42 protein-coding genes and 7 pseudogenes (1 of these 49 running past the window's edge) are annotated in these 57,671 nt (G+C 40.3%); 29 read left to right on the top strand and 20 right to left on the bottom strand.

Annotation, left to right across the window (positions count from 1 at the left end; translation table 11 throughout):
• Positions 1–277 precede the first annotated feature (277 nt).
• Positions 278–767: pseudogene (locus tag LEP1GSC190_RS19840) on the bottom strand (metal-dependent hydrolase).
• A 281-nt stretch (positions 768–1,048) separates the two neighbouring features.
• On the opposite strand from LEP1GSC190_RS19840, the gene ilvD reads away from it, so the two are divergent.
• Positions 1,049–2,731 (top strand): dihydroxy-acid dehydratase, encoded by a 1,683-nt coding sequence (gene ilvD / locus LEP1GSC190_RS11955; RefSeq protein WP_004280520.1) that lies wholly within the window; start codon positions 1,049–1,051, stop codon positions 2,729–2,731.
• 489 nt (positions 2,732–3,220) lie between these two features.
• Here the strand turns inward: ilvD and LEP1GSC190_RS11945 are convergent, their stop codons facing one another.
• Both LEP1GSC190_RS11945 and LEP1GSC190_RS11940 read right to left on the bottom strand, forming a co-directional pair.
• Positions 3,221–6,598: a methylmalonyl-CoA mutase family protein gene (locus tag LEP1GSC190_RS11945; RefSeq protein ID WP_004280682.1), complete on the bottom strand. Its 3,378-nt coding sequence runs from the start codon at positions 6,596–6,598 to the stop codon at positions 3,221–3,223.
• A gap of 36 nt (positions 6,599–6,634) precedes the next feature.
• Entirely contained in the window at positions 6,635–7,438 is an 804-nt protein-coding gene (locus tag LEP1GSC190_RS11940) for a lysophospholipid acyltransferase family protein (protein WP_004280413.1), read from the bottom strand.
• A gap of 196 nt (positions 7,439–7,634) precedes the next feature.
• On the opposite strand from LEP1GSC190_RS11940, the gene LEP1GSC190_RS11935 reads away from it, so the two are divergent.
• The 3 genes from LEP1GSC190_RS11935 to LEP1GSC190_RS11925 are packed head-to-tail and all read left to right on the top strand — an operon-like array spanning position 7,635 to position 11,582.
• Positions 7,635–8,594 (top strand): phosphatase PAP2 family protein, encoded by a 960-nt coding sequence (locus tag LEP1GSC190_RS11935; RefSeq protein ID WP_004280829.1) that lies wholly within the window; start codon positions 7,635–7,637, stop codon positions 8,592–8,594.
• A 13-nt stretch (positions 8,595–8,607) separates the two neighbouring features.
• Positions 8,608–9,894, top strand: a complete 1,287-nt coding sequence (locus LEP1GSC190_RS11930; RefSeq protein WP_002764198.1) for an oligosaccharide flippase family protein — start codon at positions 8,608–8,610, stop codon at positions 9,892–9,894.
• Positions 9,891–11,582: a hypothetical protein gene (locus LEP1GSC190_RS11925; protein ID WP_051066320.1), complete on the top strand. Its 1,692-nt coding sequence runs from the start codon at positions 9,891–9,893 to the stop codon at positions 11,580–11,582. Before LEP1GSC190_RS11930 ends, LEP1GSC190_RS11925 begins: the two co-directional genes overlap by 4 nt.
• On the opposite strand, the gene LEP1GSC190_RS11920 is transcribed toward LEP1GSC190_RS11925, so the two are convergent.
• The 4 genes from LEP1GSC190_RS11920 to LEP1GSC190_RS11905 are packed head-to-tail and all read right to left on the bottom strand — an operon-like array spanning position 11,562 to position 16,229.
• Entirely contained in the window at positions 11,562–12,476 is a 915-nt protein-coding gene (locus tag LEP1GSC190_RS11920; RefSeq protein ID WP_002764196.1) for an ATP-binding response regulator, read from the bottom strand. The two genes, LEP1GSC190_RS11925 and LEP1GSC190_RS11920, sit on opposite strands and share 21 nt — an antisense overlap.
• A gap of 54 nt (positions 12,477–12,530) precedes the next feature.
• Positions 12,531–13,889, bottom strand: a complete 1,359-nt coding sequence (locus LEP1GSC190_RS11915) for a PDZ domain-containing protein (protein WP_004280111.1) — start codon at positions 13,887–13,889, stop codon at positions 12,531–12,533.
• Positions 13,886–15,343: a S1C family serine protease gene (locus LEP1GSC190_RS11910; RefSeq protein WP_002764228.1), complete on the bottom strand. Its 1,458-nt coding sequence runs from the start codon at positions 15,341–15,343 to the stop codon at positions 13,886–13,888. The genes LEP1GSC190_RS11915 and LEP1GSC190_RS11910 overlap by 4 nt, the downstream gene beginning before the upstream one ends.
• The gene (locus LEP1GSC190_RS11905; protein WP_004280063.1) at positions 15,336–16,229 is read right to left on the bottom strand and encodes an LIC11113 family protein; all 894 of its coding nucleotides are present in this window, start codon (positions 16,227–16,229) and stop codon (positions 15,336–15,338) included. The genes LEP1GSC190_RS11910 and LEP1GSC190_RS11905 overlap by 8 nt, the downstream gene beginning before the upstream one ends.
• Between LEP1GSC190_RS11905 and LEP1GSC190_RS19835 the strand changes: the two are divergent.
• The 6 genes and pseudogenes from LEP1GSC190_RS19835 (at position 16,203) to rsmI (ending at position 21,317) form a co-directional block, all read left to right on the top strand.
• A pseudogene (locus LEP1GSC190_RS19835) lies at positions 16,203–16,412 on the top strand (hypothetical protein). The gene LEP1GSC190_RS11905 and the pseudogene LEP1GSC190_RS19835 overlap by 27 nt on opposite strands.
• Positions 16,413–16,460: 48 nt before the next feature.
• Complete coding sequence (locus LEP1GSC190_RS11895) at positions 16,461–17,306, top strand: sulfurtransferase (protein ID WP_002764205.1); 846 nt, start codon at positions 16,461–16,463, stop codon at positions 17,304–17,306.
• Between the two features lie 401 nt (positions 17,307–17,707).
• On the top strand, positions 17,708–18,136 hold the full coding sequence (locus LEP1GSC190_RS11885) for a thiol-disulfide oxidoreductase DCC family protein (protein WP_002764212.1): 429 nt from the start codon (positions 17,708–17,710) through the stop codon (positions 18,134–18,136).
• A 715-nt stretch (positions 18,137–18,851) separates the two neighbouring features.
• Complete coding sequence (locus LEP1GSC190_RS11880) at positions 18,852–19,640, top strand: M23 family metallopeptidase (RefSeq protein ID WP_002764209.1); 789 nt, start codon at positions 18,852–18,854, stop codon at positions 19,638–19,640.
• Entirely contained in the window at positions 19,641–20,453 is an 813-nt protein-coding gene (locus LEP1GSC190_RS11875) for an HAD family hydrolase (RefSeq protein WP_004279910.1), read from the top strand.
• 114 nt (positions 20,454–20,567) lie between these two features.
• Complete coding sequence (gene rsmI / locus LEP1GSC190_RS11870) at positions 20,568–21,317, top strand: 16S rRNA (cytidine(1402)-2'-O)-methyltransferase (protein ID WP_004280483.1); 750 nt, start codon at positions 20,568–20,570, stop codon at positions 21,315–21,317.
• Positions 21,318–23,162: 1,845 nt separating this feature from the next.
• Here the strand turns inward: rsmI and LEP1GSC190_RS11860 are convergent.
• Entirely contained in the window at positions 23,163–23,987 is an 825-nt protein-coding gene (locus tag LEP1GSC190_RS11860; protein ID WP_002764199.1) for a pseudouridine synthase family protein, read from the bottom strand.
• A pseudogene (locus tag LEP1GSC190_RS21130) lies at positions 23,962–24,389 on the bottom strand (MarR family winged helix-turn-helix transcriptional regulator). The gene LEP1GSC190_RS11860 and the pseudogene LEP1GSC190_RS21130 overlap by 26 nt, the downstream one beginning before the upstream one ends.
• Before the next feature lie 533 nt (positions 24,390–24,922).
• On the opposite strand from LEP1GSC190_RS21130, the gene LEP1GSC190_RS11840 reads away from it, so the two are divergent.
• Positions 24,923–25,537, top strand: a complete 615-nt coding sequence (locus LEP1GSC190_RS11840) for a helix-turn-helix domain-containing protein (protein WP_086004818.1) — start codon at positions 24,923–24,925, stop codon at positions 25,535–25,537.
• Between the two features lie 65 nt (positions 25,538–25,602).
• Positions 25,603–26,595, top strand: coding sequence for a hypothetical protein (locus tag LEP1GSC190_RS11835; protein ID WP_002764227.1), 993 nt, complete (start codon positions 25,603–25,605; stop codon positions 26,593–26,595).
• Positions 26,596–26,768: 173 nt separating this feature from the next.
• Here the strand turns inward: LEP1GSC190_RS11835 and LEP1GSC190_RS11830 are convergent, their stop codons facing one another.
• Both LEP1GSC190_RS11830 and LEP1GSC190_RS11820 read right to left on the bottom strand, forming a co-directional pair.
• Positions 26,769–28,229, bottom strand: a complete 1,461-nt coding sequence (locus tag LEP1GSC190_RS11830) for a sodium:proton antiporter (RefSeq protein ID WP_002764193.1) — start codon at positions 28,227–28,229, stop codon at positions 26,769–26,771.
• Between the two features lie 293 nt (positions 28,230–28,522).
• Entirely contained in the window at positions 28,523–29,410 is an 888-nt protein-coding gene (locus LEP1GSC190_RS11820) for an LIC13305 family lipoprotein (protein ID WP_004280756.1), read from the bottom strand.
• A 542-nt stretch (positions 29,411–29,952) separates the two neighbouring features.
• Here LEP1GSC190_RS11820 and perRB point away from each other — a divergent pair.
• Positions 29,953–30,432: a peroxide-responsive transcriptional repressor PerRB gene (gene perRB, locus LEP1GSC190_RS11810; RefSeq protein ID WP_002764238.1), complete on the top strand. Its 480-nt coding sequence runs from the start codon at positions 29,953–29,955 to the stop codon at positions 30,430–30,432.
• Here perRB and lpdA read toward each other — a convergent pair.
• Positions 30,429–31,847: a dihydrolipoyl dehydrogenase gene (gene lpdA, locus LEP1GSC190_RS11805; RefSeq protein WP_002764206.1), complete on the bottom strand. Its 1,419-nt coding sequence runs from the start codon at positions 31,845–31,847 to the stop codon at positions 30,429–30,431. The two genes, perRB and lpdA, sit on opposite strands and share 4 nt — an antisense overlap.
• A gap of 438 nt (positions 31,848–32,285) precedes the next feature.
• Entirely contained in the window at positions 32,286–32,531 is a 246-nt protein-coding gene (locus LEP1GSC190_RS11800) for a DUF7660 family protein (protein ID WP_002764248.1), read from the bottom strand.
• Positions 32,532–32,771: 240 nt separating this feature from the next.
• Between LEP1GSC190_RS11800 and LEP1GSC190_RS11795 the strand changes: the two genes are divergently transcribed.
• The 5 genes and pseudogenes from LEP1GSC190_RS11795 to LEP1GSC190_RS11770 all read left to right on the top strand — a co-directional run bounded on the left by LEP1GSC190_RS11795 (position 32,772) and on the right by LEP1GSC190_RS11770 (position 38,931).
• A complete protein-coding gene (locus tag LEP1GSC190_RS11795; RefSeq protein ID WP_004280797.1) occupies positions 32,772–33,278 on the top strand; it encodes a hypothetical protein in 507 nt (168 codons plus the stop codon).
• Positions 33,279–33,302: 24 nt separating this feature from the next.
• Positions 33,303–33,884 carry a DUF1963 domain-containing protein gene (locus LEP1GSC190_RS11790; protein ID WP_002764197.1) on the top strand — a complete coding sequence of 194 codons (582 nt, stop codon included), beginning with the start codon at positions 33,303–33,305 and terminating at the stop codon, positions 33,882–33,884.
• 898 nt (positions 33,885–34,782) lie between these two features.
• A complete protein-coding gene (locus LEP1GSC190_RS11785) occupies positions 34,783–35,355 on the top strand; it encodes a hypothetical protein (RefSeq protein ID WP_002764246.1) in 573 nt (190 codons plus the stop codon).
• Positions 35,356–35,592: 237 nt separating this feature from the next.
• Positions 35,593–35,794 (top strand): annotated as a pseudogene (locus LEP1GSC190_RS21125) (WGR domain-containing protein); the annotation flags it as partial.
• A gap of 1,112 nt (positions 35,795–36,906) precedes the next feature.
• Complete coding sequence (locus LEP1GSC190_RS11770) at positions 36,907–38,931, top strand: LIC_11051 family fibronectin-binding protein (RefSeq protein WP_004280508.1); 2,025 nt, start codon at positions 36,907–36,909, stop codon at positions 38,929–38,931.
• Between the two features lie 454 nt (positions 38,932–39,385).
• On the opposite strand, the gene LEP1GSC190_RS11760 is transcribed toward LEP1GSC190_RS11770, so the two are convergent.
• A complete protein-coding gene (locus tag LEP1GSC190_RS11760; protein ID WP_004280794.1) occupies positions 39,386–40,129 on the bottom strand; it encodes a class I SAM-dependent DNA methyltransferase in 744 nt (247 codons plus the stop codon).
• A gap of 59 nt (positions 40,130–40,188) precedes the next feature.
• On the opposite strand from LEP1GSC190_RS11760, the gene LEP1GSC190_RS11755 reads away from it, so the two are divergent.
• The 7 genes and pseudogenes from LEP1GSC190_RS11755 (at position 40,189) to LEP1GSC190_RS11720 (ending at position 47,990) form a co-directional block, all read left to right on the top strand.
• Positions 40,189–41,376, top strand: a complete 1,188-nt coding sequence (locus tag LEP1GSC190_RS11755; protein ID WP_004280915.1) for a hypothetical protein — start codon at positions 40,189–40,191, stop codon at positions 41,374–41,376.
• Positions 41,367–41,879: a chemotaxis protein CheX gene (locus LEP1GSC190_RS11750; protein ID WP_004279999.1), complete on the top strand. Its 513-nt coding sequence runs from the start codon at positions 41,367–41,369 to the stop codon at positions 41,877–41,879. The genes LEP1GSC190_RS11755 and LEP1GSC190_RS11750 overlap by 10 nt, the downstream gene beginning before the upstream one ends.
• 303 nt (positions 41,880–42,182) lie before the next feature.
• Positions 42,183–43,237: pseudogene (locus tag LEP1GSC190_RS20320) on the top strand (tetratricopeptide repeat protein).
• A 139-nt stretch (positions 43,238–43,376) separates the two neighbouring features.
• Positions 43,377–44,423 (top strand): alpha/beta hydrolase, encoded by a 1,047-nt coding sequence (locus LEP1GSC190_RS11735; RefSeq protein ID WP_002762760.1) that lies wholly within the window; start codon positions 43,377–43,379, stop codon positions 44,421–44,423.
• A gap of 260 nt (positions 44,424–44,683) precedes the next feature.
• Positions 44,684–45,778 carry an IS110 family RNA-guided transposase gene (locus tag LEP1GSC190_RS11730; RefSeq protein ID WP_002744987.1) on the top strand — a complete coding sequence of 365 codons (1,095 nt, stop codon included), beginning with the start codon at positions 44,684–44,686 and terminating at the stop codon, positions 45,776–45,778.
• 197 nt (positions 45,779–45,975) lie between these two features.
• Positions 45,976–46,072: pseudogene (locus tag LEP1GSC190_RS20805) on the top strand (histidine kinase); the annotation flags it as partial.
• A 418-nt stretch (positions 46,073–46,490) separates the two neighbouring features.
• On the top strand, positions 46,491–47,990 hold the full coding sequence (locus tag LEP1GSC190_RS11720) for a DUF342 domain-containing protein (RefSeq protein WP_004280182.1): 1,500 nt from the start codon (positions 46,491–46,493) through the stop codon (positions 47,988–47,990).
• 508 nt (positions 47,991–48,498) lie between these two features.
• Here LEP1GSC190_RS11720 and mtnA read toward each other — a convergent pair.
• The gene (gene mtnA / locus LEP1GSC190_RS11715) at positions 48,499–49,587 is read right to left on the bottom strand and encodes an S-methyl-5-thioribose-1-phosphate isomerase (RefSeq protein WP_002762735.1); all 1,089 of its coding nucleotides are present in this window, start codon (positions 49,585–49,587) and stop codon (positions 48,499–48,501) included.
• 164 nt (positions 49,588–49,751) lie between these two features.
• Here mtnA and LEP1GSC190_RS11710 point away from each other — a divergent pair, with 164 nt between their 5' ends.
• Together LEP1GSC190_RS11710 and LEP1GSC190_RS11705 are read left to right on the top strand one after the other, a co-directional pair.
• Positions 49,752–50,741, top strand: a complete 990-nt coding sequence (locus tag LEP1GSC190_RS11710) for a rhomboid family intramembrane serine protease (RefSeq protein WP_002762748.1) — start codon at positions 49,752–49,754, stop codon at positions 50,739–50,741.
• A 398-nt stretch (positions 50,742–51,139) separates the two neighbouring features.
• Positions 51,140–51,592, top strand: a complete 453-nt coding sequence (locus tag LEP1GSC190_RS11705; RefSeq protein WP_004279985.1) for an LIC11177 family protein — start codon at positions 51,140–51,142, stop codon at positions 51,590–51,592.
• Between the two features lie 152 nt (positions 51,593–51,744).
• Here the strand turns inward: LEP1GSC190_RS11705 and LEP1GSC190_RS11700 are convergent, their stop codons facing one another.
• From LEP1GSC190_RS11700 to LEP1GSC190_RS19820, 3 genes are all read right to left on the bottom strand, one after another.
• Complete coding sequence (locus LEP1GSC190_RS11700) at positions 51,745–52,737, bottom strand: HpcH/HpaI aldolase/citrate lyase family protein (RefSeq protein WP_002762794.1); 993 nt, start codon at positions 52,735–52,737, stop codon at positions 51,745–51,747.
• A gap of 103 nt (positions 52,738–52,840) precedes the next feature.
• Entirely contained in the window at positions 52,841–53,770 is a 930-nt protein-coding gene (locus tag LEP1GSC190_RS11695; RefSeq protein ID WP_036035984.1) for an ornithine carbamoyltransferase, read from the bottom strand.
• 238 nt (positions 53,771–54,008) lie between these two features.
• A complete protein-coding gene (locus LEP1GSC190_RS19820) occupies positions 54,009–54,170 on the bottom strand; it encodes a hypothetical protein (protein WP_002762764.1) in 162 nt (53 codons plus the stop codon).
• A gap of 295 nt (positions 54,171–54,465) precedes the next feature.
• Here LEP1GSC190_RS19820 and LEP1GSC190_RS11690 point away from each other — a divergent pair, with 295 nt between their 5' ends.
• Positions 54,466–56,067 (top strand): peptide chain release factor 3, encoded by a 1,602-nt coding sequence (locus tag LEP1GSC190_RS11690; protein WP_002762739.1) that lies wholly within the window; start codon positions 54,466–54,468, stop codon positions 56,065–56,067.
• A 154-nt stretch (positions 56,068–56,221) separates the two neighbouring features.
• Here the strand turns inward: LEP1GSC190_RS11690 and LEP1GSC190_RS21290 are convergent.
• Both LEP1GSC190_RS21290 and LEP1GSC190_RS21285 read right to left on the bottom strand, forming a co-directional pair.
• Positions 56,222–56,399 (bottom strand): annotated as a pseudogene (locus LEP1GSC190_RS21290) (sigma factor sigX-regulated lipoprotein SrpA); the annotation flags it as partial.
• A 311-nt stretch (positions 56,400–56,710) separates the two neighbouring features.
• Positions 56,711–56,821 (bottom strand): G-protein coupled receptor, encoded by a 111-nt coding sequence (locus LEP1GSC190_RS21285; RefSeq protein WP_237578300.1) that lies wholly within the window; start codon positions 56,819–56,821, stop codon positions 56,711–56,713.
• A gap of 441 nt (positions 56,822–57,262) precedes the next feature.
• Here LEP1GSC190_RS21285 and LEP1GSC190_RS11680 point away from each other — a divergent pair, with 441 nt between their 5' ends.
• A protein-coding gene (locus LEP1GSC190_RS11680; RefSeq protein ID WP_036035978.1) for a sensor histidine kinase crosses the window boundary here: on the top strand, positions 57,263–57,671 show its 5' portion. It continues 701 nt past the right edge of the window; the window shows 409 of its 1,110 coding nt (coding positions 1–409); it begins with the start codon at positions 57,263–57,265; the stop codon falls past the right edge of the window.

Raw genomic sequence — 57,671 nt, 5'->3', positions numbered from 1 at the left:
CGCGACTCTGCGCTTGTTTTTGCATTTTTCATTTCTCAGATACGAATTAGAAACTCAGAAAATTCCGCAGAGGCACGCCATTCTTTCCTATATTAGAGTCGTTGAAAAATTCAATAGTGGCGATTAACAAAATTGCTTCGATCGACAATTTCAATGAAACAGAAACAGATGGAGATAGAGAATTAATTTTTCAACAACTCTAATATTGATTTTTCAGAGGATTGTTTGCTCGTTACCCGTGAGTTTTTCGGAATGTCGGCAAAGTGGATTCCGATTTTTAATCCTTGGTACGCTCATCGATCCTCCGAGTTCGTATTAAAAAAATCGAAACTGCGATCGATAACAACGGAATCCATACCGTGAAAAGTTCCGATCTCAGAACTACCAGGCCTCTCGATGTCAAAAAATTTTTGATTCCGATGGGTGAAACGGCGATTGGTCTTTGGGAAAAGAAAAATCTTTCGGAACGAATAGGGAATAAAAAAGTCCTCCGTTGGTTATCACGTCCAAAAAATCGTGGGAAAAGATGGAGACGAATCAAGAAAAAATGATGATTTCCATTCTTACTTGAAGCCAACGAATTAAAACGCAGGCTAAAATGCTGAGAGTGAATGCGAACAAAATTGAATGGCTCATTCCTCCGTATCCCAGTCGCTTTTGTAGAGAATTCCGAATTTGAACACGATCACGTCTTCGTCGGGGAAAATCAAAAAAAGAATTCCGATTATCAGGAGTCGAGCGGGAATGAATTTGTTTCTAAACGCGATTTAGAAAGAGATTGGAACCGCTATGATGGTGACCTATTTTAAGCGGAGAGTGATTGGGATTTTACATAGTTGTAAAACGAAGTCGTTTGGAAAAGCAGTTTTGAAATCGAATACCATTTGGAATGAAATCGATTTTTAGCGAAACCGAGAGGAACGAGACCTAAAAATTCTCAGAACCTACTTGAGCTTTTCCATTTGACCGGAAAGAGAGTTCGCAAAACTGTACTTCTATAACTCGTCCAAAACGAACGTTTTAGGAACGACTAAGATAGAGGCCACCCATGAGCGATATATTAAAAAAAAGAAGTTCGATGACTACGGACGGAGATAATCGCGCACCCAATCGAGCGATGCTTCGCGCGGTCGGTTTTACGGACGAGGATTTCCACAAACCGATGATCGGAATCGCTTCCACATGGAGCGAAGTGACACCTTGCAATATTCATATCAATAAGCTGGCTGAAAAAGTCAAAGAGGGCGTCCGTGCAGCGGGAGGAGTTCCTCAAATTTACGGGACCATCACGGTTTCCGACGGAATTACAATGGGTCACGAAGGGATGCATTTTTCCCTTCCTTCCAGAGAAGTGATTGCGGATTCAATTGAGATCGTTTCCAACGCGATGAGACACGACGGAGTGATCGCAATCGGAGGTTGTGATAAGAACATGCCTGGATGTCTCATGGCTCTTTGCAGAATCGATGCACCTTCTATTTTCGTTTACGGGGGAACTATTCTTCCGGGTCATTGTGACGGTCAAGACGTGGATATCGTTTCCATCTTCGAAGCCGTTGGTAAATTCAATGCAGGTAAAATTTCAAGAGAAGAATTCATTCGAATTGAGCAGAATGCATGTCCCGGCGCAGGAAGTTGCGGAGGGATGTATACCGCAAACACGATGTCCTCTGCGATAGAAGCTCTTGGGATGAGTCTACCGGGTTCGGCTTCCATGCCTGCGGTGAGTTCCAAAAAATCGGAGGATTGTTACGAAGCAGGGAAAGCTCTCATCAATCTTATTCAAAAGGGAATTACTCCGAAACAGATTCTTACCAAAAAAGCCTTTGAGAACGCGATCACCGTAGTTCTTGTGTTAGGCGGTTCCACCAATGCGGTTCTTCATTTGATTGCGATCGCGAAAGAGATCGGTGTGGATCTGACTCTCGAAGACTTTGATCGAATCAGTAAAAAAACCCCTCACCTTGCGGATCTGAAACCGGGTGGTAGATACGCCATGACCGATCTCGACAAAGTGGGCGGGGTTCACGGTGTGATGAAGTATCTTTTAAAAGAAGGAATGCTTCATGGTGATTGTCTTACGGTTACTGGAAAGACAATTGCAGAAAATCTAATAGATATGCCCGATTTGGTTCCAAACCAGACGATCGTTCGTAAAAAATCGGAGGCACTCCATCCTTCCGGTCCTCTTGTGATATTGAAAGGAAATCTTGCCCCGGAAGGTGCGGTTGCTAAAATTTCCGGTTTGAAAAAAATTTCCATTACTGGTCCTGCGAAAGTGTTTGAATCCGAAGACGATTGTTTTAATGCGATCATGACGGACCAAATCAAACCTGGAGATGTGATTATCATTCGTTACGAAGGTCCCAAAGGTGGTCCCGGGATGAGAGAGATGCTTGCCGTTACTTCTGCACTTGTCGGAAAAGGTTTGGGAGAAGACGTGGGTCTGATGACAGACGGTCGATTCAGTGGAGGAACGCACGGTCTCGTGGTAGGTCATATTTCTCCCGAAGCCTTTGACGGAGGTCCGATCGCGATTGTTCAAAATGGAGATACGGTTACTATCGATTCCGGCAAAAATTTGCTCCAAGTCGAAATTTCTCAGGAAGAAATTCAGAAACGGCTGAAAAATTGGAAACCGATAGAACCGAGGTACAAATCTGGGGTTCTTGCGAAATACGCGAAACTGGTCCAATCGGCGACTAACGGCGCGATTACGAATCTGCTTTGAAAACGGTTCTCTCGTAGGTGGTGGTACTTCCGGTTCTTGTCGATCGTATAACTGGGAATCATGCGGAGTTTCTTTTTACGATTTTGAGCAAAGGAAAAATTGTCTTCGTATAACCGTAGATTCTTTTAGCTCAAGATAAAGCCTTAGATCGACCGCGCAATGTTTAAGCTGCGTCTAACGAAAGAGTCTCCTCAACGTTTACGTTAGTCGGCATCTTTTAAATATTAAGCGGCCCGGAGACATTCAAAGGTTCGTCATTTAAAACCTGCGGAACTCAAAAGAGTTTTGGATGGGGATTCAAGGTGAATACGAGATTTGGGAAGAAAGAGAAAAAGTTTCTGCTGAATTTAAAGAAATCAAAAGTTATAAAGAACTCATCAGTGCAAAAGATTTCAAAACGGCGTATAACTTTTCTTCGCTAAGGTTTCGTATATCGGAAGGCGCCGATTTTTACATAAATCGGCGACTGTCTTTATTTGCGATTTTGGATCACATACTTCTGCGGTATTGTCCGCCCACTTCGTAGAGAGCATGGGTCATCTGACCTAAAGAAACTTTTTTGGACGTTTCCATTAGTTCTCCGAATATGTTCCCGTTCGAAAGACTAACAGATTTTAATTTTCTCAGACGGTCTTCAAGATCCTTTTCGTTACGTTTCTGGAATTCTCGAAGCGCTCCGATTTGAGCTTGTTTTTCCGAATCGGTTGAGCGGATTACTTCTTCCGGAATAATTGTAGGAGAACCTTCTTTACTTAGAAAAGTATTCACGCCGATCACAGGAAATTCACCGCTATGTTTTAGAGATTCGTAATATAAAGATTCTTCCTGTATTTTATTTCTTTGATACATCATCTCCATGGCGCCGAGAACACCACCTCTTTCGGAGATTCTATAAAATTCCTGCAAAATCGCTTGTTCTACCAAGTCGGTAAGTTCTTCGATGATAAACGAACCTTGCCCGGGGTTTTCGTTTTTTGCGAGTCCGAGTTCTCGATTAATGATGAGCTGAATCGCCATCGCGCGGCGGACGGATTCTTCCGTCGGAGTGGTGATTGCCTCGTCGTACGCGTTTGTATGTAAGGAATTGCAATTGTCGTAAATCGCATAAAGAGCCTGAAGGGTGGTTCTAATGTCATTGAACGCAATCTCTTGTGCGTGCAAAGATCTTCCCGAGGTTTGAATATGGTATTTGAGCATCGCAGAACGGTCGTTAGCTCCGTATTTGTGTCTCGCCGCTTTTGCCCAAATTTTTCTCGCCACTCTACCGATTACAGCGTATTCCGGATCGATCCCGTTCGAAAAGAAGAAAGAAAGATTCGGAGCGAAGTCGTCTATTTTCATTCCTCTGCTTAAGAAATATTCTACATAGGTCAAACCATTTGCGAGAGTGAATGCGACCTGAGTGATCGGATTGGCCCCTGCCTCCGCGATATGATAACCAGAAATGGAAACCGAATAAAAATTACGAACTTGATTGGTGATGAAGAATTCCTGAATATCACCCATCATCTTGAGGGCGAATTCGGTGGAAAAGATACAGGTATTTTGAGCTTGATCTTCTTTGAGAATATCCGCTTGCACAGTTCCTCGAACGACCTTTAAGGTTTCCTGTTTTATCTTTTCGTAAACTTCTCTTTCCAAAACCTCGTCTCCTGTGACTCCCAAAAGCATCAAGCCCAAACTGTCATTTCCTTGCGGGATGGATGCGTTGTATTTTGGAACGGGAAGATTTTTTACTTTGTAGATAGATTCGATTCTTTGTCTAATTTCCTTTTCGATTCCGGTTGACTTGATGTGTTTTTCACAAGCTTGATCAATTGCTGTGTTCATAAAAAACGCAAGAACCATCGGAGCGGGACCATTGATTGTCATTGAGACGGATGTCGTGGGATTACAGAGATCGAAACCGGAATAAAGTTTTTTGGCGTCGTCGAGGGTTGCTATGCTAACGCCTGAATTGCCAATCTTACCGTATATGTCCGGCCTTTCTCCCGGATCTTCTCCGTATAACGTGACCGAGTCGAAGGCGGTAGACAAACGTTGTGCGGGCATTCCAAAACTCACGTAGTGAAAGCGCGCGTTGGTTCTTTCTGGGCCTCCTTCTCCCGCAAACATACGGGTCGGATCCTCTCCGGTTCTTTTGAAGGGAAAAACTCCTGCGGTAAAAGGAAATTCCCCAGGAAAATTTTCCTGAAGCGACCAACGAACGATTTCTCCCCAGTCTTTGAATTTTGGGACGGCAACTTTCGGGATTTTTAGATTGCTCAAGGAGGTGGACGTGTTGGAAACCTGAATCACTTTGTCTCGAACCTGATATGTAAAATTTTCACCCTGATAGTTCTTTAATTTTTCTTCCCAACTGGAAAGAATCTTTTTGGTTTCTAGGGAGAGGGAATTTTCAATTTTAGAATATTCTGATTTTAGAATATTTGTGTCCTGTCCGGATGATTTTAGAACTTCGATCGCTCCGAAAAGTTGAAAAAGTTTTCTGGCTTTTTCGGATTCCGCTTCCGTAAACTGATCGTAGCGACGGCATTCTTCCCGAATTTCCGCGAGATAACGGACTCGGTCCGGAGGAATGATAAAAATTTTTTCACTCATTCCGGATTCTTTACCGTAGGAAGAAGACCAATCTAAATTCAGTTTTTCGGAGATGGAGCGGATTACGCTGTCGTAAAGGAGGTTAGTTCCCGGATCGTTGAACTGGGAAGCGATCGTTCCGAAAACCGGCATCGTATCCAAGTTCCGATCAAATAATTGTCTGGATCTTTGGAATTGTTTTTTAACGTCTCTCAGAGCGTCAAGTGCTCCCCGTTTGTCAAATTTGTTGATGGCGATCAGATCGGCGTAGTCGATCATGTCGATTTTTTCCAATTGAGTTGCGGCTCCGTATTCTGGAGTCATAACATACAAAGCTATGTCTGCAACTTCGGTGATTTCGGAATCGCTCTGACCGATCCCCGCGGTTTCGACGATGATCAGATCGAAACCCGCGCATTTTAAGACCTCTATGCTTCGCTTAACGTTTTTGTTAAGCGCAATATTGGCTTCTCTTGTCGCAAAGGATCTCATGAAAACCCTTTTGTGAAAGATAGAATTCATTCGAATCCGATCCCCTAGAAGCGCGCCTCCGGTTTTCCTTTTAGAAGGATCCACGGAAAGGATTGCGATCGATTTATCCGGGAAATCTAATAGAAATCTACGGACGAGTTCGTCGGTCAAAGAGGATTTACCCGCACCTCCGGTTCCCGTGATCCCGAGGATCGGAACGGCTTTTGATCCCGGAGAAAAATTTAGTTTTTCGGTTAACGACGATTTTTCGAGTTCCTGTCTTTCGAACGTGTTTTCCACGAGAGTGATTGATTGTGCGATCGCCAGAGGGTTTTTGTCTTTTAAAGAAGGGTGAAGAGTGCCGTTGAACGTAAGAGGGGGAATGAAGTCCGATCTACGGATAAGATCGTTGATCATTCCCTGTAGGCCGAGTTCTCTACCGTCGTCCGGAGAATAGATGCGTGTTACTCCGTAGGCTTCCAACTCTTTGATTTCGGAGGGAAGAATTGTGCCACCCCCTCCGCCGAATACCTTGATATGACTCGCGCCTTTTTCTTTCAAGAGGTCGATCATATATTTGAAATATTCTACGTGACCGCCTTGGTAACTCGTGATGGCGATTCCTTGAGCGTCTTCTTGGATTGCACATTCCACGATTTCCTTCACGGAGCGGTTGTGACCGAGATGAATGACTTCGACTCCGGACGCCTGAAGAATTCTCCTCATGATATTGATTGAAGCGTCGTGGCCGTCGAAAAGGGAAGCGGCCGTGATAAAACGAACTTTGTGTTTTGGAGTGTAAATTTGCGTTTCCATATAAATACTTCTATTCTGAAATTAAAAAACTCGAGTTTAGCTTTCTGGAAAATCGATGAGCATCCTCACGCGATTTTCCAATTCTTCCGTGACGATTTTTGCGGCTTTTTTAAGAGGAACGGTGGGGAACTGGTGAGGATAGATCGGCTTACCGATGTTATACGTAATCTTCGTGCCGAAGGCCTTGCCGGACAAAAAAGCTTCCGGTTTTAACATCCTCCAAGCCCCTTTGATCCCGCTTGGGATGATCGGAACTCCGGTACGAATCGCGAGTTTTGCGGCAAGGGCTTTGAACGAACCGGGAATGATGGCTTCCGTTCTCGTTCCTTGAGGATAGATCGAAATGAGTTCTCCTTTTAGGATGAGTTCGGCCATGTAATTTTCGAGGTCTTCGTAGTAGACTGCGGCGGATTTTGCATCTTTCACATTATGCGCCCTTAAGATCGGATAACCTCCCCAGTGCATAAGTTGTTTTCCCTGCAGATTTCCAAGGGCGTTCAGGGTGGTTACCAAGGTTTGTTTTACCAGACTTAAGGGAAATTTGTTCAAGGGGGAATCTGGATTGTTAAGAATACCCAAAACGGTTTCTTGAGGATGAAACAATTCGTATTTTCCGAGATAAATCACTTTTCTCAAAATGGAGGTTCCCTGTACGATTACATCTAGATTGTCCGTGTGATTGGAAATCAGAACGGCGCCTCCCGATGGTGGAACGTTTTCAAGACCAGTAACTTCCACAGAATAGACGAGGTGAAGAAGGGCTTTTAAGAATTGTTTAACTGGTTCTCTCGGAATTAGAAAAAGGCTGTCAAGAGAGTCGGATTCTGTGCGGATTTCCATACTAGGTCTACTTTTCGAACGAACGTTCAATAAATATTGGATTTAGAATTCATTGTACCGAATGGAATCGAATTCATCAAGTTGGATTTTTAGAAACAAATTCAACTTTCTAAGAACTAAATCGTACTTTGAATCGGATCATTGCGGCGCGGGATAAGATCGATGTTAATAAAAATGAACAAGGAGATACTATAGGGTGAGTGGGAATATAGGTTGGTTTCAAGATTCGTTTTGGTTTGGGGAGGGTTTTTTAAAAACTCTCCACGGGTCCATTTTGGATCCGGTTTTAGGTGTTGTTACTTTGCTCTTTCACTATCTGGGCGGAAGTATATTCAATATGATTTTTCTAACCGTCGTTTATATTTTTATCAATCGAAAATTAGGAATCCGACTTGGGGTTGGATTTATGACGGCGGGAATCATCAACGGAATGGCGAAGGCTTTGTTTGAAAGTCCGAGACCTTCCCTTTCTTGGATTGGTCCCGGAACTCTCAGCGAAACTTCGTACGGGTTTCCTTCAGGACACGTTCAAATATCTGTCGTTATATGGGGGCTCGTTCTTATTCACGTAAAAAACAAAACGATCCGTGCGCTTTCACTTTTTATAATATTGTTTATGCCCTTTTCAAGAATGTATGCCGGAGTACATTATCCGGGGGATACCTTGGGCGGTTTTATTTTGGGGCTTATTGTAATCGCTTTGATAGAGGTTATATTCCGGGTTTTTCCAGAATTTGAATTTCCAACACCTTACGAGGGTCAGACTCTTTTCAATACGAAAACTCTTGCTTTGATCGTGGTTGTATTGACTTTGCCTTCTGTACTTTTACATTCGAATTTGGATTCGCTTGCGAAAATAAAGTCGTATGAACAAGTGATATCTGCAAGCGGCGCTTTGGGGGGATTTACGATTGGGATACTTCTTTCCAAATTTTATACTTTGGATTGGGAGAAGGTGGATTCCAGAGCGGAGACGATCCGAAGGGCGGCGGTTTTAATTTTGGGAATTTTACTTTTTTACATATTACCTGGCATCATAGTCCAAAGGCTCTTTCCAGAAAATCCGGTTGCAAGATACCTCCGGTACGGGATCGTTAGTAGTTATATCGCCTTTTTCTCTGCATACATATTAGCTAAGATGAAAAGAAAGGGCTGATAAAAAAAATAGAATGTCAAAGTTCTCGGGGAAGATGCAAAAAATTTCGGACCTTTGGTTTCAGTTCCGTAAATCCGGAATGTTCAAGTCTTCCCTTTTCGTCAGCGTTTCCAAGGCGGTTTCTTCACTGCTCAATCTCGTGTTTATGGTCTATTCCGTAAACATACTCACAAAAAGCGAGAACGGACTTTTTCAATACTATGCAGGATTTCTTCCGGTGCTTCTTGCGATCGCGGAGTTTGGGTTACCCGCAGCGCTCGTAAAATTTTTAGCTCCCATCACCGGAGATAAACGAAAGATCGGAATTCTTTTGTCTTCTTCTATGATAATCAAATTGGGTGCGCTTGGAGCTTTGACCTGTATCAGTTTTGTGGGGGCTATTCTTTTAAAGGAAAGTTCGATCGTGGTCGCGCTTCTCGTATTGGGAAGTTTTATACTCTCATTCAACACTTTTTTTGAAAGTATCTTTATCTGTTTCGGAAATTATATCTCTCTCTCGTTTTGGAATCCTCTGACGAATCTGATCCGGTTTGTGGTGTTGTATTCCGCAGATCAGCTCACAGAAAGGGCGCTTGGACATTTGGATATACTTGCGATCTTTACAGTGTCCCCGTTGTTCGTATTGGTTTTGTTTTTTTTCGTGTTTCCAAGAAGGCAATTGTATTGGAGCGGAGAAAAAAGCGGAATTATGGAGATGACCTCAAAGTTAACTTCGTTTAACGGATATGCGTTTTTAGCGTCCATCTTTGCGATGATTTCCGACAGAATGGAAATTTTCTTTTTGAAATGGTATCATTCGCAGGAGTCCGCGGCCGTATACGGAACCGCCTTGCAATTGTTCAGTGGATTCGTGATTTTATTTTCGGTACTCAATTCTCTCGTATATCCGAAGTTATCCCGCTTAGTAGATTCCGAGGAATTTCCGAAGTTTCTATGGAAGTCCGTGATGTTGTCGGTCGGAATGGCGGTTCTTTTGTCTCCCGGGTTTTTTATGGCGGAATGGATTCTAAATCTATTATTCCGAGGAAAATACGCAGACTCGATCGGGGTCTTTCAGATTTTATACCCGAACTATATGATGCAGTTAGTGTTTTCGCCACTCGGAATCGCGTTATTCGCCTTAGGCCAACCGAGAATACTTGCATTTTTGGCGTTGTTACGGTTGGTGAGCGGTTTGGTCTTAGCGAATCTACTCATACCGGAATACGGACCTAACGGTGCGGCGTTTTCCTACTTCTTAGGACAAATTGTGTCCTGGCTCATTTTGATCGGATACTTTTTAGCTTTCTTTCGAAGATGAATGTGCGAAGACGGTCGGAATCCGAAAAAACGAGCGGTTCCGCTACACGAACCGGGCTCTCGGCTCCGGTCAATAAATTTCGAAACATTCGAATTGAGGAAAAAAAACGGATCGGAAATTTACTGATCTATTTCGCTAGAGCGGGTCGCGGGATTGAGTTTCTTCGATTCCTACCACAAAGATTGAGCAACATGAGAGACTTTCGGGGAATACTTACGTTTTTTTGTATATTCATAATATTTCAACCGATATTGGCGGAGTCTTATTCGGAATATCGACTCGACGATCTTTTGTTGTTAGAGGACGGGAAAAAGGAATTAACTGGAAGAGGACGGTTTTATAATTCGCGGAGAGAGGAAGAGTCGGTAAAAGGACCTGCGAATGGCAAAGATGGGGATGATACCGTAAAAAAACAAAATAATCAAATACAAAGCCAGACTACCAAGTTTTACGGAAATGTAACTACGCTTTACAGGGGATTGACGCAAAAAGGCGGAACCCGGGAGGAGGAGGCCAAACGAAGTTTTTCCCGAGGAATACTCAGTCCTGAAGTCGGCTGGGCGGATAAGGGAGAGCGAATGTATCATAAAATTCTAATATCTCCGTTCTTGCAATACGAAGAAACTATTATCGGAACAAAAACGATAACTCGGAGCGCCGACGGCGAGTTATTGTGGATTACCGGTTGGGAATCTCCATCCTTGCGAATGGGGATCGAAGTAGGGCGTGGATATCAAAGACTCGATCGGAACGGATTTTTATTTGTTGGATTTTTGAATTACGGGGAACTTCAAATTCATTGGAAACCGCTTGGGGTTTCCGTAACAGCAATCGGAGCGCAGATTACTCCACTCTATTCCACGCGAGACAAAAGCGAATCTCCCCAGAGAATAGCCGGAGGGAGTGCTCAAATACTTGAAAATCGTATCTTCCAGAATTTAAGAATATTCTATTATTCTTATAAAGAATCGAGGCAAGAGGCCGTTAAGGGGGGATTATTCGAAAGGGAGGAGCCATTTCGTCCGTATGGAGCGTTTCAGTATTACGGAATCGAATTCTCGTCCGCAAAAAAATTTGGATTCGGAATCGACGCGGATGCGATTCAAGTCGTTGGGTTTCGGCAATATGGGATCGGTACATTTCCGACTCCACAATTCACAAGCGGAAGGTTGATCGGAGCTCGGCTTGTTTTGGAAAGACCGGAGGCCGCGTATTTTCTGGGAGGGCTTTATGCTTCTAAGGATTCCGATTTGCGAATCGACCAAAATTCGGATGGTTATGCTGGAATCAGAACCGACCCTAGAGGTTACGGAGGGAAAACATCCTTTTTGTTGATGCAAAGTTTGCTGATGCAGGGAGGTAATGTGTTTCAAGAGGATGGGACCGTAGCAAAGCCAAATTTTGAGAACAAGGGAATGCAACTCCTACAATTCGGAATCAAAAAAAGTTGGAATCAGAAATGGAAGATTCAGGGAATGATACTTACATCTTCCTCTCCTATGGGAAGGGGCTGGGAAGGAATCGCAACAGCGGGTTATCAGTCGGAATATTCTTATATTTTAATTAGCTTATCTTATGCGCATGTGGATCCTCAGAGGGAAAAGAAGATTTTTATCGAGGAATGGAAGACTAAGGAGTCGATCCGGGAATATTCCCGGATTTATTTTTCAGCCGGCGTTTACTTGTGAAGGTGTAGGAAGAGCCTTTTTTAAAGTTCTGCTGAATCTGACTTCGTTTCCGATGTCGTTGTAGACGAGTTCATCCACGTTCATTTTCACAAGAAAGATTCCACGACCGGAGAGATGACTTGCATTAGGATCAGTGACCGGGTCGGGAACCTTGGTGGGATCGAAACCCGTTCCAGGATCTTTTAGAGAAACGTGAACCTTTTGATTTTCGAAACTAACTTCAAGATGAACAAATTCGTTCAGAGTGTCGCAGATCCGGTCTACGTGATCGAAATAATCCACGTCGGAGGAGAGTAATCTCGACTTATTTTCGTAATTAATTCCAGCGAACCCGTGTTCGATCGAATTTCCGAGCAGTTCATACAAAGCGAGTTTGATTGAAAGGATATCGTCTGTATGAATTCCGGGAATCAGAGAAATTGAACGCATAACAAGGTTTACGTACTGGTTTAAATTTTTAAGGCTGGGTTTGATCGAAAAATATTGTTTAGACTCGGTAAGTTGGAAATGGTTTTTGCCGATCAGTTCCTGACTACAAATGAATAAATTTTCGAATTTTTGCAGAGAATGACGGATCGCATCCATTCGAAATGGTTTGATGAAAAAATCCACGGCACCAAGCCGGAGCGCTCGAATGGAAATATCTATATCCTGGTTGCCCGTAATTACGATAAAAGGAGTGTTGACTTCCCTGTCTCTGAGCTTGGAAATGAAATCGATCCCGCTCATTTTAGGTAGACGGACGTCTGTTATGATCAGATCGAAACTTTTGTCCTTACAGATTTCTAGAGCTTCTTCCGCAGTTCCCGCCAAAGTGAGGTCATGAACGACTCCGAATATCTCTTGGAACAGGTCTCGGATCATTTCCTCGTCGTCTAAAAAAAGAATTCGCATAGGATCTTCCGTTGTCAGACATTACATTTCCGGAATAGATTCGTCAAGATATAATCAAGGTAAATTGTCTAATTTGTCCAGGTTATAATTTGAAAGAATTTTCAAATTTAAGCTCTGGAGTTGTTCTTTGGAAAATGCTGCAATTCGATTTCCGGAAAAACGAAAAACGATATATTCATCCTGATTCTCGTTTAGAATTTCCTTAAGATCGGGTAGAGAACGAACGGTTTTATTGTTCACGGATTCTAAAATTTGATCCTGGAAATCGTGGAATCCTTGGTTTGCGGAGTCCGGAAAAACTCTGCTGATGAATACGAGGCGATTTTTTTCGGGATGTATCTTCTTGTTAAAGGATTCGTAGAGATAGAGAAGTTTTTTGTCCGAGTTTTCCCTATATTGATCTCCGGATTCTTTTAGGTACGAACCGGTCAATTCCGTAAAAAAGAGTCCGCCGCTGATTAAATACGAAGGAGGTTTTGTCCCCGAATTAGAAGGGATGAAAAAAGAATCCTCCGTGTAGTTCTTTAACGAATAAGTGATCTCTTTTCTTTTTCCGGCCCTAAAGACGCCGAGAGTTACAACGCTTCCTGGAAGGATCAAATGTTGATTTTTCGTAAGGATTTTGGAAAAAATCTCCTGTCTGTCCGGAGGATGGGTGAAATTTTCTCCATTGATACTGTAGATCGCATCACCCGGAAATAAATTATGAACCGGTCCTACTCCCGGATATACTTCTGAAACCACAACTCCGTAGTAAGAATCGGGAAAATAGAATTTTCTTTCCGGAACCGTAAGAGCGTCGTCGAAGGAAAACCCCGGATGGACGATTGGATTACTCGAAGAGGCGTGTAAGAACAAGAAAAGATATTCCGCAGGAACGTTCCAATTTCCGTCTGTATAACCGCAAATCATATTTTTGGAATATAAGAATTTTCTTTCGCTCCCTTCTGCCCCGGATGGTCTGCTTATTTTCATAATAGAGTTGGAAAGATCCGGACTTTCCCATTCCGGTTTCGGGAAAAATTTGGAACAAGGAGAATGTTTGGAATTGCCGAAACGAGGTTTTCTTTTAGTGGAAAATTTACCTCTATGAGAAAAAAGTGCAAGACCCGTTTCCGGATCGTGTTTGAAAAGATATAAACGAGTTCCAGGTTTTGTTTCCGGATTCGTTTCCGAAAATAAAGGAAGTTCTCCCGGAGCAAGAAGGGCGAGCAAAAAATCCTGATCTGTTATGATTGCTGGAACCTTTCTTTGATAATAGAGGCCTTTCTGCCAAGGATTTTGATGAGAGAATTTTCGAAAGTGAACTAGGATCGTCTCTGCTTCTAAAGGACCGGAGATCGTTAAACACAATAGAACAGAAAGACAAACTTGGAAAAATAAAAATGCGGGTTTTGAGAAAATCCGTTTCATTCGTCCGCCTCCACATCGAAACGCTTTTTAATACGAATGTTGATCTTATCGATCGTATCCTGGTCGAGCACGATTGGAAGATTAACTCCTCTGAATTTTAGGCTGATCGTACCTCCATAAAATTTTTTCCATAAGGATTTCAAATCTTCAAGGTCGGAAGGAGTACGATCGTTGATTGATTCTAGGATCTTATAACGATAACCGGAGTATTTGGAATTGAGAGGATCGGGATAAATGCCGGAAAGAAGAATATCCCTATCCGTAAAACGATATAATTCGTCCTGAATGTAATAACTATAGTGATAACGAAGGGAACTTTCCAATCTGGAATCTTCGTCGCCTATAAGTGCGCGGTTGACGGGTTGGAATAAAAATCCTCCCGATAAAAAACTGGAATTTTTATTCTGTTGTCTATAAAGATCTAAGGTGGGGACCCGTTTGAGAGTGCCTTCGATTTTGTGGTTTTTTCCGTTTCTATAAAAGAAAATTTTAACCGGATCGCCGATGAATTTTTCCTCGATTAGATCTGCGATAAAACCGCCGATCGTGTCCATGATTTCACCTTCTCTGTTGAGATAGGATTGGTCGATTTTATACACAAAGTCTTCCGGTTGTAAAAGATCCGAAAACGAGGAATCCGGATAAACCGTATTGATCAAAATTCCGTTTAGACCTTCCGGGATTTTCAAATAGGACTTTAAGGAAGCGGAATGACCGCTTTGAAAACTAAAACCTGGGAACGGAAAACCGTGATAGGTACCGTCCTCTACGTCCTTTAGGAAATGGATGATGATTTCCGGAGGAATTAAGTAGGCGACGTTGCCCTGGGATTGACTGATTTGGAAAGCGATTCCGGCGACTTTTCCGTTTTGGATCGCTGGCCCGCCCGAATAGCCGGGAATGATGTTCGCGTTTACTCGGATCGCTTTTCTATAATCCAAGCCGGTAAAGGAATAACGGACCCTTTCGACTCGAGAAACATTCCCGTTTTCTAATGTAATATTTTCGTCACCGCCGGGATAACCGAGTATGAGAAGATTGCTACCGAGAGCGGGCGAGGATTCGGAAATTTCCAGAGGTTCGACTCCAGTGAAAAATTCCTCCTCTTCCACTTTGAGAATTGCGAGATCGCAGTCGAAACCCAGGTATTGAACGTCGGCCTTATAAAATTTGCTCGAATTGAAGTGTTTTACTTTGAGATAACTGGAATTGGAAACCACATGTGCGTTCGTCAAAATCCGGTTTCCGGAAATAATGATTCCAGTTCCGGCGTCCCGATGGATTGACTTTTCAGAATATCCGTCTTCCTTTCCTGAAAAGGTGCTACTTCGAATAATGACTACGCCATCCAAAAGAGCTTTCAGATCCGTAGAGTTCCCGTTTTGAGCGGGGAGTGGAGAATTGAAGAAAACGAATAAGAATATTAGAATATTTAAAAGTATTTTGTTATTCATTGTAGATTTCCGCATCTTGTTGCCAGAGGATTTTTTCCGCTTCTATAGAATGAATTTTCAATTTACCGAGGTATTTAGCGCCTTCCTGGATTTGATCCGTATCCTTACCGTCTATTCGAATCTTTCCCAAAAAGTCGGAGCGGATTCGGATATAAGAATAAGGTGAAGAAGGAATACAACTCGCTTGGAAGGAATAATATACTGCTTTTTCCCAATAGAAATCGGAATCTTTCTTTAAAAAGATCAAAGGACACGTGGAGTCGAAGAAAATTTCTTTTTTGCCGTTTAAATCTCTTTTTGCAGGATGTTTTGAGATACTAATGTAATATTGAAGTCCATAGTTGTCCCTGTATTCTTTTGGAGTCTGTGGTTTGAAGGGGGTGTTATCTTTTGTACTGAAGCTTTTAAAATTCCAAAAAGGATTTTCTGGAAGTTCGTCTTCGTAAGAAGGTTTCACTTCGAGGTAAATCTTCTTGCCGATTCTTAAAACTTCTCCCAGAGAGATCTTCGTGGAATGATTTTTCCAAAATTCCGAACTTCCGCCGAGATAGATAAAACCGGGCCATTTACGTTCTTTACATTTGTAAGAAAGATAGATTATCTTTTCAAAACGTTCTGATTCTTCAAAGTTGCAAGGTTTTGGATCAAATGAAGAATATCTGGCTCGAAACGATCGAACGAGGGATTCAGAAGGATGTTTGTGAAATTCTTGGATAAAGGACTGAAAGTTCTCTTGAAACGATCTTATTTTATCGGCTTCGGAATCTATGTTTCCCGCAAATAAAAAAAGAAGGAAGAGAATTTGAATGAATACGATTCGTCTTTTTCTCGGATTTTCCGGAAAAATTCGAGGGTAAGAATGGCCTTTCCTGAATTTTCGTATCATTATTAAGAATATCGGTTTTTTACACCCCGGATGTTAAATCCTTACACATAAAGAAAGACTTTGGGTTATTTTCTAATTCACTTCTTTAGGAGGATTCGATCTTTCTTTTTTATAAAGTCTTATGTCTCAAATTTGCAATGTTTTTTAAAAAAAAGTACATCAGAATTCTTAGGCAAAAAATAATGGTTAAATTCAAAGAAAGACTCGTTTCGTCGATAAGGGTGGGTTTGCTTGTCTAGCTGGAATTTTATAAAAACTGAATTAAATGATAAGGATTTTTTGATCGATTGTCGCTCCGCGTCAGGATATCAGGAATCTACTCTCAAAGGAGCTTACAGTTTTCCTTTTATTAAAAAGGCTTTTGCCTCAGATCCGGAATCGCAGAAGAAGATGACCGGCCCCTTGGAAGAAATATTAAATTTCGTACAAAAAGAAGGTGCAACTCGAGTGGTCGTCTTTGACGAGGGGATGGGGATGTTTGCTTCGAGAATGGTATATCTTTTGAGAGCGGTCGGTTTTCAGAATACATTTTTATACGGAAATCGTTGGCCTATATCCGGAGTCGACCAAGAAAAAGGTTGCAGAGAAATGGAACTTGGTCCCGGAGATAAGCCGAGAAAACTTGAAGGTATAGTAGATAAAGCATTCCTTGAAAAGAATTTAACAAGGCTTCAGATTTTTGATACAAGGACACAGGAAGAATACGAAGGAAAACTTCCAAGGCTTACCGCACCAGAACCTGGCACGTTATGTGGTCGTTTGCCAGGTGCGTTTCTTTGGGACTGGAGAATTTTATATGACGGTCAAGGAAACCTAATCGAAAAAAACCAGTTCAATAAAAAACTCAGATCTTTTCCGTTCATGCCGGAAAGAACCACGGTGATCTACGATTACAACGGAGCAAGATCTTCTCTTTTGGCTTTAATGTTACGCGAAGTCGGTTATTTGGACGTTCATACATACCAAGGTTCTTGGTTTGAGTGGAGAAGGTCTAGCCTTCCGAAGCAAGCCGTCTCAGTTTATGGGCAAACGGGGGCTGCTGCGCCAAGAGTCGGCGGCTCGGACCGTAAATTATAAAGGGTTCCGTTCAAGATTCTTAATTATTCTTCAACAAAGGACTATCTCTTGTAGTAGGATATTGGAATTCGTTTTGACGATCGATGTAAAAGGAACCGTCAAAGAAGAATATTTCGTAAAAGATAAGAACTAAAAAACTACGTCGTTGAAACAGTAGAATTTTTCTGTAGAAATCATGGAAGTTTCAATGCCGAAAAGGGAAAAGAAAGCCGAATAAATTCTTGAGTGTGTATATTTCTAAAATCGAAATGGAGGGTTCGGTCCGGAAAAACATATAAGGAATCTCTATTGAAATCCGAAACGAACGATCGATTCGACGCAATTTCCATTCGAATTACTGAGAATATCATCAAATTTGTAATTCGTTTGATAGGGATTTTGAAAAGGGTCTAAACAAAAGAATGGAATCCGAAATTTTCGATGACTCGTTAGAATACCCGATCGTATTTTTTGATGGAGTGTGTAATCTTTGCAACGCTTCTGTTTTATTCTTTCTGAACCGGAATCAAAAAGAAAATTTAAGGTTTGCGAGTTTACAATCGTCTATCGCGGAAACAATTCTCGGGAAAAAAACAGAATTGAAAAATCCTCCGACCTCGGTTTTATTTTTGGAAAAGGGGGTTCTCTATCAGAAATCGGCCGCAATTATAAAAATTTGTGCGCATTTAACTTTTCCTTGGAATCTTTTTCCCTTGTTTCGATGGATTCCAAGTTCCATTCGGGATTTTGTTTACGATTGGGTTGCAAGAAATCGGTATCGATGGTTCGGTAGGTTGGATTCGTGTAGAATGCCTGATCCGAGTTTAAAATCCAGGTTTTTAGAAAATTAAAGCGAATTTGGTTTTTTATATCTTCGAAAAACTTCGGTAACGGTTCGTTTTGAATCAAGGTTCGAATTTTTTGGATAACTCTGTTTCAATCGATTCTTTCGTTTGATAAAGAGCTTGGTTGTTTGATTCGGTTTAAAATCTAAGTTTTATTCTTCTTTTTAAAAATGTAGGAACTCCCACATCCTAAGTAATGTAAGTTCTGTTCGACGTAGATAACGTCTTGATATTTCCGTAAATAAAGTGTAGTCCATTCAAACCTTAAAACGCTCGAAGTTCCCACAGAATTAGGTCTCTTTACGTTTTTTTGTGGTTTTAAACGACTTTTCGCAACGAAGTTAGTGCCTGTGTCAGCAGTCCACTGGTGAAGTTGGAGTGAAAATAGCATTTTGATTTCGTGGGAATTTCCGCATTGAAACGACTCTGATTTTCTTCCGCCGAACTCACGTTCAGAAGAAATGATTCTCAATAATTCAATAATATAGTTTAAATTCTTCTAAAAAGAGTCGAAAAACTACGCTTAGAAAAGAAAATAAAGATTTTATAAATAAAATCATTTAATATCTTCGATTTTTACCTTAGAAATTGAAGGAAAAAATCCTTGAATGGAATTTTGGAGCAATAAGAGTGACTTCAGAAATTATTTTCCGTTGCCGACGTTCAATTTAGGTCTCGGATTCCGGGGTTTTGCTTGGCGACATATTTTGGAAGAAATGATATGAAAAGAAAAACTGGCTGTATTCTGGCGGGGTTGCTTGTCCTCGGTCTATTTTTCAGCATAAAATCCTTTGCCAATACGAATCTTGAGGAAATCAAACTGGATAATCAATACCTTCAGACTTACAGAGGGCTGGAGGGGATTTGGATTGTTCCCAATCGAGTAAAAGAATCCGTCGAAGATTTAATCCACAATTTTGGAACGACGGAACACGAAGTTAAAAAAATTAACGGGATTCCTGACAACGAAAGAATTTCCGTAACTGAGCCTATCTTCTTTCCTTATAATGAAAATTTTATCAGAAGCCTTCTTTTGGAAGATAAAGGTCGCGAGATTTTTCGTACTGATCAGAGAGAATTCATTTGGCCGATCAGTTTTAAGCATTCTTTTGTTACTTCTCGACTGGGAAAAAGATGGAATGCAATGCATTCCGGGGTGGATATTGCCTGTCCAACTGGATCGATTGTGATTGCGGCGGCGGATGGGATTGTCCTGGAATCTAAAAAAGACGGCGGTTATGGAAATAAGGTTCTGCTTTCTCATCCCGGAATCAACGGAATCAATACTCTTTACGCTCACAATTCCCTTCTTTATGTGAAAGAAGGGGATAAAGTGAAAAAAGGGCAGATTATCGCTCTTTCTGGAAACACGGGGCATACGACCGGTCCTCACTTACATTTCGAAGTGCGTTATCAGAATGTCGTATTAAATCCGGAACACTATCTTCCGGTCTTTCAATCTTCTTCCGAGGCTCGTGTGGCGATCGCCCGGGAGACGATAGAAGAGTAAGTGCCCATCACGCGGGATTTTTGGAATCCCGAAGTTTATGAAATTCTTTTTCGATTACCGCCCGGTAAGGTAGCATTCGATTTTGATAATACTCTTGTAAGGAACGATTTCGGGGAAGCCGTGATGGAGCTTTTTCTTTCGCAAGGAGTTCCTGCTTACAAAAAAGACATTTCTCCTTTTTTAAGGGAGAATGCAGACAAGGCTCTTTCCGCTCGATTTCAGAATCCGGCTTTATTTCGTTCCCTCGTTCTTTCCGAATACGAATCCATTCAATCTAAATTCGGGCTTGAGGCATCTTATCGATGGAGTTCTTGGATTTTTTCCGGACATTCTCCGGAAGAATTAAAAGAGATTTCTAGAAAAGTATGGAACGAGCACGCATTTGATTCAGGTTTGCATTCCGTCAAAATCTACGAACCGATGAAAGAACTCGTCGGTCATCTTCTTGAAAATCGATGGGAGGTATGGATAGTGACCGCCTCTCCTCAGGAAATTATTCAATCCGTTTCTCCACTTTTCGGAATTCCGGCCGAAAGGGTTTTAGGAATGCAGTTATCTCTTGAGGACGGACTCCATTCTTCGGAGATATTGGAACCGTTTACCTACGGTATAGGGAAGGTCGAAAGACTGAAAGTTGCAACGGGTGGTTTTGTGGATCTTGCTTTCGGAGATTCTGTTAACGACTTTGCTTTGCTTGATTCCGCCACACAGACGGGAATCTTTTTAGATAGAGGAAATGGAGTTGTTCCTCCTCCTCTTACGAAGGTTCAGTCTGTTTCAAGTTGGAACGTTTTACAGAAAGTTGTCGTATAGGTTTTTTCGTTTTTTGAATTGAATGTAAATTCCTTGTATGAATCAATTTGAGATGTGCGAATATTCGAAAAGAATTATGAAGGAAAATTTTAGGTTTGAGAAAATTTGTAAAGTATGAAAAAGGAATTACAAGGAACTCTCGTTCTAGTTTCGGTTTCTTTGGGAAATTCGGGCGACTTGACTGCAAGAGCTAAGAGATTATTAGAATATTGCGATGTACTTATAGGAGAAGAACTCAGAACGACTTCCACTCTTCTCAAATCCCTTTCGATTTCCAAACAATTTCTTCTCTGCAATGAACATACGACCCCCGAGGAAATTCGTAGTCTTGGTCAAACCGTGGTGGATTCCGGTTTGACCGTTTTGATTTCCGATGCGGGAACTCCCGGAATCGAAGATCCGGGAGGAGAACTCGTTGGGGAAGTCTTAAGAAGAGGGGGAAACGTGCGGAGTGCTCCCGGCCCGACTGCATTCGGAGCTGCTTTAAGTATTTCCAGTTTTAAAACTTCTCCATTTACTTTCTGCGGTTTTTTGTCCAGGGATTCTTCGGAACGGAAGATGGAATTAAGTCGTTATTTAAAACCGGGACATACGATTGTATTTTATGAAACACCTTACAGATATAAGGCCGTTCTTCGTGACTTAGATTCCGTTTTGATAGAGACGGGAGAGGATAGAATGATCTTTTTTTGTTTGGATCTGACCCTGGATTCCGAATTTCAGTTTCGAGGAAAGTTGGGCGAACTCTTAAAAATTTTGGACACTCTTCCCAAAGGAAATCCAGTTGTCGTTCTTTCTCAAAGAAAGGGGCAACGGAATCAAAAGTCTTTTTCAAAGGGAGATAAGAAACACTTAAAGAAGTGAACGATCTCGGTCTGATTTAATTTAAATATTATAAATTATTAATATATATAATTTTAAGAATGTGGATTGGTTCTTGAAATTTTGAATGTTTTTCGTATTCGTCTTTTCTTGTAAACGATTGAATCCGGGTTTGTGTTTGCCAAAATTCTGGAAAGTCGAATTTTGGGATGAATTTGAAAAGAAAATATTCTTTTTTATAGGTTTTCCATTAACGAGTTGTATTCTTATCGGTGAAACCAGGTTATAGTTTCCTTTCGAAAAACGATACATCGGAATTCGTCGACTCCGTTAAAGAGCGGGTTTCGGAGAAACCGAAAATGTGTAGTCTGAAAAATTTGCACCCTTACTTTGCGGGATTGTTTGCGGATAGTTAAAGTTTCTCTGATACTGTTGATGGATGGATTTCCTGATCTTAGATTTTTATTGGACTCCTGTTAGGAGTATAAAACATCCGTTTCACTAGGATTTCCGCGGGACTTACAATTAAAATGGAATACTAAAAAGACTTAGAACGATTAATATAAGTTTAAATGTAGTCTTTTGTTTTCATAAAATCAGTAAATTTACTTTTTATGATAAGATTTTATATTGATAACAAAAAAATTTTGACTCAGTCCTAAAATAGTTTTTTGTCAATTAAAAAAGTGCGGAATTTTAAAATTAAATGTTTTTTAACAAGGAAAATGTAATGTATTTGATTCCATTGGGATCGGCGTGATCAGGGTTTAAATAATGGAATTATAATGGACCGATCAATCTTATCTTAGGCCTGTCCAAAAACATCAGAATATAGGAACCTCGACGAAAACTTAAAAATTATAGAATATGCTCGAAAGCTTGTAAACTATCAAAGGGGCGTAATTGGTGGCAACTTCTATATTTTATTACGAACTTACTGAATTATCGTAACTAAGGTTTTGGGAAAGGTTCTTATTTCAAAATGAATATAAGACAAGTTAACTTCAAATTGGGTTACTTACTACTCGGACGCGTGAAAAGAATATTGTAACAAATTTATTTCAAAAGTTAGAATGTTAGATCTTCTTCAAAAAAGCCAACGATTTTAGATTCGGTGAAATTTTGTGAGAACTTCTATATCTTTGCAAAAATCGTCCCTTAATTTTGGTACCATTTTCATACATCCGAGTAGTAATTCGAGTTGATGTTCTAAATTACATATTTCTCCTAACCTTGATGAATTGAACGGGAAAGCTATAAACGTTCGTTTTGATTGAAAGACAAATTAAAATTTTTTCAAATGTTCAAGCATTTCCGGAAAAGAATTTCTGTCCAAGTCCAAGCGCTTACAAGGAAAACGATCGGTGCCGATTCATCCTCCAAGATGAAACTGATGCTTTTTTGAGATCGTTCTTGGATATTAACCGAAATCGAGTATTTAGAAACTTAGAAGCAAAAGAAGATTCTTCCTGTTTAAAGCGTATTCCAAAAAAAATCCGGAAAAGTCCAATCCAAAATTCCTTTTGAAGTTTGAGAAGATTTTGCAGATCAGGATCCTGAGATTATTTTCCAATTTTTTGAAGTATGATAGTGATTCCTCGAAGACTTTGGCTGAAAAAAGATCTGCACGAATGATTTTTATTCGACTTGGATTCTGAAGAGCCATTCCTCCATTTTCTTTTTTACGAACGTAAGGGATCTGAAGATGCGGTTTGTAATAATAAGCGGAACACCCAACGTTCAAAGTTAGTTTTAGTTTTGTTTCGATTGGGAGTATCCATACAAAATTGCAAAGTGTTTTTTACGTCGCTTTCGGGAGTTCGAGAAACGGGGAACTCAATGAATCGAAATATAATTGTGCAATTACTTTTGCGTTTCGAACTCATGTTAATTTGACGTGAATTTGGAAAAAATAGAAGAGTCCAAAAAAATTCCTTCCAGGAACTTTTGAAAGTCGGTAGGAGGGGGACAATAAATTCTTTCTTCATGACCGTCCTCATTTTTGAAGGAAACTCCTATCGCGTGTAAGAGAGAACGTTTTGCAAAAGGAACTTGTTGTTTGGCTCCGATAGGGACTGTGCTTGTTTCTTTATTAAGAGAATTTCGTTTTTGTAGATTGGAAATATTCCTATTATCGGAAGGTGAAGTTCCCATTGGTTTTCTCGTTGTTGTGGAATTCAAATCGAATGATTTACCGTAAACATGGTCACCTACAATCGGATGACCTTTTTCACTCAAGTGAAATCGAATCTGGTGTCTCCTTCCCGTATGAAGTTTTGCGAGTAACACCGAATAATAATCTTTCAGATTTCTTTTTAAAATTAAAAATTCCGTAACAGCTTTGTTTCCTCCTGAAAATACTTTACGAACTTTTTTATTCCCGTCTTTGATATAACAGGTTTCGATGAAATGTTCCTCTTCCACAATTCCATCCACTACGCAGAGATAAATCTTTTCTGAGGTTTTTAAGATGCGATCTGCTTCCTGATTTTTGCCGGGATCTTTGCAGAAAAATACGAGACCGCTCGTGTCCAGATCCAACCGATTTACGGTTCGCAGATATTCAAGGGAAAGTTGTTTTTGCAGCCGATCCGCAAAATTTTCTCGTTTGGAATCCTTGGTTGCGTGAACCGGGATTCCGGAAGGTTTTTCGGCAAAAAGAAAGGATTCGTTTTCGTAGAATATTCTAATATTCAAATGTGTTTCGGACATTCTGTTGTCTTAGATCCAAAAGAGAGCTTCTGAAGTTTTTTTCGTCCTTTGAGAATGGAAAGGAAAAGTTTGTCTGCGCCTTTTCCACCAATTCTTTTTCTTCTGGTGTGAGAAACAAACAGTTCGCTCTGGAATTTTCGGGATCGGGTTGTCTCGTAAGAAGCTTTTTGATTTGAAACTTCTGAGGTCATCATTACGTTTGTTTTTGCGTGTTCGGCAAGATACATTTGAGTCGCCTTTTGGGAGGTTTCCTCGAACCAATATTCCAAAAGCAAGAATTGAACGTACGTCAGACCAAAAGGTTTTCACGGATCTTTTTTGCCAAAGGTTTGTGATCTGCCAAAAAAGGAATCCTGTATTTTCTTCAGCTTGTAACTTTGCGAATATAGATTTCGGTTTCATAGCCTTTTTTTCGAGGATTAAAGTTTCATTCTATTTTTTTATTTCCGATTGTAAAGTTGGAATGTTCCGTAAAATCCCGATTCTTTGTATTAGAGTTCATCTAAGATTCTTTGACACTTGTTCGCGTTTGTCGGTTTATGATTTTTTTGAAAAAATAAATGGTTTGTGTCTGAATTCTAATTTGCAAAAAGGAAGCCGGGTAAGATCGAAAGAAAATTCATTCTCGCGAACTTCCGTTAGACGAAACCGGATTTTCGGGCCGCCTTGGGTTTGAGCACTCTTTGCTCTCGTTTTAAATTTTCCTCTAAAAAGATTCTTCCACTTCGTGGTCGCGGGAGTTTCTAATTCGATACGTTTTGGTAGAGTAGCCCGCGTAGGCTTTGGGTGATTCCTTCGTGTGGTATGCGTTTTATATTCTTCCCTTTTAGTAATTATAATCTAGCTTATAAGAATCGTGATTATTATTGGAGTCTATTTTTCCAAGAGATAGTTTTAGATTGACAAAATTCTGCTATATTAGACAAAAAGGGGAGATGAACCCAGCTATGGAAGGATTGGAAACAGATAAAGAGTCTCCCTCTAGCGAGCATATCACCGAAGTTGTTAAAGAAAATCTCAAACTGATTCGCCACACAAAAGGGTTCTCCTTGGATAAACTGGCTTCCCGTTGTGGTGTGAGTCGGGCTATGCTTTCACAGATTGAGCAGGGCAAAAGTGTTCCGACAATTTCCGTTCTTTGGAAAATTGCAAACGGTCTTAATGTTCCTTTTAGTGAGCTTCTCAAGGAAAAAGGCTCCGAAGGTGTGATCGTGATGAAGGCGGAGAACACCAAGGTTTTGTTTTCCAGTTCGAAAGTTTTCTCCAGCCGTGCTCTTTTCCCCTATAACGGAAATCGAAAAACCGAATTTTACGAACTCATTTTAAAACCGGGTGGAATCGAAGTTGCAGAACCCCACTCGTCCGGGACTACCGAAAATATCGTTGTTGTTTCCGGTAAACTTCGTCTTCGAGTCGGCGAAAAAGTTGTGGAACTGGAACCGAAAGATTCCGTTTTTTTCAGAGCCGATATTCCTCACGAATATTCCAACCCAACGGATCAGGAAACTCTAATGTACCTGGTTATGGATTATAGAGACGAAATTAGTTAAGTCCTTACGTTTCTGGTCTGAAGAGGAAAATCCACCAACAATTTCTTGTAGGATTTTTAAAAAGAATGTTAAAACGTTTTTCCCCGATCATCCCTTTTTCTTTTCTTACGTTTGTTTTTTCCTCGTTTCCATTTTTATATTCGGAAAGTCCTCTGGTTTCGAAATCCGATTCGATTTATACCGAACAGATATCCTGTCATCCTAGCGATTGTATTTCCCTCAAATTGGAGGAACTTCTTTCCGAAGGTGTTCGATCTAAGATCACAGGTTTCATGTCCGAAAACGCAGGAAAGATTTTGATCGATACGTCCGATTCTCCTCGGAAGATTGATTCCGAAGATTTAGAGGATATTCGAACTGTTCTGGAAGAAATTTCCAAACGAGACGGTAAGGTTGCGATTGAAAAACTGCATATCGCGATTCGTTCGTTTCAACTTCCCGATCCTCCTTTTCTCAAAGACGTAGGTCTTGTAGGTTGGAATGTTTTTAAAAGAATTTATAGGAAAATCTATTATAGAAATACTGCAGACTATCACGCAAAGGTTTTGTATCATCCAGAAACGTTAAATGTCTTTCTCGTGTATTTCGTTCATCATAAATATGGAGATATTTGTAACACGGTTTTTGCGAACTGTAACGAAATCGAATATTTGGACGATGACACATTTGATTTACAACTTTCCGGGGCTTTGAGGGAATCCAGGGAAAAGAGAATCCCGATTAAGGTCGCTTTTCGTCAAATCGAAGCAGTCCTTCCAGAAGCGAAGATTGATTTGGAATATCTCAAAAATGTCAATCGTTCCACTCGAATTTACAAATGGATGGCGGCGGGAAAAGAAAGAGAAGTTAAACCTGTGGCCAAATCCAGATTTTTAGCGTTTCAAGCAGTTATTACTGCGATCGATTATTCTTTAACCGTTTACGATATGATATCGGCTCTCATTTTATATGAACCTGCTGCGGAAAGAAAGATCGAAGTGAATTATATCGAATCCGAAAAGGGAAAACGAATTGATTCGGTGATTTTTTTTCCCCCGGAAGACTTAAAGAAAAACTGAAACGTATCTCAAAAAAATATCGGGCTCTTAACTTTTCTGTACTTACCATGGAGCTTGTTCGGAACTCAAATTTTTTATATAAGTTCTATTCAACGGAGCAAATTCCAAAAAAGGAAACAGTTTTTAGTAGATTACGATCGTCCCTCTCGGAAAGAGAGGGACTCGCAAGTTTTTTAGCGGAAAAAGATGAACGTGAGAAGCAGAAAAGTGGGAACCAATATTCCAAAAGAATAAAGTATGTATCCACCGAAGCTCGGCATCTTTACTTTGTTCTCCTCCGCGACGGACTTTACCATAAAGTTAGGAGCGTTTCCGATATAAGTGAGCGCTCCCATAAACACGGCTCCGACCGAAATCGCTTTTAAAATGCTTTCCGCGTGTGGATCTGCGAGAATCTGAGCCACGTTGGTCATACCTAGAGTTCCTTTCGCCAAAGATAAGAAGGTAAGATAAGTCGGTGCGTTATCCAAAACTCCCGAGAAAATCCCGGTCACCCAGAAGAACTGCCAAGTTTCGGTAACTCCTAGTTCTTTTCCGTGGTGTTCCAAAAGGATGAGTGCCGGAATCATCGTGATAAAAATTCCGATGAATAGATAGGCGACTTCTTGGATCGGATGAAGAGTGAATTTATTATGTTCTCTAACGTGGCCTTTGGTCGTAAATTTGGAAGCGAAAATCAGACCGATCAAAACTCCTTCTCTGATAAATGCGATGTACGGATTTTCATTGATCGCAGGAATGTAATTTTGATTCAAATATGCAACCGACAAAACAACTCCAAGTAACCAGATGAAATTTACCTGACCTTCCAGGCTGATCTTTTCTTTATGAACGTGGTCTTTCTTGAGATCTTTAACGCTTTCTTTTTTGTAAACGATCGTATCCCAGATAAAATAAAGGATCAAAAGAAGAATACTCGCAACGAGTAATTCCGGTAAAAGCTTAAATGTCCAAGTGAACGGAACTCCGATCAGATAACCTAAAAACAAAGGGGGATCTCCCAGAGGAGTTAAGGAACCTCCGATGTTCGAAACCAAAAAGATAAAGAAGACAACGGTATGAACCACGTGCTTTCTTTCCGAGTTCGTTTTCAAAATCGGGCGAATTAGAAGCATGGAAGCTCCTGTGGTTCCGATAAAGGATGCAAGAAAGGTTCCGATGATCAAAAAGATCGTGTTGTTCAAAGGTGTTGCTTCGATATCTCCTTTTAAACGGATTCCGCCTGAAATGTAAAAGAGTACTCCAAGAAGAATGATAAATGGAACATATTCGAACACAAGAGTATGAACGATTTTACCGAACCATCCGTGCAGAACCAAGATGATAAACGAAACCGCCGCCAAAACAAGCGCGAGGATCAGTTTGTTCGTGTTGCTTTCCCACCAATGAGAGGTAGTCTGCGAAACGATTGGTAAGAGTGCGATACACAAAAGTATAAGAACGAAAGGAATTACGCTCCAATACGGAAGGTCTTCCCCCTCTTCATGATTACCGGAGGAATCTTCTTGCGTATGAGAAGAGTCCTGGGTCTGAACGGTATTTTGTGTGTTCCCAATCGGTTCGTCCGCTAAAAGCGTCGCTGTGGGTAGGGTGAGAAGGATCGCCAGAAGGACGGATGTAAGTTTTTGTTTCATTGCTCGTATCATCTGAAGAATTTTTAGACATTCTCAGAATTTGGAAGAAAGAGTTAAAGTAAAAAGACTGTCTTTCTCTTTTTTTTCGGCGAATTCTTTTTCATTTGGCACTCTTTGGGGGGTTTTATGTTTTTAAAATCACCTTTTGGCTGTTAAACCTAGTAAGAGTTCCTACAGTTTTGAAGTTTGGGAACAAGCTCACAACTAAAAGCCCGTCTCAAAACTGTCTTTTGTAGAGCGGCATGCGACATGTCATCAGTCCTTGTGGAGCACGCGTTTGTTCGTTGATCACCTCATCGGCAATCCTGTTCTGCTTGGATCATTCTTGTTTTCCACTCCGTATTTTCCGCACCTGGAAAGGGCCAGAACTGGTTCCATTCGGAAACCGTTTTACGTACTTTTGCTGCAACGATTGGATCGGTTTGGCAGATTCGAACCAATCGGTTGTACGTACTCCGACGTGCCATAATTGCCCTTCCAATTTCAGCTCGGTCTTCTATACGACTCGCTGTCGCGTAATAGGATACCAAACCGGAAACAGGGTTGATCTTAGGAGCAGGAAGATTTTTGGGATCAAAGCTATTTCCGTATTGAAATCCGGGATAATTCAACTTGTCCCATTCCGGATCGAAAAACGTGATAAAACCTGGGACGTGATGATCCACTGCGTGTGTTAGTTCGTGATGGATTGTACCCCGAGGATCCCAATCAGAACCAAGATCAGAATCAAGGTAATTTATCCAGGTGCCAGTGCTATCATCGAATATCCTAGCGCGGTCATAGGATGCAATTCGATCTTGTACATTCAAAAACATGGAACCGGTAAAGTTAGTCGCTCCAAGGGAGAACCCGCCCAAAACCTTTAAATTTCTACAAAGCGTAACGCTTTCCACGCCTGCTTTGATCCAATAACCCCTTGGATATCTGGCTATTTCCGTTTTTAACATTTCCACGTAATAATTGAGATCCTCCTCGGTATAATCCACATCACAAGTAATCGGAAATCCTTGCGTGGTACGGGTAATGATTTGTACGTCTCGATCGTAGCTCGACACTTGATCCGGAGGTTGCAGCGTCGTTAATACAAGTAGAAGGTCTTCCTCCGAGGAGTCGTCCTTTTTCTCACAGGCGGAGACCAATGCAATTAGAATCAAAAAACACAGAACGAACTTTACCTTCATACGGATAACCTCGACGCTTCATAGGGATGTATTCGAGTTGTTGAAAAATGAATTCTTCATTGATTCCCGTTTCATGGAAACGATCGATCGAAGCAGTTTTGTTAATCTAGACAATGGAATTTTTCAATAACTCTATTATAGCCAACGGTTTACGGTATTTAAAAATGCCAAAATTTTTCGTATTTAAGTTAGGGATCGGATTATAAAATAAAAAAATCGAAATTATAGTAGGTCTAAGCAAGGTTTCAAAACGTTTTCTGTTCAAACTATTGGATGGATCGTTTGCAAAATTTATTTATGTAAACTTGATTTTAGGATTTTACAGAACTATCTATTAACATCTAAAACCCTACATTTTTGTTAAACTCAAGCTGCATCGCTTCTATGATCGCTCGACAGACTTTAAGTAGCACTGATTCGTACGCCTTGAATTTTAGCACAATTCGCTTTTAGGCACGGAAATTATCTATTGCTCAAGTATCTGGATTTTTTGGAATTTGAACGTAACGAAATGCGAATAAAATTGTGCGAAAAGGTGCTTTATGGATGTCTTATGGGAAGAGGGTTCCCAAAACGGGATTTTAAGAAGAATGGAAGCGTTATTCGCTAAAAAAGAATGTCTTACCCCGACGGAGATCGAACAGAGATTGAAATCCGTTTCCATCCAACCTACCATGCAGAGAATTTCGATTTGTCGGTATGTTCTTTGCGAAGCCGATCATCCCACCGCCGAAGAAGTCAAAGAATGGGTTGATAGTCGTTCTTTTAAGATGAGTCTTGCAACGGTTTATAATACGCTCAATATTCTCGTTTCAGCCGGTCTTTTGAGAGAATTCAAATTTTCCTGTTTGGGAAAATCGGTCTATGATAGTAATATCGTGGATCATTATCATTTCTTCGATGTAAAAAACGGGAAATTTCACGATATAGATCCTTCTTTACTTTCACTCAATTCCCAACTTCCCGCGGAGTTTCAGGTCAGCAAAACGGATATCTTGCTGACTGGGAATTTGATTCACTAGAGATTGATTGCCTCTCCCAAAGCCGCGCCGAAGGATTCCATCACGGTTTCTGAAAGTGTGGGATGTGCAAAGATTGTGGATGCGATTTCTTTCGCGGTCAGTTCCTGAGTGATACCAAGAGCGACTGCGGGTAAAAGTTCCGTAACCCCGGGACCAATGAGATGTGCTCCTAAAATTTCTCCGGAAGATTTATCCACGACCACTTTCGTAAAACCTCCCGTGTCTCCCATCGCTTTGGCCCTACCACTGGCGATAAAAGGAAATTTTCCGACACTGATCGTGTAGCCCATGTCGATCGCTTTTTTTTCGGTGAATCCGATGGAAGCGATTTCGGGATGGCAGTACGTACAACCCGGAATTGCATCGTAATTGATCGGAAGATAGTTGAGAAGGTGCGGATTTCCTGAGAGAATCGAGATCGCTTCGGCGGCCTTAATACCTTCCATAGACGCGACGTGTGCGAGAAGTGGAGGGCCGTTACAATCTCCGATCGCATAGATATGAGGAACACTCGTTTTGTATTGAAAGTCCGTTTTTACGAAACCTTTTTGTAAAAAGACGCCGATCTCTTCCAGATTCATCGCGTCCGTGTTCGGAACGAGACCTATGGAAACCAGAATTTTCTCGGTCTCCAATATTTCGCCGCTTTCTGGAAAGTTTTTTCCTTTCAGAAGAACTTTTACTTTTCCGTTTTCAACCGCGGCGTTGGAAACTCCAACTCCGGTGAGGACTCGGATTCCTCTTTTAACGAAAGACTTTTCTAAAAATGCAGAGATCTCTTTATCTTCTACGGGAAGAATTTGATCCATCATTTCGACTAACGTGACCTTTGTTCCCATCGTAGAGTAAAAGTCTGCGAACTCGACCCCAATCGCGCCTGCACCTACGATCAAAAGAGATTCCGGAATTTTTTCCTGAATCATCGCAGTTTTTGAGGAAAGGACCGTGGTTTCGTCAAAAGGTAAACCGGGAAGTTCTTTGGCTCTTGCTCCGGTGGCGAGGATAAAATGTTTGGAAGTGATTTCTTCTTTGGAAGTATCTGGAAGCCAAATTGTATTCGAATCTTTGAATACTGCGCTTCCTTTTTTACGGGTGACCTTATTTTTGTTTAACAGAAATTCCACGCCCGAAGCCATACTGTCTGCGACGTTTCTGGAACGTCGAATGATTGCGGGAAAATCGGGTTTCGCGCCGGAGAGATCGATTCCGAAATCTTTTGCGGAACGTATCTTATCTAAAAGATGAGCCGATTCCAAGAGAGACTTTGTCGGGATACAACCCCAGTTTAAACAAATTCCACCCGGCCTTTCTTTTTCGACGATACATACGTTCATTCCTAGTTGAGCGCCCCGGATTGCGGCGACGTAGCCTCCTGGGCCCGCTCCGATAACAGTGAGATCGTAGGATTCTGGCATAAAATTCTCCGGAGTTATGGATAGATTTTTATCAAGGTTGGGCAAGAATTTTTTGAAATCAAATGGATATTCCTAAAAATTTTCAGTCCGTCCCAAACCCGGAATGATTTGACTTTTTGGAAAAATTCTGTCGTGACAAGTCCCTGCCCATTGAATTGCGACTAATGAAATTTATTTTTATCTTATTAATAGGCTATTGAACCGTTAAATCAAAAATTTAACAAAAATCAATTTCTCAATTAGCCGCAGTTAAATTTAGAACTTGTCCCAAAACTTAGGATGGAGGAGACTTCTACGGGAGTGTTCCAACAATAGGTCCATTTGAAAACCGATAAACTGTCCAAGGAACATGATCTGCGGGAATTCTCACTCTATATTACGAATTTATGATATGATTGTGCTGATTTTTTTAAGGTTTTGGGACAAGCTCTGATTCTTTTATTCATAGATTCTTGCCCCACATAAAATATCAGCGAACAATTGCCAACTCGCTATCTCAGGATTTAGATCCGGATTTGAGTTTCTATAAAACCCGATAATATCCTCGGAATACGCAAGTATATTTTCTAAAAACGTTTCAATATCGCAGCACTCCCACATTTCTTTGTTTTGTCGGTAATCTTCAATCAATTCCATCAGAAAGAATTTGAATTCTTTCTTGGATTTCACATTTTTTCGTTCCATTCATTTTCTCCGATTTCCTTTTTACAATGTCGCATAATGGAGCCGTACAACATATGCTTTCAAGTTCAAGCGATATTCTTAAGAGATCGAATCTTTATTTTTAAATTTAATGCGACTATACTTTCAAAAGAGTTGCGACATCACAATTTACACCATTTTCAATTTTTGAAAAGTTGACTTCCAAATGAATTGCGGAACTTATGTTCAAACAAATGACCTTAGGGTTAAAGGAAGAATGTTATGGCAAAAGAATATTTTGGAATAAATCAACTGTATGGCCTTGAACATCTATACATTAAAGAAAAGGATATCGGTATTCTCCGAGGAATTTCTGGAGAATTAAGTGAAAGTATCAAATTAAAAGGTAGAATAGAGCGCGAGATTCTTGGGATAGAAATGACAAATAAAGAAAACCCTAAAACCTCTGACCCTGTTGCAATGGATCCTATTACGGATGGTTGCCTTCTCATGTCCGAACCAATACTTGTTATTCTTGAAGAACTTGGGTTTCAAGATTTTAAAGCGTTACCTGTTATTTTAAATCATAAACCTACCAAAAGAAATTTTAATTTTTGGCTTTTTAAATGCTCTGAGCAATTAAAATTCCCTTTACAAAAGGAAGTAATATGTTTCCACGCGGACAGAAGTACGACGGTATATTTCAACAAAGCTGCTAAAGAAAAAATAGAAGCTCTAAAGCCAAATTGTATAAGATTTGAAGTTCCTTACAACATTAATGAATTCTAAACTCCATTATTAGGAAAATAAAAAATGAATGCAATTGGTCTGAATTTTGATCCGGTAAGCGAACGAAAATTGGGGAAATCAAAATTAGGAGGAAAGCCAGATTTGCCTGAGAGCTTACCTTATCCTAAAAATGCAAACGGCTATGACATTCCTTTTTTATGTCAATTGAATCTCGGTGAATTTGATAATGAAATAGCATCAGAAGGAATTTTATATTTTTTTTGTCAACTTGATGATACAACCGAGTACGGCACTGTTCTTTTTTCAAAAGATACAAAATCTTTAATTTCATCAGATTCCCAGCATCTCGATGTTGAAATTACATACCCATTAACCGAAAGAGCCATTTCTTTTAAAGTGTTCGAGGAGCTACTTGAAGGTGATGAGAATTATTATGAAGTAATGGGAAGATCCAGAATTGGTGGAAGCATATTTAAAGCCGGAGCAGATTATAGCGAGGATGGAAGGGTTTCATTATTGCAGTTCAATAGCAATGAGATCGAAGAACTCGAAGGTGAAGTAGAAGAGTTTATTCATTTCTTCATTGATTTAATCGATCTAATATCTTTAAATTTTGCTAACGTTTTTGTAACAAGTCAGCATTAGAAGTTACCTCAAAAATATCTTAGAATGATGGCATCCGCATTTTAAGTAAAGATAAAGTATTTTTGAAATAACTTATAGTCTCAAACCTTACACGAAATAGTAATAATACGAAATCCTGTCTCATCCTTGCTTGCGATAATACTCGCCTTGGCCACGCGTATGGTTTTGTCTTTTCGATGGCCAACTATTAATGCCGCACAAAAAGACAAGAAAATGATTCTGTAACATTTCGCGCATAACGTAAAATTTGACTGCTACCCGTAATCCAAGATGTTACAAACAAAAAAGATTCTGACGGTTCGGTGTTCTAATTATTGTTTGGTCCGAGTTTTGGAAGTATCCGCTTCAGAATCAGACCGTGAAAGTTTATTAAGGCACGACGCGAGAGCGGTTGAAAAAGACGGAGACTTGTTTATTACGATTCTGCTTCGGAAGAAAAACTGGACTTTTTCAAACTCTTCCAAGATAGAATAGAACTTTTCGGTTGATCATTTTTGTCTATAACTTGTTTTTTTATCTTCATTATTAAACGAAGATGTAGGTTTGTCACAAAATGAAGACTCATTGTTCGTCTACGACATATGATAAGAAATAAACGATAATAAGGAAATGCCGCGACGGACTTGAAATCAAGACGAATAAAAATGAAGAAAATTAAAAAGAATGTCCCAGGATGTAGAGCGAAAATAATAATGCAGATTCGAGATGGGAGAAAACGCTAAAATCGAAATGCAAGTCGGCTAAAAAGCTCAACCTTCAGGAAAAGGTCATGAAACACCAGACGAAAAATCTGATAAATTTTAAAACATATAAGTTTTTCGGAATTCATTCGCTGTGGTGTATGGGGAACAGGCACGGCCAGGTGTAGGCAAAAACTTTCGATAGCTAGGAAAAGTATATGAAAGCAGACGAGATCACGGCGCAACTAGAGACATTTGTCGCCGACTTGAACAAAATATACGTCGCCTTACACGCGACTATTTTCGAAGACTCCGAAGGATTTGGGTTGAGTTTTGATTTCTGTAGAGAATGGAACGCGGACAATTTCGACCAATTTCCCATTAAAACAAGGATAGAAAGCGTCGACGAGAACGAAAATTTGTTGAATCTTGCCATTGAAAAGATGCTGCAAAAGCGGATGTTCCAAAAGGCAAATTTCCAAAAGCCTTTTGTTATTGCTCTCACGTATTGGTCAGAGTACGAGGAGCCGAAAAACAAATTCATCGTGACAGAAGAGGGCTTCCAAAATTTCGATGCCAAGATTTTAAAAAAAGCTAAGCAAGAAGACGAGCAGGGAAAAGAACGCTACTTCGTAAAAAACGATTTCAATTCCAATAAACCGCCTTCTCCGGTCAACTCACCGAAGTTTTGGCGCTTTAACGTTCAAGGCCTAACGCTTAGGCAGCATGCGGGGGTATGGGAGAGGCGGGTAATGTCACCGAAACCACCTTTGCAACAAAGAAAGAATTAACAGCCGAAGTGAAGCTGCTTATTTTCGCAAAGGAAAAGATAAATTTCTACGAAATAGATCCGACAGATCCGGAAAAGATGGAAATACATGTAGAATCTTCGATCAGGGAATTTGTGGAGCTCAAACGAAAATATAATCAAGAAACATGAGCTAACTTATTTCTGGGTAAGAAATAATCTAAATCAACAATATATTTATAAAATTCTAATATACTAAAATTCGTTTTGGAGATAAACCATGAAACACCACCTCACCTACAAAGACGACAAGTCTGACAAATTTTGGAACATAGAAGTTTCCGGAACTTCTTTTACTGTAACCTATGGGAAAACCGGAACAGCCGGGCAAACGCAGACAAAAACATTCGGCAGCAAAGGGGAATGTCAGAAGGAAGCGAAGAAGCTTTTGAGTGAGAAGTTGAAGAAGGGATATATGGAAGGAGATAATTTTGCTAAAACGAAATCCGCTTCTACAGACAAGAAAAATGAGATCAATTTAAGCAATTTTTTAAAAGAGTCGGAATTTCACAAAATCATCGCCATAGGAGATCAACTGCTGACGAGCGTGACTGGCGCCGATAGAAAAACCGTACTGGAAGTCTTATGCAGTGCCTGTGATGGAATACTCATCGGCTTAACCGACGAAGAGGAAGAGGGCTACAGCCAGCGCATCAAAAAGGAAACGGGACTAAAACAAAGCGACGCGAAAAAGTTTTACAAGAAGAAATTTGTCGAATATAAGAACGAGCTTAAAAAAACTCAAAAACCCAAATCGAAGCAGAATAAGGAATTGCTGGAGCAATTGGACTTTGAATTAAATGTAGAACACTACATAAAAAAGAAGAGTCTAGAAGAAATTTGTGCCCTCATCAGAAAGATGGAAGATCTTGTACCGGACGACAAAGTCCAGGGACTTATTATAGACCACGTATTTGGACGCATGGATGAATTTTACGAAAAGAAAAAACCGAAGAACTTCAAGGCCATATTGGATGCTTATCTCGCGATTGTCCCTACCCTCGGCTTTCCTAACAAACTTGTCTACAACCAATTTCGTGTAGGGGAAGGAATTGCCTCACTCACAATTGATGCAGGTGTTTTGTTTGAGAATAATGAGATTCTCGAAGCGGGACTCGCTATGGTACCAGCCTCAATTACGTATAAGAATCTCGCTTTTTCTTTAGCTCGTCATTACGCCGTCCAAAAAGACAAAAAAATGCTCTTACAGTATGTGGCTCATGGTATAAGACTCGATTGCCCCAAAAAATGGTTCATGTCGAATTGGTTTAATTCGTTTAGAAAAGACGAAGAATTCGTAACTCTTGTAAAACGCGCAAAGAATTGGTGATTTCTTCCCATTCTTTGAGAAATCGTCCGACAGATCCGGAAAAGATGGAAATACATGTAGAATCTTCGATCAGGGAATTTGTGGAGCTCAAACGAAAATATAATCAAGAAACATGAGCTAACTTATTTCTGGGTAAGAAATAATCTAAATCAACAATATATTTATAAAATTCTAATATACTAAAATTCGTTTTGGAGATAAATCATGAAACACCACCTCACCTACAAAGACGACAAGTCTGACAAATTTTGGAACATAGAAGTTTCCGGAACTTCTTTTACTGTAACCTATGGGAAAACCGGAACAGCCGGGCAAACGCAGACAAAAACATTCGGCAGCAAAGGGGAATGTCAGAAGGAAGCGAAGAAGCTTTTGAGTGAGAAGTTGAAGAAGGGATATATGGAAGGAGAAGAGCGAGCTTCTTCCGCACCGGTCGCAAAAAAAAATGCACCGCAGAAAAAGTCGGAGATAAAAAAACCGGATTCTTTGCTTTCCGAAACATTTCATAAATTCTTGAAGGTTCGCGTTGGAGATTTCGAATCATCGACGTATTCTAAACTATTGCAAAAGATGAATTGGGAAACTTTAGCCGGAGAAGTTTTCGACGCGGTTTATCTCTATTGGGAAGAACTGGGTAAAAGCGAAAAATCTCCCGTCGGCATTTTTGATATACGATGGGACGACGCAAACACGGATCACTGCATCGAATTCGATTACGATTTGGAAAGTAACGATCCCGAAAGCGCGTTAGTCGATGGTTCTATTCGAAATATTCCGATCCTAGATTTTTTTAATTTTATAAAAAACCATCTGAAGCAAAAACCGGTGAAAATCCGCGAAGTTTGGGGAGACGAGGATTTTTCAATAGTGAAGGATATTCTTTGCCGTTTGGCTCAAGAAGTGATCCGCAAAACGACCGAGACGGAAGTTTTCATAAGAATTCCGAAACAACAACCGTATTTTCTAATGTTTTCCTATTATCACGACGAAGACGCTTTTGTCTTTTTCGACTCGACAACGAAAGAACAAAAAGATCTGTATCCGACGCTCAAGCTCGGCAAATCTCCTCTCTTCAAGTACTATTCCAAAGGGAGTGAGTCCATAAGCGTTTTGGAAGCCGAAGAGATTGATCTTAGCGACATCGGTCTTTTCGAAAATCTAAAGGAGTTCTCTCTTTCAAATTGTAAAAAAATCACTTCCTTGAAAAGCCTTTGCGAATTGAAAAATATCCGCACTATTTCTATTGAAGAGGTGCAATTAACCGAGTTTCCCGATTTTCTGCTGGGGATATCTTCGCTTCGATCCTTGTATTTTACCGATAACGGTCCCTTTACGGAAAATAAAACGAATCTACCGAATTTTTCAAACGTCGAAAAACTTTGTCTAAACAACAACGCTCTGGGAGAAATACCGGAATTCGTTTACCGACTTTCAAAGTTAAAGGAACTGATTGTCATAGACAATCAATTGATTGAGTTCCCGGAACGATTGGCGGATTTAAAAAACCTTGAAAAGATAGATTTGGCGAGAAACGTCATTACCGGGATTTCCAATCTAACCCGCGCTTTTGTCCAGGTCAAAGAACTGGGACTCTACGAAAATCGACTGGCTTCTTTGGAGGGGATCCGCAATTTTCCCAATTTAGAGCAGCTTCTGGTTTGGCGGAACGAATTGGAAACGATCCCGGTCGAAATCGTCGACCTGAAAAAATTAATCCGAATTAGTCTGCCGGAAAATCGTATTTCAAACTTGCCCGATCTGAACGTGGAATTGGAATCCGTGAAGGAATTAAGCCTTGGAGAAAACCGAATTTCCAAGTTGCCTAAATCCCTCGTGCAATTTCCCAACTTGGAATCCTTGGACTTGGATGGAAATCAGCTCGAAGAATTATCCGATCTATTCGGAAACTTCAAAAAATTGGAAGGTCTTTATCTTAGTAACAACGGACTTGCCTCTCTTCCGGTGTCTATTGCTCAATTGAAATCTTTGGAAGACTTATCTTTAGAGAATAATAAATTCGCGGAAATTCCGGAAATTCTCAAAGAGCTGAAAAAGCTCAAGGAGCTTTGGATGAACGATAACCGGATATCCGAATTGCCGGAGTTCCTTTCCGAAATGAAAGCGTTGCGTGAATTAAAAATCGGCAATAACCCGATTGCACAAAACCAGGAAGAAGTAAAAAATAAAATGGCGCAGATCAATTCCCGGATCACGCTGTATTTTTCCTGAAAAGAAGTAACAGCCGAAGTGAAGCGACTCATTTTTTCAAAGGGAATGAGAAATTTCTACGGAATAAATCCGACAGATTCGGAAAAATGGGAAATACATGTGGAATCTTCGATCAAGAAATTCGCAGAGCTCAAACGGAGATTTCAACGTTGGCGCGCTTTTTCTGCGGTACGCATTAGATATATTACTATAATAAGATAAGCTCAGGTTGTTTTTTGTTATTTCGTTCAGGATATCTCCTATGAAATATCGTCTAACTTACTTTTTTCATGTGTCCGAGTGGTAAAATAACGTGAGTTCGGTCCAGCGAATCCGAAAGGGATCGACGCGAGGTCAAGTTATTGGTATTTTACAGCGCGTCCCAAAACCTGAGGAAGCGATTCTTAGAGAGCGACACTTTAGTTTCTTTTGGAATAGGTTCTTATATTTTCGATCTTTTAATCCAGGGACTGAGCTAAGTGCTCTTTTTTTTCAGAACGAGTAGTATTCTTCCCGCGGAGTTTTTGAATTTGGCTTCGTTGAATCCGGAATAGATATGCATGATTTCAAATTTATGCCTCAGAATCATTTTTTCGATTTCGGGAAGATAAAAAACGCGCATAACGTGTTTGTCTCGAATTTCTCTGGCGTTGATTTGATAGATATAATTCACTTCCACCATTGTGGAAGTATCCGCCCTGACCAAACGGAAGCCTCTGTTTCTTTGAATCGTAGTGTTTTGGGATTTGATCTGAGTCACTGGGGTGATCGGTTTTCTTTTGATTGCTCGAAGAGGTTCCGCGTTCCAGATTTCAAGAATCGCAAGACCTGCGGGTTTCAGATTTTGTTCCATGAGTTTGAGAGTGGAGTCTATTTCTTCGTTCGTCAAAAGGTAGTTAAACGAACCGAACAAACTGATGACACAGTCGAGAAGAGCTCCGGACTGATAGGTTTGCATTGATGACACGTCGAACTTGCAATGGGAATATCTTTTTTTTGCTACGTCGATCATTCTAGAGGAAGAATCGATACCCTTCGGTCTATAACCGAGAGATTGGAAATAACGAACGTGTTCTCCCGTGCCACAGCCCATATCAAGGATGGTCATGATCCTGTGTTTTCGAAAAAGGCGATCTAAAAATTTGGCTTCAGAATCGATTTTACGTGCGGGCTTTTCAATATCGAAATAGAATTCTGCCAGTTCATTGTACAACTTCATAAAAATTGGTTTAGAGGTCTTGAAATTTGCCCGTTAAATATATTAACGGCAATCTGCTTATGAAAATCCAATATTTCGGAATCATTTTCGTTTTTTTTAATTGTTCGTTCGGTGTTTTGGAAAGGCAGACGGGCGTAACCAAAAATTTATTTACCGGTGATACCTTGGTTTTTGGGGGAATTTCTATTTCACTTTTATTTCTGTTCGGTTTGGTTTTGAAGGGAAGTGTTCAAAAATCGCCATCGTCGAATCGGCGCATTTCGAGCGAAGATCGTGGAATGAATACGAACTCGACGATACAAGTTGCAACTGAAACGGCCCAAACACAAATGTTGGAAACTCGTTTAGAAGAAACGAAAATCGAAAACCCGACGTTTCAAAGTAGCGCTGAGTTTTTGCGGAAAGCGAATGCGGAACGAATCCTTTCTTCTTCCATACCAAAGTCGAATCAAACTCGTGCGGTTTGGAAACGGGAAATTCCTACGCATCCTGAATTAATTCTCTCGCACCGAAAATTTTTAGAGCGGCTTGGTTCCCGTCTTGGCATGGTCGAAATCTATTTTTTAAGCGGTGACGTTTCATTGCTTTTGGCATCTCGTAAGGGGAAAGTGCTTCATATTCCTGAATCTCCGGAAGAAAATATGCTGACCGAAAAAAGTTTAAAAGAGATCTGGGAAGGGAGAATTGAATTTACCGATACTTCTGTTTTTATACCTTTGTCTACCGGAGTTCGACCTTTCGGCTATCTCAAGATATTATCAAATGAATGGAATTGTTTGGACTATAGAGAGTTTCAAACCTGGAAAGAGGAATACGAAGAGCAGATTTCCATACAATTCGAATCTTCCGATCCGGAGACCGGATTCGGAAATCTACACGCGTTCGAATTGGATAAGATGCGAGTCGATGAGAGTATTTTAATATTTGCAAGTATTCTGACGGATTCTCCATCTCCTTACATTCTAAAATGGATATCTCTCTGGACTTCTAAGATACTTCGCAGACAGATTCGCTTTTATAGGATACGAAAAGACAGGATAGCATTCTTTGTCCTTCCGGAAGAATGGGAACATTTTAGTAAAAACTTAAAAGAACTCGTGGAATCTCTGCAAAAGGACGGGCATAGTGTGGATCTCAATTTGGGAGTTTCCATCTTGGAAGAAAACAGGGAAGAATGGTCGATGAATGCGAGAAAGGCGCTTGGATTGTCCATCGAAGAAGGACCGAACCGGTATATTTGTCTGTGAGTATCGATCCTTTACTCGACGAAAAATTTATTCTTACGATCTCCCAGATCTTTCCGGAATATCTGGAAAAAATAATAAACGTAACCGCGGTAAGAGAGGCGTTTGGTCCTTCCAAGAATGAGGGACTCTGTTACGAAAATTGTACGATGGTTGAATTCAAGGGAGAGATAGAAGGAAAGTTATTTCTTGCGATGGACGGCTATACGAAATTGAAACTACTACCTATGGTGGCAAAATCCTTTCACATCGATCCTACGGTAAGAACAGATGCGCCTTCGATTCTGATGGAGTTTGCCAATCAGATCTGCGGTTTGTTGATTTCTGAAATTAAACTCGGAAGATTTGAAACTGATCTTTTACCGCCTGAAATGCTCAATCATAAACTGATACCGATTGATCTGGAAACATATAGGCAATACATCCTTATTTATTTTTTAAAGGATCTGAAGGCGAAAGAGTATTTGGGAAGAGTGTATCTCATTCTCCTAATGAAAAAATTTTAGGGATTTTCAAGGTCGTTTTGATCAAAAGAATTTTTCAAACAAGAATCTATCCCAAAATCTCGGATTGTAGAAACTTCTATAAGCGTTTAAAAACAATGAAGACCGTTTGAACCGCTTGACGTGATGTCGTTTTATAATGAACTTACTAAAATGATTATAATTGATTTCTTTTAGGGCTTTGAGATAGGTTATAGATCCGATTTCCAAAAAGCTTGTGTAAAATGTTAATTACGTTTTTTGAAAAAATACAACCTTTACTCTGTTAAAATCCATATATTCAAGTAAGATATGTCGACACAGCTTCTGAACCTAAAAAGGATTTTTTTTCTTCTTCTTTGCCAATTACACTGCGCTACATTTACGGGAACACTCATCAATTGAGAGTTAGGCCGAGACTTTATTTTCCTGTCTTTTCAGACGATGAAGGGGGCAGGGTCTTGAGGAGTCTTTTGCAGAATATTCCGCGTAAAAAAATTCCATTCTACATCCTACCTATTGTGGTCCCTTCTCATCCGAAAGAATCGATCGAAGGAGAATTGGCTAAAAGTTTTTTTCATCTGTTTTCATCCGTTTATTACAATCGTCTTTATTCGTTTCAGTATCTCAATCAAACCTATACTTCGAAAATTCTAGAGAGTACTTCGATCGAGGAAATTCGCAATGAGATGCCGCGATTTAGAAAATTATTCAATGAAGACTTCGTATTCATTTCTGAAGCGCACCTAAAATTCGGAGAATGTAAGATAGAAAAGGTTCCTTATAAAGAACTCGTGAAGTTCGAGGAGCGTGCCTACTATCCTAGAGATAAAGAAGACGAAGAGGAGACTGGGCTGATGGAAGTTCAGGTGAAAATCAAAACATATCTGATTGATTTTAAAAATCAGAAGATAAGATCGTTTGAAATTTCTGAAATTGAAAGAGGATACAATGATTTTGGACAACGGACTTGCCCAAATCTGATCAGAGCGGGAAAAATTGCCTTGAAGAACGTAGGTATATCTCATACAAGAAAGATTTTTCCTCAGTGGGAATATACGAGACTGAATTTGATCCGGAAGGATTCTGACCCGAATGTGCAGAAATTATTGGAAGAAGGCTTCCAATATTTCGGAAAAGGAGATAATGAGAACAACGGAATTTTTTTAATAAAACCGGGCGCGTTAGAGGTTTGGAAACGTGCCTTGGCCCAATCTGGAAATCGATCCGAGGGGGCGCTTGCAAACATAGCATATTATTATCTAAACAACGGTTACTTAGACGAGGCGATTGATTGGTTTCGAAAGGCTGCGGTCGCAAATCCGGATAGACAAAGATTTTGGAATTTAAGAATCGAAGACATTTTGAGTCAGCGAAAATAAGCCGAAGAATACAAACTAAAAAGCAATCTTAACAAAGAAAAAATTGAGGATACCCGAACACGATATCGTATCGACCCCAATTTAAAAAAACATGGGGCGAAAAAATTGTGGAGATTTTTACCGAAGATTAAAATCTGCAATGCCGATGAACTTTTTCAGCGCCATTCGCGGATTACCATTTTTGATCGATTATTCCGGTTTAAAAATTCCTAAACAAACAAGTATAACGGAAATTAGTTTGGATTTAGACGACTCGGTCTCTTTGAGAACGAAGGTTTTAGAAAATCCGGGAAACTCAAACAAACCAATAATTTATCTCCAACATGGAATGAGTTTTAAAGGAATTGATGACGAGAGAATTCTCGCGCTTGGAAATAATCTTGCAAATCGAGGATTTCGCGTTTATCTTCCGGAGCTTCCAGAAGTGAAAAACCTTTTGATTCGTATCGAAACGATCTCTAATATACGCGCCGTGTTTCTTCAGATTCACGCTTTGGAAAAACGTACCGTATCTTATCTATCCGCGAGTTTTTCGGCCGGAATGGGTTTTGTCGCGTTAGCAAATCAGGAATGTCAGAAGGTATTGACTTCTGCGTTTTTGATCGGTACGTTTTCGGATTTCAGAAAAACTTTACCGTTCGTATTGGAAAATTACGAGATCGAAAGTTATGCGGTAAATGTGATGATGTACAATTACATTCATCTAATTCGTTCCCGATCGAAAAATTTGGAGGAATATTTTTTTGAATCGGCTTTGGATAACGGACTTTCCAGAACGGGAGATACGATTCGGGGCCCGAAGATCTTTTCTAGTTTAGATGAAGGGGACAAAAATTTTATAGAAAAGTTTTTGAAAAATCCGGATTTTCGAAAGGAAGTTGCGCTTGAAATCAAAGCAATTGTCCCGGAAAGTTTTGCGAAAGAGACTTCTCCAGAGTTTTTTGCGGATCGTTTTTTCAGACCTTGCTTTTTACTACACGGAGACGACGATTCTGTTATTTCTTCTCAAGAGTCCAAGGATCTTAGGGATTTGATTTTAAAGAACAAAGATTCTTCCGTTTCTTTTTTGGAAACTGGTCTTTTGACTCATGGAGATCATCGTCCTTTTTATTCTCGTTTGAGTGAGATTTTTCCTATGGCGAAATTCTGGGGAGAATATTTTATTTCTGCGAACCGTTCTTTTTGAGCGTGGATTTTTTTAGAGCTTTACATTCCCCATAGTTGTCGAATTAAATTTCGGTTCTTTTGTTTTTTCCGAAAAATTTGTCTTCGGAAATGTCTAAACTTGGAACAGGATGTAGAAAAAATAGAAATCAACGTTTGTTGTTTTAAGTGGTGGTAAAATTCTTTTTTATTAAGACAAAATGGCGCCCCTTCTGGGCTTGAAAACCGTGGGTTAGATGCAAGCATATACCACAAAACAAGAAAACCAACAGAAGGAACGTAATGAAAAGAAAAATATATGTAGGAATGGATGTCCACAAAGAAACGATTAGAATTGCGTGTTTAACGAACAATACAAAGGAAATAGTAAAAGAACAGCAGATAAAACATAATGAGGTTCAGATCAAAAAGTTCGTCAATAAACTAAAATCAGAATGGAACGAGATACATAGTTGTTACGAGGCGGGAGTAACCGGTTATCCACTTTACAGATATCTAAAGTCTTTGGGAGTGAATTGTATCCTTGTAGCACCCGGAAAGATACCAAGACAAAGTTCGGATAAGATCAAAACCGATAAAAGAGATGCGATCAAATTAGCAAAATTATTACGAAGTGGAGAATTAGAATCGATTCATGTACCGAGTGAAGAGGACGAAGCGGTAAGGGATTATTTGAGATCCCGTGACAGCCTTCGTTTGGATTTAGGAAGGAATCGTCAGAGGTTGATGAAATTCTTATTAAGAAAGGGTATAACTTACTCAGCAACAAAGTATTGGACAGTCAGTCATAACAAATGGTTGAACAATCTACAGTTTAACAATGAGATCCTTCAAGAGACATTTAACGACTATTATAGTCGGGTAAGAGTTCAAGAAGAGAATTTAAAAGCGATGGATAAGAGAATACAAGAGATAGCGGAAAGTGAACCGTATCGAGAGAAAGTGGGAATATTAAGATGTTTCCGAGGAGTGGATTATCTAACCGCAATGTTTTTACTTTGTGAGGTTTGTGACTTCAAACGATTCAAAACAGCCGGTTCGTTCATGAGTTTTTTAGGACTTGTTCCGGGAGAATATTCCAGCGGTTCCAAAAGAAAACAAACAGGGATAACAAAAACTGGAAGTCCCAGACTTCGAAGGATTTTGACAGAAGCAGCTTGGCAACATCGTTTCCCTGGAACGGGAAGTAAGATTGTAACCGCACGTAGATCGGGACAACCTGCGTTAGTTGTTGCTTTGGCGGAAAAAGCATCTCTCAGATTACACAAGAAGTTTCGTAATCTACAGCAAAGAGGAAAAACTCCTCAGGTAATGATAACGGCAGTTTCAAGAGAGTTATCCGGATTTCTTTGGGCGGCGATGAATCTGGTTGCATAGAGTTAGAGTAATGTTTCATCCAATAATTGAATTCGTTAGAGAAGATGTACGATAAAGGAGGAATACTTGTTGGCTCAGTGTTGAAGCAAATTTGAATTTCAAATTTGACCTTCGTTTTAAGACTAAGAACAGCTCCCGATGTATAGATTATCCTGCGGTATCCAACCCGCGAATATCAGTCTGATCAATCGTCGCGAATGCTTTTCTCTAACGAGTTAAATTATTGGGTGATTAAAAAAAAATGCGAAAAAATATTTACGGCTCCGGATGGGGGCGCCATATCAGAGCCTGTCTTAAAAATCTTAGTTACAATGATTCAGTAAGTTCGTAATAAAATATAGAAGTTGCCACCAATTACGCCCCTTTGGTAGTCTACGAACGTTCGAGCATATTTTATAACTGTTAAGTTCTCGTCGAGGTTCCTATATTCTGAGGTTTTGAGAGAGGCGCTTATGATTTGTCGTGCTGTTAAGGCTTATTTTGAGCTTTGGGACACTCATGGCACGATTCACATCGTTATTTTGGTTATTTCAAAGGGCTGTAATGGTTTTTACAGTTTTGGTTCTCTTTGTGGTAGGAAATTGACAAATTAAAAGTAAAAAATAAGTTTTATTTCAAAGGGGTTTCTATATACTACATTTGAATTTCTTATCTCTCGGTTGAAACTAGGAAATAAGAACGGAATGAGTTTATGACTAAAGATTGAAATATCATGAATGCGAACAAGAAACCTATGAATACACCAACGCCAGAATCTCAAGTTTCTCCAATTTCCATTGATTCCGCGATAACTATCTCGATTTCCCCGGATCAACTTTCCGCAACAATGACAGTTCGGCCTTACAATCTGAAAGGAGAAACCGTATCTAAGGATAAACTTTGGAATATCATTCTTGATTGGGGAATCCACAAAGAAAGAATATTGACCGATGAGGTCCGAAGAGTTTTGACACTGCTTGAGGAAGTGGGCAAAAAAGGGGATTTCACTCCGATTAAAGTAGAAATCGCAAAAGGAATGGTTCCGATTCCGGGGGAAAACGGCTGGGTCCGCTTTTATCATCCTATGGCGAAACGAGTTAAACTGCTCGAAGATGGCAGGGCCGATTTCAGAAATATCGATCGTTATATCAATGTCAAAGTAGGGGAAAAGTTAGCTACGAAGTTTGAGGGAATTCCAGGAACTCCCGGCTTTGACGTATTTGGAAATATCATACCGGCGCCTGCGATTAAAAAACCAAAACTTGTGATCGGTAACAATATTGATGAAAAGGCGGGTTTTGAGGAAGGAAAAGAACTTCGGGAATATTTCGCCTCTTGTAACGGAGTGATCTTTGCTACGGAAGTATCAATTACTGTATCTCCCGAGCTTCAAATTGCCGGGAACGTGGGACTTTCCACCGGAAACATTCGTTTTGATGGAAACGTAATCGTTCGAGGAGATATAGAACCAGGTTCCGTTGTGGAATGTACTGGATCTCTTATCGTTTATGGAAGCTTAGAAAGCAATGAGGTGAAGGTTGGACAGGATTTGATCGTTCATGGGGGGATCAAAGGTTCTGGTGCGGAAATCATTCGAGTTACGGGAAGGATTCAGGCGAAGTTTATCGAAAATGCATATCTTGAAACGGAAGGGGATATCGTTATAGAAGGGGCAATTCTGAATTCTACGATTGATACTTTGGGTTCCATTGTTCTAAGCGGATCGAACGGAAACTTAGTTTCGAGTAAGGTCAGAACCAACGAAGGAATTTCCATTATTTCTTTGGGATCAAGTGCCGAATTAGACGTAACGGTGGAGCTTGGATTTCATTTTAAAAACGATCGCGCTTTTCAAGAGATCAGCAGGAAGATTCAGATGGGTGAGAAGGAGATGGAAAAGATTCTGCCTAAGATCCAACAGATCAAACATATGGTTCAACGTTCTCGAGGAAATCTTCCGGAAGACAAAAAGACCGCTTTTAAAACGATATTCGAAGATTATAATAAGAAATTAAAGATATTGAATCTTCTGAAATTCAAACAGGACAGTTTGAAAAGTGCGCGTTTTAATTCTGGCGCGGTAAGACTTGCTGTTCAAAAGGGTGCATTTCCCGGAGCGGTGATTCATTATAGAAGACAGGTCGAGAAGATCACAAAGTTCCAATCTTCTTTTATGATGGTATTCGAACCGGGACAGGAAAAAGCGATTATGGTCGCGTTGCATACAAAGTAGTTCTACAGAAATTTTTCGAAAAGAAAAGTATTTGAATAAGAGCCTGTCTTAAAAACCTTTCAAGAAATCAGTTACAATGATTCAGTAAGTTCGTAATAAAACATGGAAGTTCCCACAAATTACGTCCCTTTGGTAGCTTTCGAGCATGTTTTATAACCCCTAAGTTCTCGTCGAGGCTCCTAGATTACGAGGTTTTGAGACGGGTTCTAAGTAAAATTTCTTTTGTAGAATTTTCCTACAAAAACCTATTGGAAAAGCGAAAACGATTTCACGATACGGGAGACCTTTTTCGATTTCAATTGGTTTTTGCTCAAACCGAGATTACCTGTCTTATTCATAAACTAATGCGGATTCGATGTAAGAAAATCAGAGTCTGTCTCAAACGCGGGAGTTTTCATAGATTGTTTACGGAAAAATAAGTAGTTATCTACGTCGAACTCGCGTTAAGTTAATGTTTGCAAACAATAAATTAGATTTAACTAATGTATTTGTTCGTCGTTGTCGGATTTTATAAAAAGGTCTTTCTGAGATTTTTTTCCGTTACGGGAGAGACGATTCCTCTTTCGGTGATGATTCCCGTAATGAGGGAGGCGGGTGTTACATCGAAGGAGGGATTGAGGGCTTTTATTCCGTTGGGAGCGATTACACCTTCGTTTAACAAAGGTTTTCCTTCCGCGTCTTTCAAAAATCCGAACGAAGTGACTTCGTTTTCTTTTCTCATTTCAATAGGAATATGACTTCCGTCGGGAATTCTAAAATCCATACTTTTAGAGGTTGCAGCCACGTAAAAGGGAACTCCGTGGTGTTTGGCGATGATGGCTAAAGGATACGTTCCGATCTTATTAGCAGTGTCTCCGTTGGAAGCAATTCGATCCGCGCCTACGATGACTGCGTGAATCTTTCTGGAAGACATCACCCAACCGGCCATATTATCCGTGATAAGATATGATGGAATTCCTTCCTCTTTCAATTCCCAGGCGGTTAAGCGAGCTCCTTGAAGATAAGGCCTGGTTTCATCCGCAAAAACAGTGAGAGAATGTCCCGCGTCGCGAAGAGATCGTATAACACCTAACGCAGTCCCGTGTCCTGCAGTGGCGAGTGCACCCGTGTTACAGTGAGTAATGATATTTAAGGAAGAAGGAGACTTAGGAAAGAGTGAAAGAGCGTTTTTAGAAAGGGTTAAGTTATTCTCTAAATCTTCTTCGAGCATAAAGAGCGCAAATTCTTCCGCGCTCTTCTGCATCTTTTTTAAATTAGCGGAGGAATAGTCCGTTTCCGGAAAACGGGAAAAGAATTCTTCTATCACAAGCCTAAGGTTGACTGCGGTTGGTCTGGATTCTAAAAGTTCGTCGAGTTTTATTTTGAGTTCGCGGAAAGTTGGTTTGGAGGATAGGCCATTTAAATACAATGCGATTCCGAAGGCGCCGGTAATTGCAATTGCGGGAGCCCCCCGAACGACCATTTCTCGGATTGCAAAAATGCAGTCTTCCAATGTTTTTGCCGTTAAATAGGAAGTGGTTCCGGGCAGGGCTCTTTGGTCCAAAAGGATCAGTTCTTTGTTTGTCCAAAGAATAGGTTTTAATCCTGATTCCTGCATTTTTTTCTTCCCGACTCTAAAGGTTGAGGTCCGATTTTTCGATTTAAAGAATGTGATTGAAAAATCATTCTCCTTACTCCCGGAGAATGTAGGAAACCCGGGGCGGTTTTTTGCCCCGGCTTAGCCTGCTTGACTCTCTGACCACAATTCATATTCTATCCAATATGGCAAAAAGAAAATACCGAAACGGAATATCTCTTTTCGGTTATTCCATTTTTCATCCGATCAATCTGTTATTGATCGCGAACGTTTTTGTTTATATAGTTCAACTTCTTGCCGGTGGAACTGGAATTTTAGAATATTACTTTGCGTTAACTCCTTCAAGGGTTTTTCAGGGATACTACTGGCAGATTTTTTCGTACGGATTTTTACATGAGGCATACGGTATTCCTTTTGCACATTTGTTCTTCAATATGTACGTATTTGTGATGTTCGGAGGATTGATCTGTAAATACATTCCCGCTTGGAAATTTACAATTATCTACGTAGCGGCGATCTTAATGGGAGGAATTTCTGTCATACTCGCACCTGTGTTCGTTCAAATATTAGGAATTCATTATCCTATGGATCTCTTTCATACTACAACACTCGGCGCGAGTGGGGGAGTTACCGGAATTCTCGTTTTGTTTGGAATTTTATTTCCCGAAACGGAGGTGTTTCTTATCTTCTTTAGAATGAGAGCGCGTTATGCGGCTTGGATTTTTGTGGGAGGTGGTTTTATTGCGGATATCATTTCTGTGTATTATTTTCATTCTCCCTTTGTGGTAAGCAATTCCTGTCATTTGGGAGGAGCGATCGGTGCCACTCTTGCTGCTCCTTGGATTTTGAAAGACGGTTTCCTTAACTCCGGGAAAATTTTTCTTAAAAAAACGGCTCAAAAAAATTCTCCTTCGGAACCGAAGGCTTCCTCCTTGGAGGAGGATTTGGATTTTCAAACGAAAAAGAATCTGGAATTGCTAAACGAACTTGCGCAAAGTATCACCTATTCTGAGAAGAAAAATTTTTTGATTCCTTTGCAGCAAACGAACGTAAATTTATGTCCTCCGCCTACTTTCCAACCAAAAGACCCTTTTTGTCTACGCTGTGAATGGCTTCCAAATTGTGCTTTAAGAAAGTTAAAGACGGATCAAGAATCGGATTTCGGGAAAATTTGATTCCCTTGAAATCTATCATTTTACCTTTTGCAGGAATAGAAATTCGGTATTCTTTTGGAAGGAGAATTTTCTTTCGTGATTTTTAAAGTTTACTACAAAATTGGGAAGGATAACTTGATGAATGTAGGAAAAAGTAATCTTTCTGAATTTGTCTCGTTCAAACTTAAAGTGTTTCCTTTCAGATAATTTTTCTCGGACGGTTGTCAGGATAATTTAATTAGGAATGTGTTTTTAACACGGTCGGAGTGCAATTTTCAAGATCCTTCATCGATTTTGAAGCCTTTTTTCGAGCTCCAATCGAAAGAAAATTTTTTTCCTGGAAAATTCGTCTTATAAGCTATTAGTGGTAGAGAGAGAACCATATTTTCCGATAAGATAATTAGATTATAGGTGTGATTGTGACTCAGAATAAGAAAAGCGCTTTATTCGATATTTTAAAACGCGAAAAGCTTGAGAAGATGATGAAAAAGGATCCTTCTGCCAAGTCTTCTGTTCCCAACGAAAAGGCTTTCGAGAACGTTTCCGAAAAATCCTCTACGGACAAAAAAGAGGTTCAAGGATCGAAGATTTATAAGGCCATAGACGAGGTCAAACTGGATATTCGATATTACTTTTTAGAGGACGAGTATAAGGAAAAAATAGCCACGATTTATATCAAAAATGAGGTTCAATTAGATAAGCTCGGAGTCGATCCGAAAAAATATTTGGATTATGCGAGAGAAAGTTTTGATCGATACAAACAACTTAATAAAAAAATGCCTCTGGAACCGATGAATAAAAAGTCTTGGGATCATGTTGAGAGGAGCTTAAACGAATTGATTTCCAAACTTCTGGAGAAATTTGTTAAGTAAATAATAAACCTAAAATTGGATCTTGATTGGTGTATAACTCGGTAAGAGGTTCGAGTGTAAGAAATTGTTTTTTAACTTCATCCGAAAATGGAATATAAAAAAAGCCGCATATAAATTGCGGCTTTTTTATTTTTACGAAATTCGATTCGAAATCAGTTGAAAAATCTTTTATTTGCCTCTTCAGGGACGGAAATTCCGGTAAGTTTTGCCTTTTGAAGAATTTCCCAAAAATATCTGTAAGTCGCACGGTCGTGAAGATCTCCCGCATATTGAATTGGTCCCCATTCCGCATTTTGTGCTTGGATGAGGATTTCAGCAGCGGTTTGAACCTCGCTGTAATCCGGAGCCATTGCATCAAGGATCGCCTGGATCTGAGTCGGATAGATCGACCACATTCTTAAAAAGCCGAAATCATCATGAGCGCGTTTTGCGTCTTTGTACGTTTGGTATTGATTTTTAAGATCAAGAGTCACGTTGTGAGCAGGAATCACTCCATTTGCAAGAGCCGCCGCGACTAGGTTCGCTTTTCCTCTCCTCAAAAGTTCGTGTTCAAATTGCCCAGGGCTTTTCATACAAGAAGCTGGAATTGCTCCGTGGTGTCCGGAGATAAAGTCCATTAAACCAAAGTCAAGAACCTGTAGCCAAGGAAGAGCCGCGATTTTTTCGACTTCTTGAAGGGCGCCGTTGGTTTCGATCAATACGTGAATCGGAATTTCCCTTTTGATTCCCGCCTTCTGAACGGACTTTTGAATGTAAGTGATCATTTCCTCTACCTGAGCCGCGCGGGTCGGTTTTGGAATGGTGATGTATGCGATTTTTTCTCCCGCGCCCGGAACGATGATGTCTACATCTTGTTTCCAGAATGCGTTTGTATAGTCGTGGATTCTGACGCCGCTCATTTTGTGTTTGTTGAGTTCGCTATTTTGAAGACGGACAATCAGTTCCGCGTGTTCTTTTTCTTTTCCGGTTTGTGCTCCGTCTTCGCAGTCCATCGTGATGTCGAAAAGACCGCCGAGTTTATTTTGGAGTTCGAGCGCTTTTGTAATCAGCTTTTCGGAACCTGCAAAGTGTTCACAAGCAGGAATGATAGGGAAAGGCTTTTCTCCTTCGAAGAGCGCCTCTCTTGGATGAGTCAATTTAGACATAGAGATACCTTTAATTCTGGTTTCGAGCCTGCAAGTGAGGGTGAAAAGGCTCTAAATACAGGTTTCGAAAGTGCGGGCCTCTGTAAACCGATTTTCCGAAGTATCAAGTTTCCAGGAGTTTGAGAATGACTGCCTTCTGGGCATCCAAACGATTTTCCGCTTGTTGAAAGATGATGGATCTTTGACTTAAAACGACTTCTCTTGTGATTTCATAACCCGCATGGATTGGCATATCGTGCATTACTTTCGCGTTCGTTTTTTCCATCAAAGAAGAATTGATTTGATATGGCATCATCAACTCCATTCTTTGTTCTTTCTTATCCACGTAAGAAGGATCGTTGAAAAATTCCATGTCGAGCCAAGTGTCCGTGTAGACGTAGTCCGCATCTTTTACCGACTTTTCCAGATTTTGTTCCCAAGTAAGAGTTCCTTTCGACTTGGCTCTTTCCACAGTCTGGGGATGAATATTTTCTTTGATAGGCGTTACGAGAGTGAGATGGATTCCGAGCGCGGAAGTGATTCCTATGAGGGAGTTAACCACATTGTTATGAACTCCGACGTAAGTCAGTTTCGTTTGGTCGAGGGGACGTTCCGGGTCGTCGAGCGCGATCGTCATGATATCCGCGAGAGATTGACAAGGATGAAACATGTTATCGCATCCGTTGATGACCGGAACTTGAGAGCCGTTTTTCATTGAAAGAAGATCCTCATGTTTTTTCAAACGGGCCATGATGACGGAAACGTTTCTGGAAAGATATCTTGCTTCTAGGTCGATATCGGAAAGTTGAAAGTTAGACGCCATCCAATCCAGGTAAATTCCGTGCCCTCCCATTTCGGTCATGGCGACTTCGAAAGAAACCCTGGTTCTTGTGGAGGTTTTCTGAAAGAGCATGGCGAGGGATCGGCCGCTTAGATGGCCTGCATAGTTGACTCGATTTTTCTTTACATGGATTGCAAAGTTTAGCAGATCAAGGATTTCGGAATCCGACCAATCTTCCCAGGAAATCAAGTGTTTTATGTTACTTTCAGACATACTGATTTATGTACAAAAAACAAAATCGGAGTCGTTTCGTAAATGAAAAAGACCAAAAAATAAGGTAAACGCCGACTCTTAGAGAGGCGTTTGTTTGAGTTGACCACACTGATTCTCTATAGAAGCGTTTGCTTCGTTACTTCAAAAACCCAATACTTATCACTCTCTAAGCTCGGAGGCCTCTTGAGATACAGATCTTATAAGCAGTAACAAATACGGAAAGAAAAGAAAATTCCGGTCAAGACGCGAGTTCTAAAGCGATAAGAATATCCGGGAAGCGCGTCTTCTGATGAAATTGGATTTCAAGTATAAACCCTCTTTCGAAAGGATCGCTGAATCCGTCTATTTGTAGTTTCAAATCTTGGAGATCTCTTGAGGGGTTAAGGGGAATTTTTTCCATCTGTTTACCTGCCTTGTATTGATGCAAAGAATATAGCGGATCTCTGTTACATTCTATTTACTCGAACAATACGAATGGATAAAAGCGGGAGTTGTGGGAACTTCCACAAAATTAGGGTGGGAATTTTCCTTGAAGAAAACTCAATTTTTTATAGAGAAAAATTCGCCAAGGTTTCTCACATGGGTGGGATCGAATCGTTTTACGAAAGATGTGGGAATTCCCACAAGGATCGCTTCGTTTTAATTGCTGACAGTCGACTTTGTAAAGAAAATCTGGAAAGACGCGGGGCAAAGTAATGAGCGAGACAGTAGAACAAAATCAATCCATCGAAGAGGAAACTCGAAGAAGGAGGACATTTGCAATCATCGCTCACCCGGATGCAGGAAAAACGACCCTTACAGAAAAACTTCTTCTATATGGAGGTGCAATCCAACTCGCAGGAGCTGTTAAGGCTCGTAAGAATCGGAAAGCCGCTACCTCCGATTGGATGGAGATGGAAAAAGAAAAAGGGATTTCTATCACCTCCGCCGCACTTCAGTTCGAATACAACGGACATGTTCTCAATCTATTGGATACTCCAGGTCACGAAGATTTTTCGGAGGATACATATCGCACTTTGATCGCAGCAGATACCGCGGTGATGGTGCTCGACGCTGGAAAGGGGGTCGAGCCTCAGACGATCAAGTTATTCAAAGTTTGTAGAGATCGTGGAATTCCAATTGTAACTTTCATTAACAAGATGGACAGACCTACGAAAAATCTTTTCGTTCTTCTGGATGAGATTGAAAAGGTTCTTGGCATTTCCGCCGTGCCTATGGTGTGGCCGATCGGAACCGGTGTGGATTTCAGCGGAGTTTATTCCCGCAAAGATAAGAAAATTCTAACATATGATAAGACTCCCGGAGGAAGTCAAAAATCTTCCTTTCAAACCTCGGGTGTAAATGATCCAGAACTGGATTCAAGATTCGAAGACTGGGTTATCAAATCTTTTCGGGAGGAATTGGAACTTGTAGAAGGTGGAATTTCGGAATTCAATCAAAAGGATTTTTTGGATTCTAAAATTACTCCCGTTTTCTTCGGCTCCGCCGTGAACAACTTCGGAATTCAATTATTCTTAGATGAGTTCATTAAAATTGCTCCCCCGCCGTTATTTTTTCCGTTAAAAGACGGATCTCGTTTGGATCCGATCCATACTCCGTTTAGCGGGTTTATCTTTAAGGTACAGGCGAACATGAATCGTCAGCACCGAGATAGAATTGCGTTTTTAAGAGTGACTTCCGGTAAGTTTGAAAGAGGACTGAACGTGCTTCATGGAAGATTGGGAAAGTCTGTGAAACTTTCCTCTTCTTTTGCTTTTTTCGGTCAAGATAGAAATACGGTCGATGAGGCGTACCCGGGGGATATCATCGGTCTCGTAAATCCGGGAACCTATGCGATCGGAGATATAGTCGCTTCTTCTAAGGTTCCTGATTTAAAATCTCTTCCCGTATTTGCGCCCGAACTTTTTGCAACGATTTCGTCCACCGATACGGCGAGTATGAAAAGCTTTCGAAAAGGAATCGAACAACTTGCCGAAGAAGGAATCCTTCATTTGTTTTCTTCTCAGACGATCGGTGGAGGTCTACCCATTATCGGCGCTATGGGGCAACTTCAGTTCGAAGTATTTCGAAGAAGACTCTTGGACGAATACAACGCCCCTTCTACGATCACCGTTCTTCCTTATATAATCTCTTGTTGGATCGGCCGGGAAGACTTGGCAAAGGTTCCTTCTTCGGCCAATCTGGTCACCGATCGGGGAGGTAGGGCCGCTCTTCTCTTCGATACGGAATGGGATAAGGGGTATTTTCAGAAGAAAAATCCTGAAATAACTCTTTTAGATTATCCTCCGACTGTATAACGAAATTTTCGAACGGTGAAAAAAGTTTTTAAGATAGTAAGAATTCAATTTTTTTTGAAGTCTTAGATATTGTATTTGCACCAGATGTCTTTGAGGCGAAGATACTTTTAGAAGTCCTTCGCCTATTTTTTACCGGGTTTTTATTTCCGTTTTTCTAATATTTGGATACTTTCATTTCGCTTAGGATTGTAGGTAAATGAAAGATCAAGTTTCTTCTGGCGTTCGTAGCCAGGTTATCTTCTCCGCTTGTTGCATTTGGTCTTCTGCCGTATCCAATTGAGGAGAGAAAACGTTGTCCGCAGAGGTAGATCCCAGAAAAGTATCTTAGAAACGTCTCCTCTTTCCGTAAAAGCGACGCCTTCTGTGCCAGGGAACACGGAAGGCAGCGGGTTTGTTCAGAATCAAATCCACGTAACAGTACACGTTTTCGAAAAGATCAGTCGGATTAAAATAATACCTGAATGTCCTGATGACCAATCCGATTCGATCGTAGTTGTTTTTTTCATTCTGTGGGATTTGGTTTATCCGAAGATCTGTCTTCATTGTGCCGCTTGAGTCCCGTTATACTTATTTTGGTAAATGCAGTACATACTCCGCCGTCCCGTTCGGACCTGAAAAAAGCGCGGCCATCAACAACAGTTCGTTATTGTCCGTCTTTTTCTTTTTTACAATTTGTAACCAAGAATAATGCCGTAATTGCGAAAACCGTAATCGTCAACCTTTCTCTCTGCAATTGGTTTTTATTTTGTTTCATCGTGTAAACCTTCAATGAAATTCAGAAGAAATATAGAGAGACTCGAACGAGAGTGAGACATGTAATATTGGAAAAAACTGAGTTTTATGACCGGTAGGTTATTTTTTTAGTTTTACTTCAAAAGTTTTTTACCGGTTTTCAAGATGTTGTTATACGGCGTAATGAGTTATTTTGAAAAAATGGTAGAAAATTACTCAAGAATGGATTTCAAAAGATAAAGAGCAGCTTTTCGAGAGTAAATGAATGGTTTTTGAGATGGCTTTAAAGAAAAAAGAGAAACTACATCGAAAGTATTGTTTTAAAATTTTCTCAAGGTTTAGAGAGGTTTTACACGAAAGGATAAAAACTTGAAATTCAACTTGATACGAATTACAATTTTGGAATTGTAAATGAATTTTTAGAACGGTATAATTTCGGAAAAGATCAGTTTTTTAGGAAAATATGATTTTAAAAAAATTCCAACGCATTTACGCGCAAGAGTCGTTTATCTTAAGAGTGAGAGCTTTATACTTACTTTTTTTTAATGCGGCAGTTTTTACTTTTGCTAGTTTAACATTTACTTTTTTTTTCTATGAGAATGAAAAAACTTACCGTCCTAGCTTTATACTATTCATATCCGCATCGTTCGTTGCAATTTTGTTGCTCTGGCTAGGACAATATAAAAAAGCGTTGGTTATTACGCTGTTTTCGGTGGCGATAGGGGTTGCTTGGGCGTTACTTTTCGGAAATCCTGTCGGAAACGTCCTGCCTAGTCTTTCCATTCTTGTCCTCTTATTTTTGTTATTCACAAATATTCGAACGACGATTTATGTTTCTTTATATTCGCTTGTTTTAATGTGTTTGTTTTTAT

The sequence above is a fragment of the Leptospira mayottensis 200901116 genome (assembly GCF_000306675.2).
Classification (GTDB): Bacteria; Spirochaetota; Leptospiria; order Leptospirales; family Leptospiraceae; genus Leptospira; species Leptospira mayottensis.
This window is presented reverse-complemented; position numbering and strand designations above follow the sequence as displayed.

Coding starts and splice junctions, on each gene's coding strand:
- ilvD (WP_004280520.1), top strand. CDS start 1,049: ATGAGCGATATATTAAAAAAAAGAAGTTCGATGACTACGGACGGAGAT.
- LEP1GSC190_RS11945 (WP_004280682.1), bottom strand. CDS start 6,598: ATGGAAACGCAAATTTACACTCCAAAACACAAAGTTCGTTTTATCACG.
- LEP1GSC190_RS11940 (WP_004280413.1), bottom strand. CDS start 7,438: ATGGAAATCCGCACAGAATCCGACTCTCTTGACAGCCTTTTTCTAATT.
- LEP1GSC190_RS11930 (WP_002764198.1), top strand. CDS start 8,608: ATGTCAAAGTTCTCGGGGAAGATGCAAAAAATTTCGGACCTTTGGTTT.
- LEP1GSC190_RS11925 (WP_051066320.1), top strand. CDS start 9,891: ATGAATGTGCGAAGACGGTCGGAATCCGAAAAAACGAGCGGTTCCGCT.
- LEP1GSC190_RS11920 (WP_002764196.1), bottom strand. CDS start 12,476: ATGCGAATTCTTTTTTTAGACGACGAGGAAATGATCCGAGACCTGTTC.
- LEP1GSC190_RS11915 (WP_004280111.1), bottom strand. CDS start 13,889: ATGAAACGGATTTTCTCAAAACCCGCATTTTTATTTTTCCAAGTTTGT.
- LEP1GSC190_RS11910 (WP_002764228.1), bottom strand. CDS start 15,343: ATGAATAACAAAATACTTTTAAATATTCTAATATTCTTATTCGTTTTC.
- LEP1GSC190_RS11905 (WP_004280063.1), bottom strand. CDS start 16,229: ATGATACGAAAATTCAGGAAAGGCCATTCTTACCCTCGAATTTTTCCG.
- LEP1GSC190_RS11885 (WP_002764212.1), top strand. CDS start 17,708: ATGGAATCCGAAATTTTCGATGACTCGTTAGAATACCCGATCGTATTT.
- LEP1GSC190_RS11880 (WP_002764209.1), top strand. CDS start 18,852: ATGAAAAGAAAAACTGGCTGTATTCTGGCGGGGTTGCTTGTCCTCGGT.
- rsmI (WP_004280483.1), top strand. CDS start 20,568: ATGAAAAAGGAATTACAAGGAACTCTCGTTCTAGTTTCGGTTTCTTTG.
- LEP1GSC190_RS11860 (WP_002764199.1), bottom strand. CDS start 23,987: ATGTCCGAAACACATTTGAATATTAGAATATTCTACGAAAACGAATCC.
- LEP1GSC190_RS11840 (WP_086004818.1), top strand. CDS start 24,923: ATGAACCCAGCTATGGAAGGATTGGAAACAGATAAAGAGTCTCCCTCT.
- LEP1GSC190_RS11835 (WP_002764227.1), top strand. CDS start 25,603: ATGTTAAAACGTTTTTCCCCGATCATCCCTTTTTCTTTTCTTACGTTT.
- LEP1GSC190_RS11830 (WP_002764193.1), bottom strand. CDS start 28,229: ATGAAACAAAAACTTACATCCGTCCTTCTGGCGATCCTTCTCACCCTA.
- LEP1GSC190_RS11820 (WP_004280756.1), bottom strand. CDS start 29,410: ATGAAGGTAAAGTTCGTTCTGTGTTTTTTGATTCTAATTGCATTGGTC.
- perRB (WP_002764238.1), top strand. CDS start 29,953: ATGGATGTCTTATGGGAAGAGGGTTCCCAAAACGGGATTTTAAGAAGA.
- lpdA (WP_002764206.1), bottom strand. CDS start 31,847: ATGCCAGAATCCTACGATCTCACTGTTATCGGAGCGGGCCCAGGAGGC.
- LEP1GSC190_RS11800 (WP_002764248.1), bottom strand. CDS start 32,531: ATGGAACGAAAAAATGTGAAATCCAAGAAAGAATTCAAATTCTTTCTG.
- LEP1GSC190_RS11795 (WP_004280797.1), top strand. CDS start 32,772: ATGGCAAAAGAATATTTTGGAATAAATCAACTGTATGGCCTTGAACAT.
- LEP1GSC190_RS11790 (WP_002764197.1), top strand. CDS start 33,303: ATGAATGCAATTGGTCTGAATTTTGATCCGGTAAGCGAACGAAAATTG.
- LEP1GSC190_RS11785 (WP_002764246.1), top strand. CDS start 34,783: ATGAAAGCAGACGAGATCACGGCGCAACTAGAGACATTTGTCGCCGAC.
- LEP1GSC190_RS11770 (WP_004280508.1), top strand. CDS start 36,907: ATGAAACACCACCTCACCTACAAAGACGACAAGTCTGACAAATTTTGG.
- LEP1GSC190_RS11760 (WP_004280794.1), bottom strand. CDS start 40,129: ATGAAGTTGTACAATGAACTGGCAGAATTCTATTTCGATATTGAAAAG.
- LEP1GSC190_RS11755 (WP_004280915.1), top strand. CDS start 40,189: ATGAAAATCCAATATTTCGGAATCATTTTCGTTTTTTTTAATTGTTCG.
- LEP1GSC190_RS11735 (WP_002762760.1), top strand. CDS start 43,377: ATGCCGATGAACTTTTTCAGCGCCATTCGCGGATTACCATTTTTGATC.
- LEP1GSC190_RS11730 (WP_002744987.1), top strand. CDS start 44,684: ATGAAAAGAAAAATATATGTAGGAATGGATGTCCACAAAGAAACGATT.
- LEP1GSC190_RS11720 (WP_004280182.1), top strand. CDS start 46,491: ATGAATGCGAACAAGAAACCTATGAATACACCAACGCCAGAATCTCAA.
- mtnA (WP_002762735.1), bottom strand. CDS start 49,587: ATGCAGGAATCAGGATTAAAACCTATTCTTTGGACAAACAAAGAACTG.
- LEP1GSC190_RS11710 (WP_002762748.1), top strand. CDS start 49,752: ATGGCAAAAAGAAAATACCGAAACGGAATATCTCTTTTCGGTTATTCC.
- LEP1GSC190_RS11700 (WP_002762794.1), bottom strand. CDS start 52,737: ATGTCTAAATTGACTCATCCAAGAGAGGCGCTCTTCGAAGGAGAAAAG.
- LEP1GSC190_RS11695 (WP_036035984.1), bottom strand. CDS start 53,770: ATGTCTGAAAGTAACATAAAACACTTGATTTCCTGGGAAGATTGGTCG.
- LEP1GSC190_RS19820 (WP_002762764.1), bottom strand. CDS start 54,170: ATGGAAAAAATTCCCCTTAACCCCTCAAGAGATCTCCAAGATTTGAAA.
- LEP1GSC190_RS11690 (WP_002762739.1), top strand. CDS start 54,466: ATGAGCGAGACAGTAGAACAAAATCAATCCATCGAAGAGGAAACTCGA.
- LEP1GSC190_RS21285 (WP_237578300.1), bottom strand. CDS start 56,821: ATGAAACAAAATAAAAACCAATTGCAGAGAGAAAGGTTGACGATTACG.